Origin of the sequence: Ralstonia sp. 22086 (genome assembly GCF_052045975.1) — a bacterium.
GTDB classification, from domain to species: domain Bacteria; phylum Pseudomonadota; class Gammaproteobacteria; order Burkholderiales; family Burkholderiaceae; genus Ralstonia; species Ralstonia wenshanensis.
Window position 1 is genome coordinate 336,548 of the sequence record NZ_JBQEPZ010000005.1, and the last position, 54,576, is coordinate 391,123.

General features: G+C 65.3%; 56 protein-coding genes and 1 riboswitch (2 of these 57 only partly in view). Of the genes, 24 read left to right on the forward strand and 32 right to left on the reverse strand.

Annotated elements, in window-relative coordinates:
• On the forward strand, positions 1–140 hold the 3' portion of the coding sequence (locus ACTJK6_RS22345; protein WP_232041476.1) for a response regulator. It extends 541 nt beyond the left edge of the window; only the last 140 of its 681 coding nucleotides appear in the window; the start codon falls outside the window, past its left edge; it ends in the stop codon at positions 138–140.
• Positions 118–1,566 carry a sensor histidine kinase gene (locus ACTJK6_RS22350; RefSeq protein WP_316870449.1) on the forward strand — a complete coding sequence of 483 codons (1,449 nt, stop codon included), beginning with the start codon at positions 118–120 and terminating at the stop codon, positions 1,564–1,566. The genes ACTJK6_RS22345 and ACTJK6_RS22350 overlap by 23 nt, the downstream gene beginning before the upstream one ends.
• A 30-nt stretch (positions 1,567–1,596) precedes the next feature.
• Here ACTJK6_RS22350 and ACTJK6_RS22355 read toward each other — a convergent pair whose 3' ends face one another.
• From ACTJK6_RS22355 to ACTJK6_RS22370, 4 genes are all read right to left on the reverse strand, one after another.
• On the reverse strand, positions 1,597–3,258 hold the full coding sequence (locus tag ACTJK6_RS22355; protein ID WP_440840208.1) for an S-layer protein: 1,662 nt from the start codon (positions 3,256–3,258) through the stop codon (positions 1,597–1,599).
• Positions 3,259–3,536: 278 nt separating this feature from the next.
• Positions 3,537–4,076 carry a DUF4142 domain-containing protein gene (locus ACTJK6_RS22360; protein ID WP_232041479.1) on the reverse strand — a complete coding sequence of 180 codons (540 nt, stop codon included), beginning with the start codon at positions 4,074–4,076 and terminating at the stop codon, positions 3,537–3,539.
• A 26-nt stretch (positions 4,077–4,102) separates the two neighbouring features.
• On the reverse strand, positions 4,103–4,483 hold the full coding sequence (locus tag ACTJK6_RS22365; RefSeq protein ID WP_316870447.1) for a DUF2795 domain-containing protein: 381 nt from the start codon (positions 4,481–4,483) through the stop codon (positions 4,103–4,105).
• A gap of 134 nt (positions 4,484–4,617) precedes the next feature.
• The gene (locus ACTJK6_RS22370) at positions 4,618–5,100 is read right to left on the reverse strand and encodes an RrF2 family transcriptional regulator (RefSeq protein ID WP_440840209.1); all 483 of its coding nucleotides are present in this window, start codon (positions 5,098–5,100) and stop codon (positions 4,618–4,620) included.
• Positions 5,101–5,330: 230 nt separating this feature from the next.
• On the opposite strand from ACTJK6_RS22370, the gene ACTJK6_RS22375 reads away from it, so the two are divergent.
• The 5 genes from ACTJK6_RS22375 to ACTJK6_RS22395 all read left to right on the forward strand — a co-directional run bounded on the left by ACTJK6_RS22375 (position 5,331) and on the right by ACTJK6_RS22395 (position 10,298).
• Positions 5,331–6,536: a globin domain-containing protein gene (locus ACTJK6_RS22375; protein ID WP_440840210.1), complete on the forward strand. Its 1,206-nt coding sequence runs from the start codon at positions 5,331–5,333 to the stop codon at positions 6,534–6,536.
• Positions 6,537–6,556: 20 nt separating this feature from the next.
• A complete protein-coding gene (locus ACTJK6_RS22380; RefSeq protein WP_440840211.1) occupies positions 6,557–7,771 on the forward strand; it encodes an NnrS family protein in 1,215 nt (404 codons plus the stop codon).
• Positions 7,772–7,843: 72 nt separating this feature from the next.
• Positions 7,844–9,301, forward strand: a complete 1,458-nt coding sequence (gene pdxR / locus ACTJK6_RS22385) for a MocR-like pyridoxine biosynthesis transcription factor PdxR (protein WP_440840212.1) — start codon at positions 7,844–7,846, stop codon at positions 9,299–9,301.
• Positions 9,302–9,380: 79 nt separating this feature from the next.
• Positions 9,381–9,818 (forward strand): carboxymuconolactone decarboxylase family protein, encoded by a 438-nt coding sequence (locus ACTJK6_RS22390; protein ID WP_232041484.1) that lies wholly within the window; start codon positions 9,381–9,383, stop codon positions 9,816–9,818.
• A 48-nt stretch (positions 9,819–9,866) separates the two neighbouring features.
• On the forward strand, positions 9,867–10,298 hold the full coding sequence (locus tag ACTJK6_RS22395; RefSeq protein WP_260803656.1) for an SRPBCC family protein: 432 nt from the start codon (positions 9,867–9,869) through the stop codon (positions 10,296–10,298).
• Between the two features lie 4 nt (positions 10,299–10,302).
• Here ACTJK6_RS22395 and ACTJK6_RS22400 read toward each other — a convergent pair whose 3' ends face one another.
• Together ACTJK6_RS22400 and ACTJK6_RS22405 are read right to left on the reverse strand one after the other, a co-directional pair.
• Positions 10,303–11,604 (reverse strand): MFS transporter, encoded by a 1,302-nt coding sequence (locus ACTJK6_RS22400; RefSeq protein WP_433865841.1) that lies wholly within the window; start codon positions 11,602–11,604, stop codon positions 10,303–10,305.
• Positions 11,605–11,780: 176 nt separating this feature from the next.
• Positions 11,781–12,665 (reverse strand): LysR family transcriptional regulator, encoded by an 885-nt coding sequence (locus ACTJK6_RS22405; protein WP_232041487.1) that lies wholly within the window; start codon positions 12,663–12,665, stop codon positions 11,781–11,783.
• Between the two features lie 122 nt (positions 12,666–12,787).
• Here ACTJK6_RS22405 and argC point away from each other — a divergent pair, with 122 nt between their 5' ends.
• Both argC and ACTJK6_RS22415 read left to right on the forward strand, forming a co-directional pair.
• Entirely contained in the window at positions 12,788–13,720 is a 933-nt protein-coding gene (gene argC / locus ACTJK6_RS22410; protein WP_440840213.1) for an N-acetyl-gamma-glutamyl-phosphate reductase, read from the forward strand.
• A 138-nt stretch (positions 13,721–13,858) separates the two neighbouring features.
• Complete coding sequence (locus tag ACTJK6_RS22415; protein ID WP_440840214.1) at positions 13,859–14,695, forward strand: bifunctional allantoicase/(S)-ureidoglycine aminohydrolase; 837 nt, start codon at positions 13,859–13,861, stop codon at positions 14,693–14,695.
• A gap of 87 nt (positions 14,696–14,782) precedes the next feature.
• On the opposite strand, the gene tam is transcribed toward ACTJK6_RS22415, so the two are convergent.
• A complete protein-coding gene (gene tam, locus ACTJK6_RS22420) occupies positions 14,783–15,562 on the reverse strand; it encodes a trans-aconitate 2-methyltransferase (RefSeq protein ID WP_440840215.1) in 780 nt (259 codons plus the stop codon).
• 98 nt (positions 15,563–15,660) lie between these two features.
• On the opposite strand from tam, the gene ACTJK6_RS22425 reads away from it, so the two are divergent.
• Complete coding sequence (locus ACTJK6_RS22425) at positions 15,661–16,557, forward strand: LysR family transcriptional regulator (protein ID WP_440475782.1); 897 nt, start codon at positions 15,661–15,663, stop codon at positions 16,555–16,557.
• 53 nt (positions 16,558–16,610) lie between these two features.
• On the opposite strand, the gene ACTJK6_RS22430 is transcribed toward ACTJK6_RS22425, so the two are convergent.
• Positions 16,611–16,919 carry a hypothetical protein gene (locus ACTJK6_RS22430; protein ID WP_316870437.1) on the reverse strand — a complete coding sequence of 103 codons (309 nt, stop codon included), beginning with the start codon at positions 16,917–16,919 and terminating at the stop codon, positions 16,611–16,613.
• 212 nt (positions 16,920–17,131) lie between these two features.
• The gene (locus ACTJK6_RS22435; RefSeq protein ID WP_440840216.1) at positions 17,132–18,271 is read right to left on the reverse strand and encodes a nickel/cobalt efflux protein RcnA; all 1,140 of its coding nucleotides are present in this window, start codon (positions 18,269–18,271) and stop codon (positions 17,132–17,134) included.
• Positions 18,272–18,370: 99 nt separating this feature from the next.
• On the opposite strand from ACTJK6_RS22435, the gene ACTJK6_RS22440 reads away from it, so the two are divergent.
• Entirely contained in the window at positions 18,371–18,643 is a 273-nt protein-coding gene (locus ACTJK6_RS22440) for a metal/formaldehyde-sensitive transcriptional repressor (RefSeq protein WP_092973887.1), read from the forward strand.
• On the opposite strand, the gene ACTJK6_RS22445 is transcribed toward ACTJK6_RS22440, so the two are convergent.
• A complete protein-coding gene (locus tag ACTJK6_RS22445; protein ID WP_440840217.1) occupies positions 18,624–18,770 on the reverse strand; it encodes a hypothetical protein in 147 nt (48 codons plus the stop codon). The genes ACTJK6_RS22440 and ACTJK6_RS22445 overlap by 20 nt on opposite strands.
• A 264-nt stretch (positions 18,771–19,034) precedes the next feature.
• Here ACTJK6_RS22445 and ACTJK6_RS22450 point away from each other — a divergent pair, with 264 nt between their 5' ends.
• A complete protein-coding gene (locus ACTJK6_RS22450; protein ID WP_440840218.1) occupies positions 19,035–19,898 on the forward strand; it encodes a DMT family transporter in 864 nt (287 codons plus the stop codon).
• A gap of 76 nt (positions 19,899–19,974) precedes the next feature.
• Here the strand turns inward: ACTJK6_RS22450 and ACTJK6_RS22455 are convergent, their stop codons facing one another.
• From ACTJK6_RS22455 to ACTJK6_RS22475, 5 genes are all read right to left on the reverse strand, one after another.
• Complete coding sequence (locus ACTJK6_RS22455) at positions 19,975–20,364, reverse strand: hypothetical protein (RefSeq protein ID WP_440475780.1); 390 nt, start codon at positions 20,362–20,364, stop codon at positions 19,975–19,977.
• A gap of 75 nt (positions 20,365–20,439) precedes the next feature.
• Complete coding sequence (locus ACTJK6_RS22460) at positions 20,440–21,759, reverse strand: NAD(P)/FAD-dependent oxidoreductase (RefSeq protein WP_440840219.1); 1,320 nt, start codon at positions 21,757–21,759, stop codon at positions 20,440–20,442.
• A complete protein-coding gene (locus ACTJK6_RS22465) occupies positions 21,756–22,517 on the reverse strand; it encodes an amino acid ABC transporter ATP-binding protein (protein WP_440840220.1) in 762 nt (253 codons plus the stop codon). Before ACTJK6_RS22465 ends, ACTJK6_RS22460 begins: the two co-directional genes overlap by 4 nt.
• A 2-nt stretch (positions 22,518–22,519) precedes the next feature.
• Positions 22,520–23,191, reverse strand: coding sequence for an ectoine/hydroxyectoine ABC transporter permease subunit EhuD (ehuD, locus tag ACTJK6_RS22470; RefSeq protein WP_440076466.1), 672 nt, complete (start codon positions 23,189–23,191; stop codon positions 22,520–22,522).
• 21 nt (positions 23,192–23,212) lie between these two features.
• The gene (locus ACTJK6_RS22475) at positions 23,213–23,977 is read right to left on the reverse strand and encodes an ABC transporter substrate-binding protein (protein WP_440076467.1); all 765 of its coding nucleotides are present in this window, start codon (positions 23,975–23,977) and stop codon (positions 23,213–23,215) included.
• A 195-nt stretch (positions 23,978–24,172) separates the two neighbouring features.
• Here ACTJK6_RS22475 and ACTJK6_RS22480 point away from each other — a divergent pair, with 195 nt between their 5' ends.
• A complete protein-coding gene (locus tag ACTJK6_RS22480) occupies positions 24,173–24,970 on the forward strand; it encodes an IclR family transcriptional regulator (RefSeq protein WP_440076468.1) in 798 nt (265 codons plus the stop codon).
• 45 nt (positions 24,971–25,015) lie between these two features.
• Here ACTJK6_RS22480 and ACTJK6_RS22485 read toward each other — a convergent pair whose 3' ends face one another.
• Positions 25,016–25,450, reverse strand: coding sequence for a universal stress protein (locus ACTJK6_RS22485; RefSeq protein ID WP_440840221.1), 435 nt, complete (start codon positions 25,448–25,450; stop codon positions 25,016–25,018).
• Between the two features lie 184 nt (positions 25,451–25,634).
• On the opposite strand from ACTJK6_RS22485, the gene ACTJK6_RS22490 reads away from it, so the two are divergent.
• Both ACTJK6_RS22490 and ACTJK6_RS22495 read left to right on the forward strand, forming a co-directional pair.
• Positions 25,635–26,078: an acyl-CoA thioesterase gene (locus ACTJK6_RS22490; protein WP_440840222.1), complete on the forward strand. Its 444-nt coding sequence runs from the start codon at positions 25,635–25,637 to the stop codon at positions 26,076–26,078.
• Between the two features lie 109 nt (positions 26,079–26,187).
• The gene (locus tag ACTJK6_RS22495; protein ID WP_027678733.1) at positions 26,188–26,409 is read left to right on the forward strand and encodes a hypothetical protein; all 222 of its coding nucleotides are present in this window, start codon (positions 26,188–26,190) and stop codon (positions 26,407–26,409) included.
• Between the two features lie 66 nt (positions 26,410–26,475).
• On the opposite strand, the gene ACTJK6_RS22500 is transcribed toward ACTJK6_RS22495, so the two are convergent.
• Together ACTJK6_RS22500 and ACTJK6_RS22505 are read right to left on the reverse strand one after the other, a co-directional pair.
• On the reverse strand, positions 26,476–27,072 hold the full coding sequence (locus tag ACTJK6_RS22500) for a hypothetical protein (RefSeq protein WP_440840223.1): 597 nt from the start codon (positions 27,070–27,072) through the stop codon (positions 26,476–26,478).
• Between the two features lie 80 nt (positions 27,073–27,152).
• Positions 27,153–27,350 (reverse strand): hypothetical protein, encoded by a 198-nt coding sequence (locus ACTJK6_RS22505; protein WP_257878091.1) that lies wholly within the window; start codon positions 27,348–27,350, stop codon positions 27,153–27,155.
• A 474-nt stretch (positions 27,351–27,824) separates the two neighbouring features.
• Between ACTJK6_RS22505 and ACTJK6_RS22510 the strand changes: the two genes are divergently transcribed.
• Positions 27,825–28,109, forward strand: coding sequence for a hypothetical protein (locus ACTJK6_RS22510; RefSeq protein WP_440840224.1), 285 nt, complete (start codon positions 27,825–27,827; stop codon positions 28,107–28,109).
• Between the two features lie 60 nt (positions 28,110–28,169).
• Here the strand turns inward: ACTJK6_RS22510 and ACTJK6_RS22515 are convergent, their stop codons facing one another.
• Positions 28,170–29,057 (reverse strand): LysR family transcriptional regulator, encoded by an 888-nt coding sequence (locus ACTJK6_RS22515; RefSeq protein WP_440840225.1) that lies wholly within the window; start codon positions 29,055–29,057, stop codon positions 28,170–28,172.
• Positions 29,058–29,409: 352 nt separating this feature from the next.
• Between ACTJK6_RS22515 and ACTJK6_RS22520 the strand changes: the two genes are divergently transcribed.
• Complete coding sequence (locus tag ACTJK6_RS22520) at positions 29,410–31,140, forward strand: GMC family oxidoreductase (protein ID WP_440840226.1); 1,731 nt, start codon at positions 29,410–29,412, stop codon at positions 31,138–31,140.
• Between the two features lie 304 nt (positions 31,141–31,444).
• On the opposite strand, the gene ACTJK6_RS22525 is transcribed toward ACTJK6_RS22520, so the two are convergent.
• The 8 genes from ACTJK6_RS22525 to ACTJK6_RS22560 all read right to left on the reverse strand — a co-directional run bounded on the left by ACTJK6_RS22525 (position 31,445) and on the right by ACTJK6_RS22560 (position 37,895).
• Positions 31,445–32,353: an amino acid ABC transporter substrate-binding protein gene (locus tag ACTJK6_RS22525; RefSeq protein ID WP_232041504.1), complete on the reverse strand. Its 909-nt coding sequence runs from the start codon at positions 32,351–32,353 to the stop codon at positions 31,445–31,447.
• 256 nt (positions 32,354–32,609) lie between these two features.
• Positions 32,610–33,497: an amino acid ABC transporter substrate-binding protein gene (locus ACTJK6_RS22530; RefSeq protein ID WP_440840227.1), complete on the reverse strand. Its 888-nt coding sequence runs from the start codon at positions 33,495–33,497 to the stop codon at positions 32,610–32,612.
• 124 nt (positions 33,498–33,621) lie between these two features.
• Positions 33,622–35,283 carry an acyl-CoA dehydrogenase family protein gene (locus ACTJK6_RS22535; protein WP_440840228.1) on the reverse strand — a complete coding sequence of 554 codons (1,662 nt, stop codon included), beginning with the start codon at positions 35,281–35,283 and terminating at the stop codon, positions 33,622–33,624.
• A gap of 80 nt (positions 35,284–35,363) precedes the next feature.
• Entirely contained in the window at positions 35,364–35,873 is a 510-nt protein-coding gene (locus tag ACTJK6_RS22540; protein WP_260803677.1) for a GNAT family N-acetyltransferase, read from the reverse strand.
• A 9-nt stretch (positions 35,874–35,882) separates the two neighbouring features.
• A complete protein-coding gene (locus ACTJK6_RS22545) occupies positions 35,883–36,185 on the reverse strand; it encodes a DUF6916 family protein (RefSeq protein WP_440840229.1) in 303 nt (100 codons plus the stop codon).
• Positions 36,186–36,264: 79 nt separating this feature from the next.
• Positions 36,265–36,780, reverse strand: a complete 516-nt coding sequence (locus tag ACTJK6_RS22550; RefSeq protein WP_260780463.1) for a phage tail protein — start codon at positions 36,778–36,780, stop codon at positions 36,265–36,267.
• 19 nt (positions 36,781–36,799) lie between these two features.
• Positions 36,800–37,336, reverse strand: coding sequence for a phage tail protein (locus ACTJK6_RS22555; RefSeq protein WP_260803679.1), 537 nt, complete (start codon positions 37,334–37,336; stop codon positions 36,800–36,802).
• Positions 37,337–37,346: 10 nt separating this feature from the next.
• Positions 37,347–37,895: a phage tail protein gene (locus tag ACTJK6_RS22560; RefSeq protein WP_433865873.1), complete on the reverse strand. Its 549-nt coding sequence runs from the start codon at positions 37,893–37,895 to the stop codon at positions 37,347–37,349.
• Between the two features lie 894 nt (positions 37,896–38,789).
• On the opposite strand from ACTJK6_RS22560, the gene ACTJK6_RS22565 reads away from it, so the two are divergent.
• Positions 38,790–43,469 (forward strand): putative Ig domain-containing protein, encoded by a 4,680-nt coding sequence (locus ACTJK6_RS22565; protein ID WP_440840230.1) that lies wholly within the window; start codon positions 38,790–38,792, stop codon positions 43,467–43,469.
• Positions 43,470–43,544: 75 nt separating this feature from the next.
• On the opposite strand, the gene ACTJK6_RS22570 is transcribed toward ACTJK6_RS22565, so the two are convergent.
• Positions 43,545–44,705 (reverse strand): NAD(P)H-dependent flavin oxidoreductase, encoded by a 1,161-nt coding sequence (locus ACTJK6_RS22570; protein ID WP_252692162.1) that lies wholly within the window; start codon positions 44,703–44,705, stop codon positions 43,545–43,547.
• Positions 44,706–44,920: 215 nt separating this feature from the next.
• Positions 44,921–45,022: riboswitch (TPP riboswitch) on the forward strand.
• A 99-nt stretch (positions 45,023–45,121) separates the two neighbouring features.
• On the opposite strand from ACTJK6_RS22570, the gene thiC reads away from it, so the two are divergent.
• From thiC to ACTJK6_RS22600, 6 genes are all read left to right on the forward strand, one after another.
• Positions 45,122–47,029 (forward strand): phosphomethylpyrimidine synthase ThiC, encoded by a 1,908-nt coding sequence (thiC, locus tag ACTJK6_RS22575; protein WP_440840231.1) that lies wholly within the window; start codon positions 45,122–45,124, stop codon positions 47,027–47,029.
• A gap of 14 nt (positions 47,030–47,043) precedes the next feature.
• A complete protein-coding gene (locus tag ACTJK6_RS22580) occupies positions 47,044–48,186 on the forward strand; it encodes an FAD-dependent oxidoreductase (RefSeq protein WP_440840232.1) in 1,143 nt (380 codons plus the stop codon).
• Positions 48,183–48,398: a sulfur carrier protein ThiS gene (gene thiS / locus ACTJK6_RS22585; RefSeq protein WP_045205182.1), complete on the forward strand. Its 216-nt coding sequence runs from the start codon at positions 48,183–48,185 to the stop codon at positions 48,396–48,398. The genes ACTJK6_RS22580 and thiS overlap by 4 nt, the downstream gene beginning before the upstream one ends.
• Positions 48,399–48,407: 9 nt before the next feature.
• Positions 48,408–49,244, forward strand: coding sequence for a thiazole synthase (locus tag ACTJK6_RS22590; RefSeq protein WP_440840233.1), 837 nt, complete (start codon positions 48,408–48,410; stop codon positions 49,242–49,244).
• Between the two features lie 99 nt (positions 49,245–49,343).
• Positions 49,344–50,498 carry a thiamine phosphate synthase gene (locus tag ACTJK6_RS22595; RefSeq protein ID WP_440840234.1) on the forward strand — a complete coding sequence of 385 codons (1,155 nt, stop codon included), beginning with the start codon at positions 49,344–49,346 and terminating at the stop codon, positions 50,496–50,498.
• Positions 50,499–50,623: 125 nt separating this feature from the next.
• Positions 50,624–51,103, forward strand: coding sequence for a VOC family protein (locus ACTJK6_RS22600; protein WP_440840235.1), 480 nt, complete (start codon positions 50,624–50,626; stop codon positions 51,101–51,103).
• 66 nt (positions 51,104–51,169) lie between these two features.
• Here ACTJK6_RS22600 and ACTJK6_RS22605 read toward each other — a convergent pair whose 3' ends face one another.
• The 4 genes from ACTJK6_RS22605 to ACTJK6_RS22620 all read right to left on the reverse strand — a co-directional run.
• On the reverse strand, positions 51,170–51,529 hold the full coding sequence (locus tag ACTJK6_RS22605; protein ID WP_440840236.1) for a hypothetical protein: 360 nt from the start codon (positions 51,527–51,529) through the stop codon (positions 51,170–51,172).
• 14 nt (positions 51,530–51,543) lie between these two features.
• The gene (gene thiD / locus ACTJK6_RS22610; protein ID WP_440840237.1) at positions 51,544–52,455 is read right to left on the reverse strand and encodes a bifunctional hydroxymethylpyrimidine kinase/phosphomethylpyrimidine kinase; all 912 of its coding nucleotides are present in this window, start codon (positions 52,453–52,455) and stop codon (positions 51,544–51,546) included.
• Positions 52,456–52,980: 525 nt separating this feature from the next.
• Positions 52,981–53,676 carry a hypothetical protein gene (locus tag ACTJK6_RS22615; protein WP_440840238.1) on the reverse strand — a complete coding sequence of 232 codons (696 nt, stop codon included), beginning with the start codon at positions 53,674–53,676 and terminating at the stop codon, positions 52,981–52,983.
• An 89-nt stretch (positions 53,677–53,765) separates the two neighbouring features.
• Positions 53,766–54,576, reverse strand: partial view of an alkaline phosphatase gene (locus tag ACTJK6_RS22620; RefSeq protein ID WP_440840239.1) — the 3' portion only. 584 nt of this gene lie beyond the right edge of the window; only the last 811 of its 1,395 coding nucleotides appear in the window; the start codon falls outside the window, past its right edge; its stop codon occupies positions 53,766–53,768.

The following is a 54,576-nucleotide window of genomic DNA, read 5'->3' on the forward strand; positions in this document are numbered from 1 at the left end:
TGGATGACGAAGCCAGCCCCGAGGCCATTGAGATCTACATCCACCGCCTGCGCAAGAAGCTGGAGCATTCCGCTGCCACCATCGTTACGCTGCGCGGCCTCGGTTACCTGCTGCGCGATGCCTCCGCCGCGCAGTCCTGACCAAGCGCCAGCGCAGGCCCCGGCGCGGGCGCGCAGCCTGCGTGCGCGGCTGGTGTTGTGGCTGGCACTGCCGCTGGTCGTCTATGTGGCGGCCGATGGTTGGCTCGACCTGGCCGCCGCACGCCACAACGCCGATCTCGTGCACTTCCATGCGCTCGATACGGCCGCACAGATGATCAGCGGCCAGATCGAGTGGGACGAAGGCCGCCTGCGCGTGTCGGTGCCGCCGGCGGCGCTGGCCGTGTTTGCCGCGCCGGAAACCCCGGTGCGCGACCAGGTGGCGTACCAGGTCAGCACCGAGCACGGTCGCCTGCTGGCCGGGCGGCTCGACTTCGGTACGCGCCCGGCGTTTGACGCGGCGGGCCTGGCCGATGCCGGTACCTACACCGATACCGTGGAAGGCCAGCCCGTGCACGTCGCCGCCGTGGTACGAACCATGTACGACGCCGGCCGTACCGAACGCGTCGTCACGCGTGTCGCGCAAACCATGAACGGTCGTGACGCGATGATCCGCCAGCTGTGGTGGCCTGGCACCGTGCGCCAGCTCGCGCTGGTGGGGCTGGCGCTGGCGATGATCCTCATCGGCCTGACGTTGGAGCTGCGGCCGATCTTGCGGCTGGCCGGCAACGTGTCGGCACGCGCGCCCACCGACCTTGCGCCGCTCGACCCCGATGGCTTGCAGCACGAGCTGCAGCCGATTGCCGGGGCGTTCAATCAATACCTGCAGCGCATTGCCGACAACGCGATCACGCAGAAGCGCTTCATTGCCGATGCAGCGCACCAGATGCGCACGCCGCTGGCGATTCTCGATACGCAGATGCAGGTGGCGGCGCAAACCAACGCAGATGCCGCGCTGCACGAAGTCCTGAAGGCCGCGCGAACCAGCACGCGCAACCTGGCGGATCTCATCAACGACTTGCTGCTGCTGTCACAGGCCGAAGCATCGGCCGCGACGAGCGAGGCGGTCGACCTCTCGCAGGTGGCGCGCACCGTGCTGGAAGATCTCGCGCTGCTGGCCGATGGCCGTCGGATCGATCTGGGCATCGAACCCGCCGAGCAGCCCGTGTGGACGTCGGGCAACCGCACACTCATTGCCGCCCTGCTGTTCAACCTCGTCGACAACGCCGTGCGTTACACGCAGGAAGGCGGCCGCGTGACGGTGCAGGTGTCGGCGGACTACGGTTGGGCCATCCTGGCCGTGACCGACAACGGCCCCGGCATTCCGCCCGAGGCGTATGCACGTGTGTTTGAACGCTTCACGCGTCTGGAAGGCACGCAGACCCAGGGCAGCGGCCTGGGCCTGGCGATCGTGCGTCAGATCGTGGATCGCATGGGCGGCCAGATTGCGCTGGCGCCCGGGCCGGGTGGCGCTGGGCTGGCGGTGACGGTGTGGCTGCGGCGAACGAGTGCGCCCGCCGCAGCGTAAGTCACCGCCGCTGCCTTACCGCTTCGGCATTTATTGCACCGACACAAACACCGGGTTCGAGTAGAACCACAGATCGTTGTAGTTGCGATCGTTGATGGCGTTGAAGCGCGCGGCGTTCTCCGTCACCACGGTCTTCTGGTCGGGCAGCGGATTGCCGTTGCTGGTTTCGCCCGACACGTTCATGCCGAGGTTGGTGCCGCGCAGGCGGAAGTACTGGTTCTTGGCGGCCGTGTAGGTGTACGTGATGCTGTTGTAGCCGTCGGCGTCGACCTTCCAGTCGGCCTTGGTGAACGTGGCGATGACCTTTGTGGAGTCGTTGGTGTCCTTGGCATAGGCTGGCGTGCCAGATGCAGCCTTGCCCGTCACGTCGCCCGCAATCAGATCAACGTGGTCCACCACCGGACGCATGTTGACCTTGAAGCCGCTGCCTAGCGGGTACTCGTAGTTGTTGTGATCGGGGCTCTTGAAGCGGATGGTGATCGTCACCTTGTCGCCGGCCTTGGCCGTGAGCGTGCCGCCCATGTCGGCGGAGGTGCCTGCGGTACCTGCGCTGAAATCGAGCGCGTTGATGAGGTCGCCGAACACGCCGAACGACTTGCCCGAGCGCATGGCTGCCAGCAGCGTCTTCAGGTCTGTGTTGGTGCCCGGCAGCCAGATGTAGGTCTTGGCGTATTCGCCGGGGTAATAGCCGCTGCTGAATTGCTGCGTGGCGTCCACTTCAAAGTGGTGGTCGGAATCGGCAAAGTTCCAGACGCGGCGGCCCTCGCCGAGCAGCGCATCCCAGACGCCGCCGACTTGCGCGACCACGTAGTCGACGCCGCCGTACGTTCGGTTCTTCAGGTTGGCGTCGGTGTAGGCGCTGGTATAGCCGCCGCGGTCGGGTTCCATCTGGTTGCCGACCATGCCTTCGATGCCGAACATGATGTCGGGCGCCGTGTCGTTGAACTCGCGGAAGTCCGCCACCGTGTACTTGCCCGGGTTGCGCGACGGGTGGTTGATCAGGCCGTAGCTGGTGTTCGGGTAATTCGTCTTGAGCCACTTGAAGGCATTGACCACGTCGGCGTGTGTCGTGCCGGCGCGCGGGCCTTCCTGCTGCCATGCGGTCACATCGTTCGGATCGAAGAGCGATGCCGACTGCTGCGTGAAGAAGTACTCGAACTTGTTCAGGCCTTTGGCCGACGTCTGCAGCTTGTCGGCGCCATCAAAGATGCCGACGTTCAGGTGATCGTGCGTGGGCATGTCCCACTCGGCGGCGGAGAAGATCAGCTTGCCCGCGTACTTGCCTGCCGCCTGCGCTTGCGCAATGGCGGGCATCTCGTACTTGGCGATCCCGGCCGATGCGGCAATCGAGCCGCCCGCAAGCGTGGCGCCCGTGGCATCGCGCGGCGAGGGGCGCAGGTGGTTCGATACGGCCATCCAGTCCAAGCCGTTGAGGTCGAACGCGTGGTCGAGCACCGTCGACAGGGGCGTGACGGCATCGGCGGATTCCGCCGTGTGCACGTGCAGGTCGCCCGTGGTCCACATGCCTTGCGGCTTGGCGGGCTGTGTCGGCGTGGTGGGCGTCGTCGGGGCTGGCGAGGTGCCTGCCGTGCTTGTGGGCGCGGGGTCGTCACTGCCGCCGCAGGCATACAGGCCGAGGGTCAAGCATGCCGGCACCGCAATCGCGAGCAGCGTTTTCTTGGTCGAAAGCATTGTGGTTTCCTGTCGATTCGATGAGGTCGGGCAAACGCTTCCGGCCACCCATGCGTGCGGGCGACTCATGCACGAGTAAAACGTTTGCGCGGCCGAATCTTGGCGACAAACCATGAAAATTTAGTGACGAAGCGGTATGAAAACAGGAAGCGATGTGGCCCAAAACGAATCTGTCGGGCACGCAAACAGCGCGCAAAGAAAACGGCCCCAAAAAGGGGCCGCATTCATCGCGATTTGTCTCCGCGTCAGGGCGGGCCCTTGGCGGACGTAGCGAGCAATTATTTCACCGCGGGTTTCAACTGCTCCGCCATTTGCAAATGCTCGCGCAGCGCAGGCAGGTTATGTGAGAAGAACGCCTTGATGTCGGGGTCCTTCGCATCCTTCGAGGCCTTGTCGAACAGGGAGACGGCGTCCTTGTGGGCCTTCACCCCCACCTCGTCGGCGTAGGCCTTGTCGAACTTCGCGCCTTCAAGTGCGCTGAGCTTGTCGACCTTGGCGCGCTCATCCGCAGGCAGGCTGTCCGGCACCGTAATGCCCTTTTTACCGGCCAGCGCCTTGAGTTCGTCGCCCACCGTGGTGTGGTCCTTCACCATGCGCTGTGCAAAGGCGCGTACGTCCGGGTTGCTCGCACGTGTAATGGCAACCTGGCTGGCCTGCACTTCGAGCATCCCGGCAGCCGCAGCCTTGGTGACGAAGGTGGTGTCGGACTTGTCCGTTGCCGCCCGCGCGATACCGAGCGCGCCGCCAAAGCCCAGCGCACCTGCTACCAGCAGCGCCGCAACGCGACGCGCACCAATATGCTGTGTTGATCTGTTCATGAGTCGTCCTCCTGCGCGGGTGCGCATCACTTTTCGTGGCCGATGGCCTTGGAAACGGCGGCCGGCGTGTCGTACTCGTCGTCAGGCATGTCGCGCAGGGTCTTGAGGGTGCTGTCGTCTGCGCCGTTGGCCTGCGCGGTCTTCATCAACTCTTGCTTCTTCGCGGGGTAGGTCGCGCCCTTCAGGGCCTTCTGAATGCCGATCGGCGAATGCGTTGCGTGTTCACGCGCGCTGCCGCCCTGTGCGCCGCGCTCGTGCGACTTCGCACCGGCACGTTCAGACGATTTGCCGCCGCTGCCGTGGCTGGCGTGCCCGCCACGCTCCTTGTCGGACGCGCTGCTGCGCTGGCTTGTGGACGTCGATTTCGAGTGCGACGCGTGCTTGCTCTTGTCGCGAGTGGGTTTCATGACACCTCCGCTGGTCGGTTGACTGGACCGTCACCCAAGATGGCGCGGCCCGCAACCGTTTTGCAGCAGCGAACATGCCTGCGCAAACCTGCGGCGATGAGGAAAAGAAACGCGCGACAGAAGCGGCGCGCAGGCTACGCGCGCGATGCGGGCTTGGCCCGAGGGCGTGGCATCGGCAACGCTCTGACCTCTCCCAGCGCCCGGTTCACCGCGTTGGGTTTGTCGACCAGATCCTGCAGCGTGTAGCCATCCAGCACTTCAAAGTACGCCCGCAACGCTGCGTGCAGCACGCCGCGCAGGCCGCACACGCGGGTGATGACGCAGTGGTTATCGTCGCCGTGGAAGCACTCGACCATGCGGAAGTCGGGCTCAGTGGCGCGTACCACGTCGCCGAGGTTGATTTCGGCCGCTGGGCGGCCGAGCGTGATGCCCCCCGCGCGCCCGCGCACGGTGTGCAGGAAGCCGTCCTGCCCTAGCTGCTGGACGATCTTGATGAGGTGGTTCTTGGGAATGTCGAAGGCCTCCGCAATGCGCTGGATCGTGACGAGTTCGTCCGGGTGCACGGCCACGTAGATCAGCGTGCGCAGGGCGTAGTCGGTGTAGTCGGTCAGTCGCATGGCGGGCGTGCGGCGTTGCCGCAGGTAAAAACATTCATGAGAGGAACATCTTATCGGGAAGTTGCCCACAAGATGCGCCGGTTTGCCGCAGGTCAATTTGTTGCATCACAAATATACGTTTAATAGAATCCAATGCAAGCGGTTGCCTGAGCCCCAGGCTATCCAGAACAAAGCGTGACGGCGCCCCCCGTCTTATTTGTTGCATATTTCACGCATATTTGGAGTCCAGCATGCTGTCCGACAAGTCCAAGCCCTATATCGATGCCAGCGTTCCCGTGCTGCGCGAGCATGGCTTGACCATCACCCAGACCTTCTATCGCAACATGTTCGCCAGCCACCCCGAGCTGACCAACGTGTTCAACATGGGCAACCAGGCCAATGGGTCGCAGCAGCAGTCGCTGGCTTCGGCGGTGTTTGCGTACGCTGCCAACCATGGCAACAACGCGGCGCTGGCGCCCGTGGTCAACCGCATCGTGCACAAGCACGCGGCCGTGGGCATCAAGCCGAGCCATTACCCGATCGTCGCGCGCCACCTGCTTGGCGCGATTGCCGAAGTGCTGGGCGACGCCGCCACGCCGGACCTGCTTGCCGCCTGGGACGAAGCCTATTGGCTGCTCGCCGCCGAGCTGATCGCGGCGGAAGCGCGCCTGTACCAGCACACCGGCAGCGGCCCCGACCATCGTCAGCCGGTGCGCATTGTCAGCCGCCGTCTGCAGGCCGAAGACGTGGTCTCGCTCACGCTCGAAGCCGTGGGCGACGCGCCATTGGCCGATTTCCTGCCGGGGCAGTACATCTCGGTGCAAGTGGAGCTGGCGCCGGGCGCACTGCAGCAGCGCCAGTACAGCCTGTCGGACGCTCCGAATGGCCGCACGTGGCGCATCTCGGTCAAGCGTGATGCGGGCGACGCTGACCGCCCTGCAGGCACCGTGTCGAGCTGGTTGCACGCCAATGCGCGCGAAGGCGACGTCCTGCTGGTCAGCCAACCGTACGGCGACTTTGTGCCGCAACTGGCAACCGACAACCCGATCGTGCTGATGTCGGCCGGTGTTGGCATCACGCCCATGATTTCGGCGCTCAACACGCTCGCGCAGGAGAACAGCGCGCGCAAGATCGTATTCAGCCACGCCGCCCGTGCTGCCTCGCATGTTGCCCACGCCGATGATCTCGAGCGTGCCGCACAAGCGCTGCCGGCGTTCGAGGCGCATGTGTTCCTGGAGTCCGGCGAGGACGCGGAGTTCGCATCGCGCCCGGCCCAGCCTGGCCGCATGACGGTCGACACGTTCGTGCGCGACCACGGAGCGGAAGCGGACTTCTATCTCTGCGGCCCGCTGCCGTTCATGCAGGCACAGCGTGCGGCGCTGCTCGCCAGCGGTGTGCCGTCGGAGCGCATCCACCGCGAAGTGTTCGGCCCCGATCTGCTGGACGACATCCTCTGACCTGAACCACGGAAATCACCATGCCCCGCCAAGCCCCGTTGCTCACCATCGGCAAGCCCGACCCGGCAAGCCGCGTGCCTTACACGGGGCGAGCGGTCTTCGCGCTCGGCTTCCGGCCGCTCTACCTGTTGGCCGCGGCGTTTGCCGCGCTGGGGATGGCGTTGTGGGCAGCGTTGCTGCTGGGTGTCCTGCCCTCGGCCCAAGGTCCGGCCACCATGGCGCCACTGTTCTGGCACGCGCACGAGATGGTGTTTGGCTTTGCGGCGGCGGTGGTGGTTGGTTTCCTTTTCACAGCGGGTAAGAACTGGACCGGCCTGCAGACGCCGCAAGGCACGCAGCTCGCGGCGCTGGCTGCGCTGTGGCTGGCGGCACGTGTGCTGATGTGGACAGGCCCCGTGCCGCTGGCTGTGGCTGCGGACGTGGCGTTCCTGCCGGCGTGCGGCGTGGCGTTCCTGCGCGTCCTGCGGCGCGCAAAAAGCGCCCGCAACTACGGCCTGGCGATCGCGCTGCTGGTGCTCGGTGGCGTCAACGCGGCGTTTCATGCCGCGCTGGCTCTGGACGCGCCGCTGGCCGCACTGCGTTGCCTCGATGCAGCCGCGGGGCTGGTCTGCCTGTTCGTCACGGTCATTGGCGGACGCGTCATCCCAATGTTCACGTCCAACGCCGTTCCTGGCGTGCAGGTGCGCCGCGTGGTGTGGGCCGAGCGCGCCATCGTGCCGGCGACGGCGCTCGCCGTTGCCATGCTGGCGACGCCGCTTCAAGGCATTGTTCCAGCCATCGTGTTTGCGGCGGCGGCGGTCGTGCAGGCTGTCCGCTGGGCTGGCTGGGACACGCGCCGCACGCTGCGCACGCCCATCGTCTCCATCCTGCATGTGGCGTATGCCTTCCTGCCCATCGGCTTTGCCATGTTGGCCGCCGCAGCGCTCGGCTGGGGCGACCGTTCGACCGCGCTGCATGCGCTCACGGCGGGAGCCATCGGCGGCGCCATCATCGCCATGATCACGCGCACCGCGCTGGGCCACACCGGCCGGATGTTGCGTACGGGCCGTGCAGAGAATTTCGCCTACGCAGCCGTCGCGCTGGCTGCACTCGTGCGCGTGGCCGGCCCCGCCCTGTTGCCGCGCGAAGTGTGGATCGGCGGGGCGAGCGTGCTGTGGGTGGCGGCGTTTGTGGTTTATTTGTGGCGCTACACGCCGTGGCTGATGGCGCCGCGCGCTGACGGCCGGGAAGGCTGAGCTTCACCCTGCCCTTCCCGCCTCCGGCGGCTTCAGTAGAATGGCGCAGCTCCTTCGCATACTGCGCCCACGATGGATGTCCATTTGACGATCCACGGCCGGCACGACCTTGCCGGCCAACTCTATCGACAACTCCGCACGGCCATCCTCGATGGCCGGCTCGTGCCGGGCGAGCGTCTGCCCTCCACGCGCGATCTGGCGCTGCAGATTGGTGTGTCGCGCAAGACCACGCTCGACGTATTCGAGCGCCTCATTGCCGAGGGCTATCTGCAGCCACGCGCCGGCTCCGGCACCTTCGTGGCCGAAGCCACCGAAGGGTTGCGCGCTCGCACGCCGGCCGCCTCGCCTGCGGTGCAACTCGCCTCGCCCACGCCGGCCGTACGCACCTTCGACACGCCCTGGAACAACATGCCCGCGGTGCTGCCTCAGCCGCGCCCAAACCTCGTCTACGACTTTGTGGGCGGCGTGACGGAGAAGCGCCTGTTTCCCTTCGACGTGTGGCGCCGCTGTGTTGCGCACGCGTTGCGCCAGCAGGCGCGCGGGCGCGGCGGCTATCACGACCCGGCGGGCGATCAGGCGCTGCGCCTGGCCATCTCGCGCTATCTCGCATTCAGCCGTGCGGTGGTGTGTGCCTGGGCCGATATTGTCGTCACGCAGGGCGCGCAGCAGGCCATCGACCTGATCGCCCGCGTGCTCGTGCGCCCCGGGGATACGGTGGCGATTGAAGATCCGGGTTACCCGCCCGCGCGCATTGCGCTGCAGGCGCTGGGTGCCAACGTTGTGCCGGTGCCGGTCGATGCCGAAGGCCTGGTCGTCGATGCGCTGCCGAAGCACGCGAAGCTTGTCTACGTGACGCCGTCGCACCAGTTTCCGCTGGGCATGCCGATGAGCCTGGCGCGCCGCGCACAACTGCTCGACTGGGCGCAGCGCCATGACGCGCTGATCATCGAAGACGATTACGACAGCGAATTCCGCTTCGACGGCCGCCCGATGGAGTCGCTCAAGAGCCTGGACGCTGCCGGTTGCGTGGCTTACGTCGGTACGTTTTCGAAGACGATCTTTCCGGAGCTGCGCATCGGCTACGTGGTGCCGCCCGCTTCGTTGGTGGCGCCGTTGCGGCACGCCAAGCAGGTGGCCGACTGGCACAGTGAATCGCTCATGCAGGCGGCGCTCGCCAAGTTCATGCTCGACGGCGATTTCGCCAAGTACCTGCGGCGTATGCACAAGGAGTACGCGGCGCGCCGGAATGCGCTACTGCGGCATCTGCGTGGCCCGCTGGCGCAGTGGCTGGCGCCCGTGCCGTCGGCGGCGGGCATCCACATGGCAGCGCAGGTGCGCGCACCGTTGCCCGAAGCCGACCTGGTGAAGCTGGCGGAGGGCGTGGGCGTCGGGCTCTACGGCACGGCCAGAATGCACGTGGCACGGCCGCCGCAGCCCGGGTTGCTGATCGGCTACGGCCACGTGAACGTTGCCGAGATCGACGCGGGCCTCGGCGAGCTGGCGGAAGTGCTGGCCAAAGTGGCTACCTGATATTCGAGTGGATTGGCAATTTCAAGGTGCCACTGCGGCGCCTAGACTGGCTCCAGTTCTCAAGCACAGGAGCCATCTGATGGAACCCCGCCTCGACTTCTATCAAAGCAACCCCGCCGCCATCCAGGCGGTCATGGGCCTCGAAAAAGCGCTGGGCAAAAGCACGCTGGAAAAACCGCTGACTGAACTCGTGCGCCTGCGTGCCTCGCAAATCAACGGCTGCGCCTATTGCGTCGACCTGCACACCGCCGATGCCCGCAAGGGCGGTGAAGACAACCGTCGCCTGGCTACCGTGTCGGTCTGGCATGAAACGCCATTCTTCACCGATCGCGAACGCGCCGCGCTGGCGTGGACGGAAGCCGTCACCCTCGTCGCAGAAACTCGCGTGCCCGATGACGTCTGGCAGGCCGTGCGCGCGCAGTTCTCCGATGCCGAGCTGGTCGACCTCACGCTGCTGGTGAGCACCATCAACACGTGGAACCGCCTGGCCATCAGCTTTCGCAAGCTGCCCGCCTGAGCGCCGCATATACTGCCTCGCACGGCGCGCGCCGCACACGGAGGCCACATGCTGCACAACGTCCGCACCCTAAGCGTGAATGTCGAGCGTCACTTTGATGACGTGGCCATGTTTCTGGCCGAGCCGCTGAACTTTCCGATCTGGGCGACCGGCCTGTCGGAAGGGCTCGCGCCCGGTACGCAGGGTTCGGGCGCGGCCCCCGACGAATGGATTGCCAAGGCCGCCCCCAACAGCGACGAAGGCAGCGTCTTCATCCGCTTCAGCCCGCCCAACACATTTGGCATTGCCGACCACTGGGTCCGCCTGCCGGACGGGTCAATCGTGTACGTGCCGCTACGGGTGGTTCGCAACGGCGCCGGCACCACCGTCTCGCTTACGCTGTTTCAGCAACCGAGCATGGACGACGCGCAGTTCGACGCCGATGCCGAATGGGTGCAGCGTGACCTGGTGAAGCTGAAGATGGTGCTGGAAGCCGAATAACCGCTCAGGCCTTTTCCGCCCGAGGAGCTTGCGGCACCGTTTGCGGACCCGACGCGCCTGCGGATGCGGCTGCTGCAGCCAGTGACGGATCGCCCTGCGCATCCGATCCCTTCACCTGGCTCACCCAGAACACGCAGAACAGCCCTGCTGCCACGGCCAGCCAGCCGTTGAGGCCATAGCCCTCGATGCGGCCGCCGGCACCGGCGGACAGCAGCAGCCCGCCCACCCACGCGCCCACGCCGGTCCCTACCGACATCACCGCGCTGTTGGCCGACAGGAACGCGCCGCGCACCTGCGGGGCGGGCACTGTCGTCATCAACGCCTGCATCGGGACCATGCGGCTGGAGAGGATCACCATGAAGAACGGGAAGAACAGCAACATGCCGATGTAGGGCCAGTCAGGCAGATGCGTCATCACCAGCACCGGGATGAACGCCAGCAGTGTTGCGCCAACGAACATGCGGCGGCGGCCGTAGCGATCAGCCAGCTTGCCCACGGCGCGCGAACTGAAGAACGACGCCGCGCCGCCAGCCACATACAACCACGACAGGTTTTCGGGCGACACACCGTGGTTGGCCACCAGCACCGGAGAGATGAAGGGAATCACCATCATGTGCGAGCCCATCATCACGAAGGTCAGCACGAAGGCCCGCAGGTGGCGCGGGTTGGTGAGCAACTGCCACAGGCCGGAGAGAATCTCGCCCAGCGTCTGGCTGCGCTTGCCTGCCAGATGTTCGGCCAGCGGTGGAATGGTCTGCCGCGCGCCCAGCCAGATCAGCACCGTGAGCGCCGTCAGCAGGAAGAACGGTGCCGACCAGCCGAAGTGCGCGCCAATGGCAATGCCGACGGGCACGCCCGCCATGGCCGCGAGCGCGAACGACGACATCACCACGCCGGTGGCCGCGCCGCGCCGTGCGGGCGGCACCACGTCTGACAGCACGGCCATGATGATCGACCCGAGCACGCCGCCGGTGACGCCCGCAAATGCGCGGGCAAACAGCAGCATGCCGTAGCTGCCCGACAGTGCACAGGCCAGGTTGGCCAGCGTGAAGAGGCCGTAGACGGTCAGCAGCAGGCGGCGCCGGTCAAAGCGGTCGACATAGGTGGCGGCCAGCAGGCCGGAAGCGCCCGAGCACAGCGAATACACCGACACCGCCGTGGCGAACGCCGCCGGGCCGATGCCAAACGTATGCATGATCTGCGGACCAAGCGGCATCATCACCATGAAATCCATGATGACGGTGAACTGCGTGAGCGCGAGCAGCCAGAGCAACCGGCGCTCGCGCGAGGAATCAAGTAAGGGCATGAGGGCGAGCGAAGAAGAGGAGTAAGCGGCGCGCGCAGGCTGGGGCCGGAGTCGGCTGGCTGGCACGCCGTGTTGTGTCGCAAAACATATCTTAAGATAGTTGTCGCGACACAAGAAGTCAAACTTTATTCAAGCGGGATTCTGCGCCTCGTCACGGTTTCGAGGCGTGCAATGGACTATTTCGCCCGGAGCATCCAAAGCACGTCGAGCACGTGCTGTGTCGATCGCGCTACGTCACCGGCGCGGTGCGCAATGCCAAGTTCACGCCACAACGCAGGTCGCAGCGGGCGCATGGTGATGCGCGCATCTGACGGTGCGGCGGACGCCTCATGCGGCAGCAGCGTTGCGCCGTAGCCGGCCGCGACCAGGCTCTTGATGGCGTCGTTGTAGTTGAGCTGGATACGCGGCACGGGGTGATGACCGTCAGCGGCGAACCACTCCGTTGTCTGGCGCGAGAGTCGTGTGGTCGCGTCGTTCAGGATCAGCGGCTGCGCAGAAAGCCACGCGGGCGTGATGCGCGCCGGGCTCGTCCAGTGCGCAGGCAGGAACGCCATCACCGGATCGCGCCGCCATGGCTTGATGGCAAGCCCCGCCACTTGCGATTGGGGCAGCGCCACGAGGCCAATGTCGAGCGCGCCATCGGCCAGACCCGCCAGCGTTTCCTGCGACGTGAGCACCGCCACCTGCACGTCGATGCCGGGGTGGTCCTGCCGCAGCACGTCCAGCGCCTGCGGCAGCAGATGTGCGATGGCGCCAGTGGATGCGCCCAGCCGTACGCGTCCGCTCAAGCCTTGCACCTGGCGTTGGATGTCGTCCAGCGCCTGTTCGGCATCGGCGAGCAGCTTGCGGGCGCGCTCCACCATCACCTCGCCGATGGCGGTGGGCTGCACCTGCCCGCGCTTGCGCGAGAGAAGTTGCGCGCCTACGCGATCCTCCAGCTCGGCGATATGCAGGCTCACGGTGGGCGCCGCCAGATGCAGCGCCCGCGCCGCGTCGGCAAACGAGCCGCGGCTGGCCACTTCCACGAGTGTGCGCAGGCGGTCCAGGCTGATCTCTCGCATGATTCAGAAATGCTGAATGTGACGGTTATGAAATTCAACTTTTCATATTCTAGGCCGCGCTCGAAGATGGGGGCTCGCATTCACCACCACCCTCACCCTCTTTTCCATTGGAGCGCCCCACCATGTCCACGCCCCTCGTCTTCATCGATGGCGACCAAGGCACCACCGGCCTGCAGATTCACGAGCGCCTGCGCGGCCGTGTGGAGCGGCAAGACCTGAAGCTGCTGACGCTTCCCGCCGACGCGCGCAAAGACGCGCAACACCGCGCCGAGGCCATCAACGCCTGCGATATCGCCATCCTGTGTCTGCCTGATGCGGCCGCGCGCGAGGCGGTCGCGGCCATCGTCAACCCGGCCGTGCGCGTGATCGACGCCAGCTCCGCGCATCGCACCACGCCGGGCTGGGTGTACGGCTTTCCGGAGATGAGCGAAGGGCAAGCCCGACGTGTTGCCGCAGCGTCGCGCGTGACCAACCCGGGCTGCTACCCGACCGGCGCGATCGGGCTGCTCCGCCCGCTCGTGCAAGCCGGCCTCGTGCCGGCGGATTACCCGATCAGCATGCATGCCGTGTCCGGCTATTCGGGCGGTGGCCGCGCTGCAGTCGAAACCTACGAGGGGCCGGATGCGGCAAAGGCATTGCCGTTCCAGGTGTATGGGCTGGGTTTGGCGCACAAGCACACGCCGGAAATCCAACTGCACGCGGGGCTCACGCAGCGGCCGATGTTTGTGCCGGCCTACGGCGCGTATCGCCAGGGCATTGTGCTGACGGTGCCGCTGGAGCTGCGTCTGCTCAACGCCGGCGTGGATGCGGCTGCGCTGCACGCATGTCTGGCCGACCACTACGCTGGCGCGCAGCATGTGGAGGTGATGCCGCTGCAGGCCCCGTCCGCCTTGCCGCATCTCGATCCGCAGGCGCTCAACGGCACCAACGACATGCGGCTGGGCGTGTTCGCCAACGACCACGGCCAGGTCCTGCTCACGGCGGTGTTCGACAACCTCGGCAAGGGCGCCTCAGGCGCGGCGGTCCAGAACCTCGACCTGATGCTGGCGCAGTAGTGGCAAATCGAATCGAAGTCATCGCAACATTTAATTGGTCGATTGTGGGCGACTTCGCTATCGTCAACGCCGCCCGCGTACGAACCGCCTGTTGCTGTTTGCGCTCGGGGCCGGACCAACCCATTGCCTGAATGCAACATGTCTAAGACCACGTATTACGCGCCGCATGGCGGCCATCCGCCGCAGACGGATCTGCTGACCGATCGCGCGATGTTCACCGAGGCGTACGCAGTGATCCCCAAGGGGGTGATGCGCGACATCGTCACGAGCTGGCTGCCGTTCTGGACCCACACGCGCCTGTGGGTGATCGCCCGCCCGCTGTCGGGTTTTGCCGAGACCTTCTCGCAGTACATCGTTGAAGTGAACCCGGGCGGCGGCAGCGACAAGCCCGAGCAGGACAAGAACGCCGAAGCCGTGCTGTTCGTCGTTGAAGGCGAAGCCGAGCTGACGCTGCAGGGCAAGAAGCACACGCTCACGCCGGGCGGCTATGCGTTCATTCCGCCGGGCGCCGACTGGACGCTCCACAACGTCAGCGATGCGGCCGCGCGCTTCCACTGGATTCGCAAGCACTACCAGGTCGTCGATGGCATTCCCCTGCCGGAAGCCTTCGTGACCAACGAGCAGGACGTCGAGCCGATCCCGATGCCGGGCACCAACGGCGCCTGGGTGACGACGCGCTTTGTCGACATGAGCGACATGCGCCACGACATGCACGTCAACATCGTGACGTTCGAGCCGGGCGGCGTGATTCCGTTTGCCGAAACCCACGTGATGGAACACGGCCTGTACGTGCTCGAAGGCAAGGCGGTTTATCGCCTCAATCAGGACTGGGTCGAGGTGGAAGCGGGCGACTTCATGTGGCTGCGCGCGTTCTGCCCGCAGGCCTGCTATTCGGGTGGCCCTGGCCGCTTCCGTTACCTGCTGTACAAGGATGTGAATCGTCACATGAACCTGACGCTGAACCCGTCGCGTTAAGCGCCGCAGGTGTCAAAAAAAGAGCCCGCCGGTGGTTTGCCGTCGGGCTTTTTTCATGGCCGTTGATTTTCGTTTCTGCGATTGCGCCTACTTGCGCGTGGCTACGATGAACAGCCGGGGGAACGGCAGCAGCACCGTGCCATCATCGAGAGCCGGATAGGCCTGGGCAATCATGTCGCGATAGCGGGCGAGGAACGCGGGTCGCTCGTCCTCGCTCAGCGCTGCGAGGAATGGCCGCAGCGCGCTGCCCTTGAACCATTCGACCACCGCATCGGCGCCGCCTTGCAGAGGATGCATGTACGTGGTGCGCCACACGTCGACGCGCGAGCACAGCGGCGCCAGCAGTGCGTAATAGCGGCGCGCATCGAAGCGCTCTGTGCGCTCCACACCCTTGAGCTTGCCGGCCCATGGCCCCGCAGCGGCCACTTCGCGCATGAGGCGGTGCGCAGGTTCGTCGAGGTTGTCCGGCATCTGCACGGCCAGGTGGCCCCCCGCCGCAAGCTTGCCAACGAGTTTCGGAAACAGCGTGTCGTGCGCCGGCAGCCATTGCAGCACCGCATTGGCGAGGATCAGGTCATACGCGCCGGGCTCATCCCACGCAGCAATGTCGGCCACATCGAAGCGCACCTCGGGCAGGCGCTTGCGTGCGGCTTGGATCATGTCGGCCGAGGCGTCGATGCCGCGAACGGCTGCGGCGGGCGCGCGCGCCATCAGTGCTTCCGTTGAATTGCCTGGCCCGCAGCCGATATCGATGGCGATATGGACGGGCGTGGGCGGCACCGCGGCAAGCAGGTCCCGGACCGGCCGCGTGCGCTCATCCTCGAATTGCACATACTGCTTTGCGTACCAATCGTGTGGGGTCGTCACGATGCGCTCCTTGTTGTGGTTTGCGGGATGCGCAAAGTGTCCGGTTTCCGGATCGATCAGTAAAATGAATTCAATTTACAGATTGATTCATAACGTTGATGAAAATCGATACGCTCGGCGTGCAGGCATTTGTGGCGATTGCAGAGAGCGGCAGCTTTACGCAAGCCGCCGACACGCTGCACGTGACGCAGACCGCGATCACACAGCGCCTGCGCAAGCTGGAGGCGTTTCTCGGCGTCGCGCTGGTGGAGCGCACCACGCGCCGGACCGAGCTAACGGAAATTGGTGAGCGCTTTCTGCCGCAGGCGCGCCGGCTGCTCAATGAGTTGTCCGATGCGCTCACGGAGATTCGCGAGACCGGCCTGAGCCAGCGCGGCGACATCACCATCGCCTGCGTGCCGACGGTGGGCGTGCAGTATCTGCCGCGCATCCTGCGCGCGTTCTCGGAGCACCGGCCGCATGATCGCGTGAAGATTCTCGATCACGCCTCGGCCTCCGTGCTGCAAGCCGTGCTGCGTCGTGAAGCCGAGTTCGGCATCAGCATCGCGGGCGACCAGCATCCGGAGCTCGTGAGCGTGCCGCTGACGAGCGATCCGTACGTCCTCGTCTGCCGCGATGATCACCCGCTCGCCAAGCGGCGGCGCATCCGGTGGCAGGCCCTGCAGCCCCACCCGCTAATCTTTGCCGGCGAGGTGAGCGGCAACCGCAGCCTGCTCGACGGCGCACTGAAGGCGAGCGGCGTGACGCTGCATTCGTTCTACGAAGTGCAGCGCAGTTCAACGGCGCTCGGCTTGGTGGCTGAAGGGCTCGGCGCGGCGGTGGTGCCGCGGCTGGCGATTCAGAAGAACGCGTACCCGATGATTCGTACGGTGGAGCTGGTGGAGCCTGAAGTGTCGCGCACGCTGGTGCTTGTCACACGCAAGGCTGCGCACCTGTCGCCCGCAGCGCGTGCGTTGTACGACCGGATCGTCGACGGGGCAACTTCAGCGAGGTGATGCTCGCGTGGAGGGCCGTGCTTACACGGTCCCTCTCACGCCATACCGGCCCGTCACGCGCGAGCGCCGTCCGTGCTGCCCGGGTAGCTCGTATCGCCGCGCCATGCCAGCACGTCATGCGCGCTGGCTTGACGATCTGCGCCTTGCGCATACGGGTCGAAACGATCGTACTTCCACGACAGATAGCCGTAGGTATCGGCCTGCCGATCTGCACCTTGCGTGAACGGGTCCGTCTTGTCGACGGCGCCTTGCGTGTACGGATCGTACTTGGCCTGCGCGGCCGAAGCCGGTTGGGCGATGAACAGCGCGGCAGAAGCGGAAAGCGTGGCAAGCAAGGCCAGGGCAATGCGGTGGGTGTGCATGATGAACTCCTCGAGCGGTTAACGTGCCGCCGGAGGCGGCATCCCATCGGATCGCTGGCGGAGCGTGGCCGCCCGGATCCCACAGGTTGGTCGCGGTGCGCATGCAAACCTGACACTGCATCGACGAAAAACATGCCGCACCAGCCTGTACCTGCAGATACGCAGGCCATGCGGCAGTGGATGCAGCGGTGCAGAAAAAAGCGCAGACGCTGCTACGGCAGCTGCATCAGCCCGTGCACGCCTTGCCACCCCACGTACAGCCCCACCAGGGCAATCAGCACGCCTGACAGGTACGGCGCCTTGCGCGCAAATTCACCAAAGCCGCCCCAGCGGCGAGAGACGTGCTTCACGCTCAGCGCAGCCAGCGCGCCCGAGGCCACCAGCGTGAGGGCCAGCCCGATGCTGAAGCACAGCACCAGCGCCGCGCCCAGGGTGATCTTCTTGAGTTGCAGGCACAACAACAGCACGGTGATCGACGCCGGACACGGAATCAGCCCGCCCGTGAGCCCGAACACGATGATCTGGCCCGTGGTCACTTCACGGTTGGCAAAGCGGCGGCGGATGTCGTTGGCGTGCGCGCGTTCGTGGGCGTCCTGGTATTCGGCAGACGACACATCCAGCCCGCCATGGCTGTGATCATGGTCGTGGTCATGCTCGGTGAACGTGACGTCGTAGTCATGCCGATGGTGTTCGTGCCCGAGCGACAGGCGCGCCACAAAGGCGTGCGGCTCGGGAATGGATTGCTCCGATTCCAGAAAGCCGTCGCGCTGGACGAAGTGGAAAGTCTGCCGACTGCCGGCGGGGCGCTCGGTCACGATCTGCACCTGCTCGGCCGACCATGCGGTGCCGCGCGTACCTTCCCGCGTTAGCCGGAAGCGCGGCGGTACGCCATCTTCGAAGATGGCCAGCTGCACGATGCCGTGGCCGGTGTCGATGCGCTGGACATCGTCATGGCCGTGAGCGTGATCGTGATCATGGTGATGATGGTCGTGGTGGTGATCGTGCGCCGCGTGCGTGCTGCGCCAGGTGCGCCACATCATCCACGCGGCCACGGCCACGATCAGCACGGCAGACACCATCTGAAAATACGGCTCGGTGGTCTCCGCGTTCCAGTTGCGGCCGAAGTACAGGCCCGCCATGGCCACCGCCCACACCACCGCCGTGTGCGACACCGTGGCCGACAGCCCCAGCAACACCGCCTGCGTGAGCGTGCCGCGGATGGCGACGATGAACGCCGCCATCATCGTCTTGGAATGCCCAGGCTCCAGGCCATGAAGCGCACCCAGCAGGATCGCACTGGGAACGAACAGCCAGGCATTGCCTTGCTGCAGCAGGGTGGTGAACGCGGTCATGGATGGCAGTCGATAAATTCGGGTAGGCGAAATATACTCCCCCCTAGTATAGTGGTGCTACCCTCCCGCGTCATTCACACCACCTCGATACCCGATTCCATGGCACATACCATCCGCGACAAAGCCAAGCTGCTGGCGCGCGTACGGCGTATCCAGGGGCAAGCCGCCGCGTTGGAAAAGCAACTCGCCGAAGAGGGCGATTGCACGGCCATCCTGCAGCAGATTGCGGCCATTCGCGGCGCCGTCAATGGGCTGATGGCGGCCGTCATCGAGGGCCACCTGACGGATCACGTGGTGAAGGAGCCCGCCGAGGCCCAACGCCAAGAAGATCTCGACGCGGTGATGCAAGTGATCAAGTCGTACCTGAAGTAGCGCGCCGCCCTTGCGCCATGCGCACGATGCCGATACGCTGCTCGAACGCCGTCGGCCAATTCTGATTCTTCGATTCTTCGATTCTTCGATTCTTCGATTCTCCGATTCTCCGAATCTTCGTCTTCATGTCCCGACTTCACGCCACCCTCCTCGCCGCCGGCCATCGCGCCCGCGTGGATGACGTGTGCGTGCAGCCCGGGCCCTTCCCTCCTCCTGTCGTGTCTTGGAGCTACGACGTGATCGGCGCACAGCCGCCGCCGCCTCCGCCCGCTCTCGGCTGATTCTCAGCCGCTTCGTTTCCGGTTGACCTGAACCAGGCTCGGGCACACGCCCGAGGCAGGCGCTCGCCTGCGCGCCGGAACCCGACATCTCTTTTCGACAGGTGAGTGGTATGCGTTCCATGCAAGCCGCGCTGGCAGGGTCCGGCGCGACGGTTCTATTCGTGCTGCTGTGGAGCAGCGGCGCAATCTTTGCGGAGATCGGGGTGCAGCATGTCCCAGCGTTCGCGTTTTTGGTTGGGCGCTTTGCGCTCGCGTCTTTGGTGTTGGCGGGCCTAGGCCTGCGGCGCGGGCAGTGGTGGCCGGCGCCGGGTTCACGGCTGAAGGTGGCCAGCACCGGTGCATTGCTGACCGGCGGCTATTCAATCTGCTATCTGCTCGCGCTGGACCGCGGCCTCACGCCCGGGCTGCTGGCCACGGTGCTCGGCGTGCAGCCGCTGCTCACGCTGCTGGCAACCGAGCGCACATGGTCTGCACGGCGGATGGCCGGCCTGGCGCTCGCGCTGGGCGGCCTCTCGCTCGTGGTAGGCGGGGCCGATGCGCAGCAGGTGCCGATGGCTGGTCTCGGCTATGCGCTGGCCGCGCTCCTCAGCATGACGGTGGGCGCCATCTGCCAGGAGCGGCTGAACCAGTCGCCCATCGATACGCTGCCGCTGCAGAACGCAGTGAGCCTCGTGCTGTGTGTGGGGGTTTCCATCGCGCAGCCCGTGCAATCGCTGACGTTCATGCCCGGCCTGCCCGGTATCGCCGCCTTGCTGTGGATGGGCGTGGTGATGTCGGTGGGGGCGCAGTTGCTGTTTTACCGGCTCATGCAGCGCGGCAATCTCGTCAATGTGACGAGCCTGTTCTACCTCGTGCCGGTGGTGACGGCGCTGCTGGATGACCTCGTGTTCGGGCATCGCATGGCCCCCGTCGCAATGGCCGGGATGGCGATGATTCTGGTGGGGTTGGCGGCGGCGTTCCGGGCGATCCGCTGATTGAAGCCAGAAGGCGAGCCACTTGGTCTTGGTGGCTCGCTCATTCATCGTTGCCCGGTGCCCGGTGCCCGATGCCTTACTGCGCGAGCTGCCGCAACTTCCATTCCCCGCTCGGCTGCTTGCACAGCCATGCCGTCCACTGCTCCTTGCTGCTGCCGCGCGTGAGTTCGCTCTGCAGGCGGCGGCACGATTGCCCCGCGTCGGTCTTGGATTCCAGCGGGGTGATGGTCGCGTCGATGGCGGCCTGCTTGCCTCTGGCCGGGGCGGTCCATTGCGCGGGCGTGTTGTCGGCGGCGCTCTTGAGCACATCGCCAATGGCCTTGGTAAACGACTTCAGCTCCGTCGGGCTCATCGAGCCGATGATGGTGCTGGCCAGCACGTTGCGGAAATAGGCAAACGAAGGCGTGGCGCTAGCAAAGAGCGCGGCGCCAGCAAAGGCAAGCGCAAGACGGCGGCGATGCGACATGGGTCCCCCAGGATGTGACGAAAAGGAGCCTTCATCCTAGAACATCCTGCAGCGGCTTGTGGCGGCAATGCGCGTTCAGCCGCCGAGTTTGTCGAGCAGGCTGTACCACGCCACGCCCGCCGCAATGTAGAAGCGCTGCAACCCGTGCAAGGGGATCGGTGTGATGGGCGATACGGGATACGGAAACGCGTCTCCACTGCCTGCAAGCCGTGCGGCGATGTGCTGGCCAAGGCTGGTGCACAGCGCGATGCCGCGTCCGTTGCAACCCAGCGCCATCGTGATGCCCGGCGCGGGCTCGTGGATATGCGGCATGAAATCCCGCGTGATGGCGATGCGGCCCGCCCAGCGGTATTCATACTCAAGCGGGCCGAGTTGTGGAAAGAGCAGCTCCAGCGAGCGTTCAAGGTGTGCAAAATCCTGTGCGTCGCGCGGCTCTGCAAAGAAGCCGCGTCCACCCATCAGCAGGCGCCCGGCTGCGTCTTTGCGGAAATACAGCAGCAGCCGTTGCGATGTGGAAGCCGTTTCGCCGCGCGCCAGAATGCGCTCGGCTTCAGCCGTCTTGAGCGGCTTGGTGGCGACGATGAAGCTGTTGGCTGAGAGCACCGTCTGCGCCAATCCGGGCCACAGCGGGCCGGTGTAGCCATTGGTGGCGATCACCACGCGCTGCGCACGCACCTTTGCGCCCGTGCTGGTGGTGGCGATCCAGTGCGTGCCCTGTTGCTCGAGTGCGGTGACCGTGGTGCGGCCATGCACGGCGGCACCGGCATTCTGCGCGGCACGCACCAGCCCGCGTGCATACGCCATCGGCTGGATGGCGCCCGCGCGGCCATCGAGCCATGCGCCGGCAAACGCCTCGGTGCCGACACGTTGCGCGACGGCGGCGCGGTCCAACATTTCCACCGGCACGCCACGCTTTTCCCACTGCCGGGCGCGCGCATGCAGCGCCGGCACGGCCTTGTCCGAATAGGAAAGCTGCAGCCACCCGGCGCGCACGGGCTGGCAGTCGATGCGGTGCCGGTCGATCAGATCGAACACCAGATCGGCGGAGCGCGACACAGCATCGATCAACGGTTCGGCACGCGCGGCGCCCAGCAGGCTCACCAGTTCATCGGGGTCGTGCTTGAGCGTCGGGTTGACCTGTCCGCCGTTGCGCCCGGAAGCGCCCCAGCCCGGATCGTTGGCTTCGAGCACGGTGACCCGCGTGCCGCGTTCAGCCAGATGCAGCGCGGTGGACAGCCCCGTGTAACCCCCGCCGATGACGAGCACGTCGGTGGTGACCGATTCCATCAACGCAGGCGTGGGCGGCGCGGCCGGTGCGGTGGCAGCCCACAACGATGGCGGTAGCGGCTCGCCGCCGGATGTGCCGGGGGCGATATCGAGGTGCGGCTGCGTCATGGCGCGAGTTCTCCGGCCGGAGCATCGGCGGGTTTGTGCAGCACGCGGCGCAGAAAGTCCTGCGTACGCGGTTGACGCGGGGCACCCAGGACCTGCGCGGCTGGCCCTTCTTCGACGATGGTGCCGCTGTGCAGAAAGCACACGCGGTCCGCCACTTCGCGCGCAAAACCCATCTCGTGCGTGACGACGATCATCGTCATGCCTTCGCGGGCGAGTGCGCGCATCACCTCCAGCACATCGCCGACGAGTTCGGGGTCGAGTGCAGACGTGGGCTCGTCGAACAGCATCGCCTCGGGCTCCATCGCCAGTGCACGGGCAATCGCCACACGCTGCTGCTGGCCGCCGGAGAGCTGCGCCGGGTACGCCGCTGCCTTGGCGGCCAGACCTACTTTGTCCAGCAGCGCCATCGCTTTCGCTCGGGCTGCTTCGGGGCGTTCGCCCTTCACATAGACCGGACCTTCCATCACGTTTTCCAGCACGCTGCGATGCGGAAACAGGTTGAAGCGCTGGAACACCATGCCCATGCGGCTGCGCAGCGTGTGGATGGTTTTGCTGTGTTGATCGACGCGTTCGCCAAAGGCGCGGATCTCGCCGCCATCGTACGACTCCAGCCCGTTGATGCAGCGCAGGACGGTCGACTTGCCCGAGCCCGACGGGCCGATCAGGCAGACGACCTCGCCCTTGTTCACGTGCAGGCTCACGCCGCGCAGCACGTGATGGTCGCCAAAGTGTTTCTGCAGATCACGGATCTCGATCATGCTCATCGCTTGGCCCTCCCTGCGCCCAAGCGGTGTTCCAGCTTGCGCAGGCCGAACACCAGCGGCAGGCTCATCACCAGATACAGCAGCGCCACCAGCGTGTAGACCGTCATGTTCTGGAACGTGGACGACGCAATGAGCTGCCCCGCACGCGTCATTTCTGCCACCGTGATGGTGGACACCAGCGACGAATCCTTCAGCATCATCACCAGCGTATTGCCGTACGGCGGCAGCGCAATGCGAAACGCCTGCGGCAGGATCACGCGCCGCATGATGAGCGCGCCGCGCATGCCCATCGCCTGCGCGGCTTCACGTTGCCCGGGGTCCACGGCCTCGATGCCGGCGCGGAAGTTCTCGGCCTGGTATGCGGAATACGCAATGCCCAGCCCGATCACGCCCGCCTGAAACGCCGTGAGTTGAATGCCGATGTCCGGCAGCACGAAATAGATGTAGAAGAGCTGCACGATGATCGGCAGCCCCCGAATGATGTTGACGATCGTCGCCCCGGCCGCGGACACGGCCTTGATGGGCGACAGGCGCATCAGCGCGAGCCCCAGGCCGATCACGCTGCTGAGCAGGAACGACAGCACGGTCACCTCCACCGTGACCACCGCCCCCTTCAGCAAGATCGGCAGGAAGTCCTGCGCGTTCTCAAGAAACGTTGCAACACTCATGGCGCATCACCGATCCGAAAATCAGATGCCCCACTTCTTCACGATGGCATCAAGCGTGCCGTCTGCCTTGATCTTGGCGATGGCCTTGTTGAGGCGGTTGAGGGTTTCCGTATCGCCCTTGCGCACCACCAGGCACACGTCGCCCACGTTGGCGGGTTTGTAGTTGGGCGCGAGCTTCACGCCCTGGAAGGCGTTCTGGCGGATCTGGTACGCGATGATCGGCTGGTCGCCCAGCCCGGCCTTGATACGGCCCAGCGCCAGGTCGCGCGTCATGTCGGCCACCGAGTCGTAGCTGCGCACTTCCTTGAAGATGCCCTTCTTGTTGAGCATGTCGAGGAACACCGTGCCGACCTGCGCGCCCACCACCTCGCCTTTCAGATCATCGAGCGTGGCGTAGTTCTTGGCGTCGTCGGCCTTGACGATCAGGCCCTCGCCGTACGAGTAGACCGGGTCGGAAAAATCCACCACCTGCGCACGCGCTGGCGTCTTGAGCATCGCGGCCGAGATGATGTCGATCTTGTTGGACGTGAGCGACGGAATCAGCGCCGAGAACACCGTCTGCTGCACGTTCACATTGAAGCCGCCCGCCTTGCCTACGGCCGTGACGGTGTCGACCATCATCCCCTGGATGGAATTCGTCTTCACGTCCAGAAACGTGAACGGCACGCCCGTGGCCGTGGCGCCGACGTTATAGGTGGCCGGCGCACCCTGCGCCCAGGCAAACGATGCGGTGCCGAGCATGCACAACGCCAGTGCAGCGCGACGGAAGGTGGTGACAACAGACATGGCAATCCTCCAGGCAACGTAAAAAGATGCACCCCGAACGCGCAATGCACGGGGACTGGCTCAACGCAATGCAATGCTTGTGCCAATATTCGAACGTAACGAATCGATAAATAACTATGGAAAACCACTAATCGACGTATACGAATCGATATGCGATTCTTTGTCCGTTGATTTGCCACCGAGCCGCCACTTGTCATGACCGACGCTGCTGAACCTGCCGACGCCCCCGACCTGCTGTTCAACCAGTCGCTGGAGAAAGGGCTGGCCGTGCTGGGCGCCTTCAACGCGCAGCGCCGCACCATGACGATTGCCGACGTGGCCGCCGCCGCTGGCATCAACAAAAGCTCGGCGCAGCGCATGGTCTACACGCTCGAGCAGCTCGGCTACCTGCGCAAACATCCGCAGACGCGCCGCTACCAGCTCACCCCCGCGGTGATGAAGATCGGCTTCAACTATCTGGCCGCCGACACGCTCATCGACGTGGCCAATCCGTTCCTGGCCGAACTGACCAAGATGACCACCGAAACCTCGTGCCTGACCGAGCCTGATCAGAACGAGATGGTGTACGTCGCGCGTTTTGTGAGCGCGCATTTCGTGCCGGTGCACATGCCCATCGGCAGCCGCATTCCGATGTATTGCACCGCGTCGGGCCGGGCCTACCTGAGTGCGTTGCCGATGCCCGAAGCGCAAGCCATCGTCGAGGCGTCGCAGCGCGTGGCGCACACCATGCACACCCGCACCGATGTGGCAGACATCATGGAAACGCTGCGCCAGGCGCGCCAGCGCGGCTACGCCACCAACTGCGAAGAACTCTTCCTGGGGGACATGACCATCGCGGCGCCCATCGTCAGCAGCAATGGGCGGCCGCTGGGCGCAATTCACCTTGTCGCACCTACCGGGCGATGGACGGCGGAAGAGATGGAAACGAAGCTGGGCCCCGCGCTGCTGCAATGCGCGCGGGCGATCAGCACGTCGGTGCGAGCGCTGGGGTAGCGCGGCGCGCGGCGGAGTTGAACTGCTCCGCGCTCCCCGCCATCGTCAAGCCTTGGGCGCCTTCACCAGCACCACGGGGCATTCGGCATGCGCAAGCACCCGGCCCGCCACCGAGCCCATCAGCGCCTCGACAAATACGCCGCGCCCATGCGAGCCCATGACGATGGCCGCGGCCCCCGCACCTTGCGCGTGCTTCACGATGCGCTCCGGTGGAAAACCCACCAGCGCGTGCCGTTCGAACGGCACGCCGGCCGCACCCAGGATCGCGCAGACCGAAGCCATGGCGCCGGTGCTTTCCTCCGCGTACCAGGCGTCAACCTCTGCCTTGCCGACGAGTGATTTGATGTCGCCCGAGAGATCCGGCATGCAGTGCACGACGTGCACCGTCACATCGCTACCGAAGAGGGTCTTGTCGGCAATGCATCGCGCTGCCGCATCGGAATAGGTCGATCCGTCCGTCGCCAGTACCAGGGTTTTCATGTGGCCTCCTTGCCATGTCTGCCGCCGCGCCTCCTGCGCGGTCGGCGTCTGCTTCCAACGTAAGCGCTGCTGAAAACTGCGCGTTGATACGAGTCAACGGAAGGCCCATGGTGCAGTCACGCTCTCAGCGTTTGCACAGGAAGGCAGGCAGAATGCGCAGGTTGCCCCCGACTTCGCGCCCCTCATGACGACCACGCCATCCCTTTCCGATTACCCGCTGCATTCGACCGACAAGCTCCGCTACGGCGACACCGACCGCCAGGGCCACATCAACAACGCCGTCTTCGCCACGTACCTGGAGACAGGCCGCGTCGAGATGCTCTTCACGCCAGACAACCCGTTGGCCGCGCCCGGCTGCGAGTTCGTCATCGCGCAGCTCGTGCTCGATTTCCGCAATGAAATTCTCTGGCCGGGCTCGGTGCAGATCGGCACGCGTGTGGCGAGCGTCGGGCGCCGCTCGGTCAAGCTGGAGCAGGCGATCTTCCAGAACGGCCAATGCGCCGCCACGTCGCAATCGGTGATCGTGCAGATCGACGTTGCCACGCGCCAATCGACTCCGATTACCGACAGCGCCCGCCAGCGCTTAGCTGCGCTCACCGCCACCCCTGCCGGCGCCGAGGCGGAGTGATGCGCGGCGTACGCAAACGAACGCCTTCGAAAAATTTTTAACTTTGCTTGCACTTGCGCTCCTTGCCGGGAGCAAGATGGCTCTCCCGTTCAATCACGCGGAGGTGACCATGGGACTGTTGGATGAAGTGGGCAAGATCGCCGGCGCCGTCGCCGCCGTTGAAGCCGCCGAGAAAGTCGATCCGGATGCCGGCCTGCTGACCAAGGCCGTTGCCGCCGTCGCCGGTTTCAAGGGCGCGGGCGCACTGGAAGAGATGCTGGAAAAGAAGGACGAAGCCAAGGCCGAAGGCGCCGAGGCAGCTCCTGAAGATGGGGCTGCGCCGCAGGCTTGATTGGCTTGCAGGCTCAAAAGGATTTGGGGGACCCCGCCGGTTGGCGGGGTTTTTGTTTTGCTACTACTACGCCGATGGCCACGCGCCCGTCACCGTGTATTGGTACGCGTCGAAGAACTCGGGTATCTCCAAAAGCTCTTCCAGAACGCCACTGAGCGTTGTGTCCTGCTGCTGGAGCCTGTGCAGCGGACCTGCGGCATAAATCAACGCCTCCTCGCGCATCGACGGAATCGTTTCCTTCAGCAATTCAAACGCTGATGCCGGTGCGACTCCCTTTGCATATAGCCTGCACAGTATTTCGATGGCGTTGCCTTGCGTCCAGTCGTACTCCCCGCGGATAAAACTCAGCAAGGTAGGAACGGCAGGTGCACCGAAGTGGTAGAAAACTTCGAAGATGGCGAACTGACATGCGGTTAGCCAAGCACCAAGCCCAGCGAATTGAGGTGCCAGTGCGTCAGGGGGCGTATGTTCACCGCGCAATAGACCAACGAGCGTGTCGATCGTATTGCTGCCAAGTACCAATGCGGCCGCCGCAGCCCGTCGCTGGAATTCCTCGCGGTTATGGAAGGCCGCTGCCACGTGCCGAACATGGTTGTTCTCCGGTGCTTCGGCCGTTGTCGTAACCCGCTTGCGGGGCAGCATTGTCCAGATTGCTTTCAGCATCGTGCCGCTTTTGGTGGGGCGAACTCTATTGAAACGCCAAAGAGAGATCGCACACATTCTCCGAGGCTGGGTTTGCAAAATCAATCGCCCTCAGTGGGGGCTTCATAGTCCAGCGGCGACGAATCATCTGGTTTGTAAATTGGCTGCTGTACGGGCACGACACACAGCTCGTGGTATTCACGCAGGGTTTTTGTATTGATGAGACCGGCGCGATGCAAATCGGATGCTGTGCTGTAAATAGCCTCAGATGCGTCGCTCTTGAATCGCGTTTTAGTCATTCCAATCTCCATAGGCCAGCCGAGCAGAAATCGGACATGAACTTAGCCGCTGCTGTAGACGGTCACTATAGGAATCGGCCTCGACTGGACGCTTTGGGCCGCCACAGTTCAACTTCGGCACATATAATCCCCACCGTCACCGCACCAACGGTGACTGGGTTTAGCAGCCCACCCCTTTTTCCCAGACGGACAGCCGCCTCCGCGCGGCATTTTTGTGTCCGGTGCTTGTGCACGCCTATGTGTTTCATGGCGGGCCGGGCGGTGAGACCTTCGGGTCTGCCGGTAGCTGGGATAGGGCCGGTCTGCTAACGCCGTCGTCAGGCCCGCCACCCTCGTTTAGCAGCGAGCGGCGAGCCTCCATCAACCTATCCCCGGAGGCCACATGGCTACCGCACTCAGCGGGCATCGCCCCGCGTCTTACCCTTCTCCGCCGCTTTGGCGTTGCAGGCTTCCCACGCAACCGGGAGGTGCCGCATGTCGCTGACCAAGAACCGTCTCTACCTTGACGGTGCGATCTCAGCGCGCGCGTTTCTGTGCCGCACGCGCAGCGTCATGCACGAAGCCGGTCAATGCCGGCCGGGCAGGCTGCGCGAGCAGCTCACGTACTTCTCGGAACATGCGTATCCACCGGCCTTCGTGAAAGGCTTTATCGATGCCATCGACGCGTATCTGTCGATGTCGCTCGGGGGGAGCGACGTAGACCCGCGCACGTGGGAGGTCTTGGCCGCCATCGAGCGACGGCAGGTCACCGCCGCATAACAACAGATGGACGTTTCCCCGGGGCGGGCCGGGGATGCCAGATAGGCAGCCGATCTCAGCTCAAGCCGCGCGCTTGCGCTCCAGCGCGCTTTGCCGCGTAGAAAATCCGTCTCGAATACATTGCGCCAGCGCTTGTGTTGCCTGGCTCGCGCCCTGCACCGGCAGCAGCAAGCTGATCGCAAACATCGGCAGTTCCGGCAGGCCGGCCTCGGGCCCGAGGATGTCGAGATCCGCCGGCACCGTCGGCGTCAGCCATGCCGTGACGGCCAGCCCCGTGCGCACCGTGGCGGTGGTCGCTTCGATGTTGCCGCTCTCGAACACCGTGCGCCATTCGATGCCGTGCTCGCCCAGCGCCTTGAGCACGCGGGCGCGGAAGGCGCAGCTCTCGTCCACCATCGACAGCGGCAGCGGGCGCTTCGCATGCACGTTGCCGCCGCGCGGGCCGACCCACACCAACCGCTCCACGCACAGGCATTCGCCCGTGGCTTCATCCACGGGCGCTTCGACCACGGCGACGTCCAGCTCGCCGCGCGCAATGCGCTCCGCAAGCTCGGGCGAGGTGCCGCAGACGATGGTCAACTCCACCGACGGCCACGCCTCGGTAAACGCCTTGAAGATCGGCGGGAAAACGGTGCCGACCAGGTCGTAAGGCACGCCCAGGCGCACCGGCCCCTGCAGCGGGCGCGCCGCCATGTCGGCCCAGATTTCGTCGTTGAGGGCGAGCAGGCGTTTGGCGCGACCGAGGAACCGTTCACCGGCGTGGGTGAGTTCCAGCCGCCGGCCGTCGCGCTCGAACAGGCGGCATTCGAAGGCGTCTTCGAGCCGCTTGATCTGCTGGCTGATGGCGCCCTGCGTGAGGTGCAACGCGTTGGCCGCCACCGTCATGCTGGCGTTTTCCGCCACGGCAATGAAGGTGCGGACGAGGGTGATGTCGAGGTTCTTGGCCATCGCTGCATTCTAGAAGCTAATGCATTGGCGAAAAAACCGCATCGTTGCTAATGGCTTGCGAGCGTACTGGGCGGCCCGATCGGCAACCCGCCGTGGGCGGCATGCCTCCTGTCAGGGCCGCGCGCAACCGTGTGCCAGTGCGGAATTGCTGCGTTGCGGCATGCCGCAAGCGCCACCAAGGCAACGCTCTGCCAGCCGCAGCGTGCGGGTTTGTTGCATGCCATCGAACGATGCCTCTAATGCGGGTAACCCCGGTCGTTTGAAACAACCCATGGCGCCTAGGATGTGAACTCGTGACCGGCAAACAGCCGGCGGCGTCGCTCGCCCATTAGAAAACCATCCGGAGACACCCATGGCCACCGAATCGCAGACATCCGCGCTCACCTTCGACTACGTCATCGTCGGCGCAGGCTCAGCCGGTTGTGCGCTTGCCAGCCGGCTGACCGAAGACCCGGACGTGACCGTCGCGCTGCTCGAGGCCGGGCCGCACGATCATCACCTCTCCGTCTGGGTGCCGGCCGGTTGCGCGGCGTCGCTGCCGTTCAAGAACAAGCGCAACTATGGGTTTCAAACCGTGCCGCAAGCGGGGCTGGGCGGCCGCCAGGGTTATCAGCCGCGCGGGCGCGGGTTGGGCGGCAGCTCGTCGCTCAACGCGATGATCTACATCCGCGGCACGCCCAGCGACTACAACCACTGGGCGGCGCTCGGCTGCACCGGCTGGAGCTGGAACGACGTGCTGCCGTACTTCAAGCGCTCCGAAGGCAACGAACGCTTTGCCGGCCGCGACGACGACGCGCTGCACGGCGGCACCGGCCCGCTGCACGTGAGCGACCTGCGCACCGGCAACCCCATCGCACAACGCTTTGTCGATGCCGGCGTGGCCGCAGGCTACCGCCGCAACAACGATTTCAATGGCCCCGACCAGGAAGGCGTCGGCCCGTACCAGGTCACGCAGTACAACGGCGAGCGCTGGAACGCCGCGCGCGCCTACCTGCATGGCGGCGACAAGGCCGACGCCACGCTCAGCCGCAACCGCCGCCAACTCACCGTGATGCCCGACACGCAGGCGCTGCGCATCGTCTTTGAAGGCAAGCGCGCGGCAGGCGTGACGGTCGAGCGCGGTGGTCGCACTGAAACGTTGCGCGCGCGCCGCGAGGTGATCGTCTCATCGGGCGCGTTCGGCTCGCCGCAGTTGCTGATGGCTTCGGGCGTGGGCCCGGCGGAGCATCTGCGCTCGCTCGGCATTCCCGTCATCCACGACCTGCCCGGCGTCGGCCAGAACTTGCAGGACCACCTCGACATCATCCTGCACAAGAAAGTCTTCAACCTGGACTTGATCGGCTATTCCGCACGCGGCAGCGTCCACATGCTGGGCGAGATCCTGCGCTACCGGCGCGAGCGTCGCGGCATGCTGGCGACCAACTTTGCCGAAGCCGGCGGCTTCATCAAGAGCCGGCCCGAACTGGCCGATCCCGATTTGCAACTGCACTTCGTGGTGGCCATGGCCGACAACCACAACCGCACGTTCAACTACGGCCACGGCTATTCCTGCCACGTGTGCGTGCTGCGCCCGAAGAGCCGCGGCGAAGTGCGCCTGGCCTCCGCCGACACGCGCGAGGCACCGCTGATCGACCCGAAGTTCCTTTCCGACCCTGATGACATGGCCGGCATGCTCGCCGGCTTCCGCGCCGTGAAGAGCATCTTCGCGCAGCGGCCGCTGGCCGACCTGGGCGGGCGCGAGCTGTATTCCGGAAACATCCGCGGCGACGGCTCCGACGACGAAGCCGTGCGCGCCCTCATCCGCCAGCACGCCGACACCATCTACCACCCCGTCGGCACCTGCAAGATGGGCAGCGCCGACGATGGCATGGCCGTGGTCGACCCCGAACTGCGCGTGCGCGGCTTGACAGGCCTGCGCGTGATCGACGGCTCCGTCATGCCGACGCTCATCGGCGGCAACACCAACGCCCCCATCATCATGATCGCCGAGCGCGCCGCCGACCTCATGCGCCAAGGCGGACGCCCGACGCTGAACGTGGTGAGCAGCATCCCGGCGCAGGCAGCGCCAGCCGAGGTGCACTGAGCAACAAGACACATCTGGGCGCCAACGCACGCACACCAACGGTGTGGCCTTTGACGTAACTGCCCTAGATGGCGCCTTGAATTTGTGTGAGCGAGCGGAAAAAGGAAGGAGGCCTGTCTGAGCGCAGCGAGTTTGCCTCCTTCCCCGCACGGTCACATAAATTCAAGGGGAAGTCGCCATCTCGGGCGCGCCTTTCTTTGCTTACTTTCTTTGGCAAGACAAAGAAAGTGAGTCAGCCCCGGCAGGGGATGAATCAGGGGTGAACCACAAACGCCCACCCCGCGCAGAGAAACAGACAACAACATCAGTTCCCAGCACTATCCGTAGGCGTATTAAACGAATCCCGAAGCAAGTAACTCATCGGCACGTCCAGATTCACCCCATTCGGCGGAATCGGCTGCTGAAACCACTTCTTGTACAGCTTCGGCACCTCGCCGTCGACAATCAGCCGCGTCATCGACTGGTCGATCAGCTTCTTGAACTCTGCATCCTGCTTGCTGAGCATGATCGCGTACGACGACACCAGCTGCGTCTTGCCCGCCAGGCGGTAGTCAGCCGGATTCTTGGCCGTGGCGCGCATGCCCGAGAGCAGGATGTCGTCACCGGCAAACGCGTTGGCGCGGCCGTCGGCCAGCATTGCAAACGCGCTGCGCAGGTCGTTGGCATCCACCACGTGCATCGTCATGCCCGTCTCGTTGAGCTTGCGTGCGAGGTCGGCGTTGGTCGAGCCGCGCGCGGCCACCACCGTCTTGCCGTTCAGGTCTTCCCATTGCTGGATCGGCGAGCTGGCCTTCACCAGCATGCGGCCCTTGGTGATGTAGTGCGGAATGGTGAAGGCGACCTTCTCACGGCGCTCGCGCGAGTTGTTGGTCGAGCCGCATTCCAGGTCGGCCTTGCCCGAGGCGACCACGTCCATGCGTGTGGCGGCTGTCACCGGCAGGTACTGCACCTTCAGGTCGGGGCGCTTGAGCGAGGTCTTGATCGAATCGATCAGGCGGGAGCAGATGTCGATCGTGTAGCCGACCGGCTTGCTGCCATCGAGGTACGAAAACGGAATCGAGTCTTCCCGATAGGCTACGTGCACCGTGCCCGAATCGCGGATGCGATCGAGCGTCGGGGTGGCGGCAACGGCGTTGGATGGGAAGAAGGCGGCGGAAACAGCAGCGGGAACGGCAAGCGCGGCCAGCAGCCACGTGCGCGCAAAGAACGGCATCGTCAAAGTCCTAGGAGAGGTTCGGGCTTCTAATGGCCAGCCGGCCGCATCGGGGCCCTATCGACGCGGCCGTGCGCGCAATCGATTGCCGGGCGACATCCGCCCGGCTGCGCAGCATTGGCTGGGGCGCGCCGTCACTCCCCCCCGGGAATGCCAAACGTGAAGCAATGTCACGCGCCGCCATGGGCGCGCATTATGCGCTGACTGCGGGTATACCCTCAAGCACCTTCTCGGTGCATGGTTGGCGAGCGTTGCGCTAATCCGCCACCTTGTCGGTCGGGAACTTGAACGAATCGCGCAGCAGGAAGCTCATCGGGATTTCCAGCTTTACGTCATTTGGCGGAATCGGCTGCTGGAACCACTTCTTGTAGAGCTTTTCCGCCTCGCCATCGAGGATCGTGCGTGACATCGCCAGGTCGATCACCTTCTTGAACTCGGCATCGTCCTTGCCAAGCATGATCGCGTATGGCGCCACAGCCAGGTTGCTGCCGACGACCGCGTAGTCTGCCGGGTTGGGCGACGTCGCCCGGAAGCCATAGAGCAGCACGTCGTCCATCGCAAACGCATCGGCGCGGCCGGCCGCCACCATGCCGAAGGCTTCGGCGTGGTCGCGTGCCTCCACCACGTTGACCTTGAGCACGCGCGCATCGGCCATCGCGCGGATCTGCCCGCCGTTCGTGCTGCCGCGCGTGGACACCACCGTCTTGTTGTTGAGGTCTTCCCAGCGGTGGATGCCCGAACTGGTCTTCACCAGCATGCGGCTGCTGGCAATGTAATGCGGAATAGTGAACGCTACCTTCTCGCGCCGCTCGCGCGTGTTGTTGGTCGATCCGCATTCGAGGTCTGCGCGGCCTTCGGCAATGGCGGCGATGCGCGTGGCGGGTGTCACGGCCACGTATTGCACCTTCAGATCGGGCCGCTTGACCGCCACCTTGATTGCGTCGACCAGCCGCGCGCAGAGGTCGATCGAATACCCCATCGGCTTGCCGCCATCGACATAGGAGAACGGTACGGAGTTCTCGCGATATGCGAGCCGGACGGTGCCGGTATCACGGATGCGGTCAAGCACGGGGGATGCAGCCAACGCCTGGAAAGCGCACAACGCCAGGCCGGCCGCGAGCAATGCGCGGGTCGGGTGCGGCACGGAATGTCTCCTGTCTGGGTATTTTTCTGGTGCCGGCGCGCTCGCGCGGCTCCCTTACCCTAGGCGATGTGATCTTTCATCCCGCTTTCACGCCGGCCTTCCCGCGTTCCTCTTCACAGAATCTTCATACAGGCCACGCGCGCTGCAGCACCGCACCCAGCTCCTGCGCGTGTCCATCGAGCGTGCCGAACACCCGGCCATGCTGATGATGGAAGCGGCTGGCGATGAAGCGCTCGGCGTCGTCGGGGTGGGCATGGGCCAGCATCAGCGCGGCCTGTGCGGTGAGCGCCAGCCCCTGCGCGATGCGGCGGGCAGACGTCTCCTGAATATCGCCGGGCTGATGCAGCATCGCCTGCAGCGCGGCCAGCTCGGCGCGCACGGCACGGTGGCCCTGCGCGCGCTCGCCAATGTCGTGCACCAGGCGCAGCGCATCGTCCGGCGTGCGGGCGATGGCGCGCAGCACGTCCAGGCACATCACGTTGCCCGAGCCTTCCCAGATGGAGTTGACCGGGGCCTCGCGGTACAGGCGCGCCATCGGGCCTTCTTCCACGTAGCCGTTGCCGCCCCAGACTTCCATCGCCTCGCCGGTCGCCTCAATAGCGCGCTTGCAGACCCAGAACTTGGCGGCAGGCGTGACGATGCGCTTCCACGCCGCGGCCAGCGGATCGACATCGGCGCGCTCGAACGCGTTGCCCAGTTCCATCATCAGCAAGGTCGCGGCTTGCGATTCCAGGGCCAGATCGGCCAGCACATTGCGCATCAGCGGTTGGTCGGCCAGCAGACGGCCGAAGGCCATGCGGTGGCGCGCGTGGTGCAGCGCCTGCATCAGCGCGTGCCGTAGGATGGCCGCGCTGCCGATCACGCAATCGAGCCGCGTGTGCGTCGCCATCTCGATGATGGTCGGAATGCCGCGCCCTTCTTCGCCAATCAGGATGCCTTCCGCGCCGCGGAACTCCACTTCGCTGCTGGCGTTGGAGCGGTTGCCGAGCTTGTCTTTCAGGCGCTGGATCTGGATCGGATTCTTGCTGCCATCGTCCCGAAAGCGCGGGACGAAGAAGCACGACAGCGGCCCGTCTTCCGCGCCCATACGCGCGACCACCAGGTGCGCATCGCACATCGGCGCAGAGAAGAACCACTTGTGGCCGGTGATGGCGTATGCGGCGCCACGGCCTTCGCCGCGCAAGGGCGTTGCGACCGTGGTGTTGCTGCGTACATCGGAGCCGCCCTGCTTTTCGGTCATGCCCATGCCGACGAGGATGGCGGTCTTCTGGCGCCACGGCAGATCGCGTGCGTCGTGTTCGCGGGCGTAGAGACGCGGCCCCAGATCGGCAAACAGCGCGGTCTCTTTCTGCAGCACGGGGATGCTGGCGAACGTCATCGTTGCCGGGCACAGCGTGCCGGATTCGATCTGCGCTTGCATGAAATAACCGGCGGTGCGCGCGGCCCAGGCGCCGGCGCGCGGCTCGGCAAACGGCAGCGCCTGCAGCCCCTGGCTGCGCATCAGGCCGAGCAGCGCGTGCCACGCGGGGTCGAAGCGGATGGCGTCGATGCGCTCGCCGGTGCGGCTGTGGGTGTGGAGTTCGGGGTGGTAGGTGTTGGCCTCTGTGGCCCACTGCAGCGTCTCGGGCGCGCCGAGCTGGTCACCGAAGGCTTGCAGCGCGCTGGCGTTCCAGCCGCCACCCAGGCGTTCGAGTGCGCTTTGCAGCGTGGTGTCGGACGTGAAGGGGTTGAAGCCGGTCAGGTCTGGGACCTGGTTGAAGACGCGGTGGGTGGCCTCAGTGGGCATTTGGGGTCTCCTGGCGTGGTGCTTTTGGTTGTGTGGGCCATGGTAGACCACCGGCGGTGGAGGTGGGTGGAGAGGGATTTCTATACGGTTGCCGCTTGCATGGCGGCCCCATCCCACTCGAGGAACAGATACACGCCCTTGTCCTCCACCAGTCGAAACCCCATTCGCTGATACAGACGCTGAGCGGGGTTGAAGCGCTCCACATGGATCTGCACGCGTTTTCCTGAAGCGCGGGCCTGCGCAAATACAGCAGAAAGCACCGCGCTGCCGATCCCCGAACCGCACTGCTCCGGCACCAGCGAGATATCGATGATGAGCAGGGCTTCCTGCCGGTGCTGCAGGTAGATCCGCCCGGCAGGCACGCCCTCCTGTTCGATCACGAAAAATTCCGCCTCGGGGTACGCAAAGTAGGCGCGTTGCTGTGCATCGAACTGCATCCGCACGAACTGCGCCTTCTGTTCATCGGTCCAGCCGGTCGCCTGCAGTTCGGCCTCGCGGGTGGTGCCGTAGAGGTGCAGGAGGAAGGGCTGGTCTGCGTCGGTCAGGGGGCGCAGCGTGGTGCCATTGCGCTCGATGCGGAAGGTGGGCATACCGGTGTCTCAAGCAAGGTTGAAGCAGGCTTGGTAGCGGAAGCCTTCCGCGGTGCGGGCGATCGGGACCAGGAACATCGGCTGTTCTGCAAGCGTGTCGTGGTGCAGGAAGTACGTGCCCTGTTGCAACGTGAACGAGGCATCGCCCTCGAACAACAGGGAGAACGCCTTCTGGCCTGGGCGCGCAAAACGGGATATCGCGACTTCGTCCAGGCGCAGCGTGAATGGCAGGTCAGGCGCTTGGCCTGGAACTGTCGCCACGGAGAACGCGGTGCCAACGTGCGGTTGGAATAGCTCAGCGGAAATGGTCATGGATGCGGGGAATCTGGAAGATCCAAGGTGAGGTCGGGCCGGCGTGACATGCGAGGCCGGCCCGCTGCGACAGCCCGAATTACGGGTGCGTCGGCCACGCGCCTTGCAGGGCGATGCAGTAATTGCTTGTCAGGTATGGCTGCATGTTCTCGTGCGGCTGGTTGTCACCGCCGATGCCCACTGCTTGCGGCGACAGTGTCGTGAGCGCTGGGGTTGGGGTCGCGGGAACGAAGGCCTGGTTGTTCGGAACCATGAAGCGTGAGGCCAGGCGGCCGCCCGCCGTAGTCGACGCAGGACGCGCGTTGTCACCATAAGCGGTGTGCGAGTGCGACGGCATTTCCGCCGTTGTCAGCGTGATAGTGGATGCGCCTTGCGGATCGCCCAGCGCCCCGTTGACGGGCCCCATCACTGCGCGCGCCCGCAAATCGGGCAGCCCGAAGGTGGATGTGCCGTTGCCGCCGTAGTTGACGCCCAGGATCGAGAACAGTTCGGTGTTCTGAGAGATGGGCATGATTGCGCCGTCGCAGGCGGCCCAGTCCACCGGGGCGAAACTGAAACCGAAGATGCGGATTTCGCCAACGAATTGATCAGACATGTGATCTCCCTTTTTCCGCTCAGCTCTGCGACGGGAAAATGCCCGCCGTGGCGATGATGTAGTTAATGGATGCCGTCGGCATGTGGTTAGAGTGCGGAAGACTGCCGCCCATCTGACCGATCGTCTGCAAGGCCAATGCAGCCTTGGTTGTCGGATTGGGGGTGCCGGCGTCGTAGAACCCCTGCGCGCTAGGGACGGTGGACAACAGCACGCCCGGGCCCGGCGTGATGGTCGAGGCATCCGCGCTGGTGGCGTTGATGGTGTGCGTATGCCCGGGCATCTCAGTGGTCGTGATCGAAACATTTTCAAGGCCAAGCTGCTGACCGATGAGACGGTTGGTCAGCCCAGGCCCCTGCCCTTGGCCAACGGGCAGCTTGCCCTGCAGCGCGGGCAACGCGAAGGTGGTCTGACCATCGCCGCCATACGTGGTGCCGAGCAGACTGAACAGCGGCTCGTTATCGGAAATGTAGAGCGTCTGGCCCTGGCAGAGCAGCCACCCGACCGGCGCGTAGTTGCCGGCGAACAGGCGGATTTCGCCAATGTACGGTTGTGCCATGCGTTGTCTCCTAGCCGCGTGACGGGTAGATACCCGTCAGCGAGATGATGTAGTTCAGCACCAGCGAGGGCTGCATGTTTTCATGGGGTTGCGTGCTTCCGGCGGAGCCGCAGGCCTCGGCAGACATCGCCGTCAGGGTGCCGGGCGCGCTGTAAAGCAATGTGCCGGGGCCGCTGATGCTGGGATTGGTGGCGTTGTAGAGGTTGCTGGTAGCCAGAAGGTGGTCTTGCGCGGTGCCGGCATTGCTTGCCGTGGCAGGCGCAGTCGATGCAACAAACGAATGGATGTGCATCGGCAACTGCTGCGAGGTCAGCGTGACGGTTTCGACGCCGCCGACCTCGCCCTGCAAATACGTCTGATTGTCGCGGTGCAGCGGCGTGCGACCACGCAGATCCGGCAGCGCGAAATTGGTCGTGCCGTTGCCGCCGTACTGAATGCCAAGTAGCGAGAACAGTGCGGAGTTCTGCTGAATCGGTAAAAGTGCGCCATTACACATCGCCCACCCTTTTGGTGGAAATGGAAATGCGCAGAGGCGAATCTCGCCCAGGTATTGATCCACAACCCCTCCCTCGTGATGTGGCACTGCCACGATATTGATTTTTGCTGTGCGCCATTTTTATCACCCATTGGTCAGGTGCCGCAATTTCAGATGAACCCCGGCTATGTTGTATCGATAAGACATAATGCTCAGTATTTCCAATCGATAACACGTATTGCCGGTGTCAATGGGTAAGCGGTTCCAAGACCCATGGCACGTGTCCATCTCCTCATTCTTTGGGATTGACGGCACGGGAGGGTTTTCCTAGCATCGCGTCGGAATCACAGTGCCTATCCAGATAATGAAAAAAAATAAGAAGGCCTGGTTTCTTGGGGTTTCCGTAAGGGTTAACGCTTGGCCTTTTCATCATTACGGATGATGCAATCGGTTGTGGTGGAATAAACCTGGCGCGGCTTCCAAAAAAAACGGGGAGTGCCTGATGGCAATCAGGCCCGAAATTCCCGAGGCGCAAAAGAAAAAAGCCCGCAATACAGCGGGCGGGACGAGGGAGAAATGCGCGTGCTGACACAAACCAGCCCGTATGACCGGCGTGGGGTGGCCGGATCGTTAATGTTTCAGTGCTCGGGAGGCGCGGGTGCCGCATACCGTGATATCGGCACATCCCGTCAGTGGTGCGTTGAGCAACATCGCCTAGTGTGGCGGCGTTGGCTGCGGGCTCTGATGTTAATGCTCGTACTGTGGGCGTCGGCGTCGGCGTCGGCAGCATGGGCGGACTGCACCATTAACTGGAACGTCCAGCCTTCGGAGAGTCAAGGCAATGGTACCTACAGGCGGGAGCTCACTAGCGCCGAATACAGCGCCTGCGATACGGACGGTGTGACCGCAGGTGCGAACGGTATCTGGATGGATTCCAACGGGGATATTGGCTCGGTTGTTGCTCCTGACGGCTCTTCCATGTCCGTTGATTTGAGCTCCTACCCGCATGACTACCTCGTGCTTCAGCCGGCGACGGGCAAGACTGGGCCGTGGACCTTTGCGTTCTACGGATGTCCCGCCGGTGTCAGTTGCTTTCCATATACCAGCAACGTGACGATCAACGTCACAATGCCTGCGCCTACGGTAACCAATATCTCCCCCACCGCAGGCACGACCGCCGGCGGCACCTCCGTCACCATTACCGGCACCAATTTCACCGGCGCCACGGCCGTCAAATTTGGCGCGACCAACGCCACCAGCTACAACATCACTAGTTCAACGTCGATCACAGCCACCTCGCCCGCAGGGGCGGCCGGTACGGTTGATGTCACCGTGACCAACGCGAACGGAACCAGCACCACCAGCGCCGCCGATCAATACACCTTTGTGGCGCCTCCCGTTGCGAACGCAGTGAGCACCACCGTTGGACACGGCAGTACAGGCAACCCCGTCACGCTGAACATCACCGGCGGCACGCCGACCGGCGTGGCCGTCGCAACGCAGGCAGCGCACGGCACAGCCACCGCGTCGGGCACGTCGATCACCTACACGCCCAACGCGTCGTACTCGGGCACGGACTCGTTCACGTACACAGCGACCAACGCGGGTGGTACGTCTGCGCCGGCCACAGTGACTGTCACTGTGTCGAATCCGACAGTCACGTATGGGCCGTCCTCGCCTGCAGCCGGCACGGTGGGTACGGCCTATAGCCAAACGCTGGCTTCGGCCAGTGGCGGCACGGCGCCTTATACCTACACGATCGCGTCGGGCGCGCTGCCAGCCGGCATCTCGCTGGCCAGCGACGGCACGCTGTCGGGCACGCCCACGGCCGGCGGTACGTTCAACTTCACCGTGACGGCCACCGACAGCAGCACAGGCACCGGTCCGTTCACGGCGACCAGCGGCGCGCTCACGCTGACCGTCGCTGCACCGACGATCACGCTCTCGCCGTCTTCACTGACCAATGCCACCGTTGCGACGGCATATAGCCAGACGATAACGGCCAGCGGCGGTACGGCGGCCTACACCTACGCCATCACTTCCGGAGCGTTGCCGGCGGGCCTCACGCTCAGTTCTGGCGGTGTGCTGTCGGGGACGCCCACGGCAGGCGGCACGTTCAACTTCACCGTGACCACCACCGATAGCAGTACCGGCAGCGGCCCGTATACCGGCAGCCGTGCCTATTCGCTGGTCGTCAATGCGCCCACGTTGGCGATCACACCGGCATCGGGCAGTTTCAGTGCTTCAGCGGGCGTGGCCTACAGCCAGACCTTCACAGGCAGTGGCGGTCTAACGCCGTACACCTATAGCCTGGTGGTCAATAGCGGGACGATGCCGACCGGTCTCTCGTTCAACACCAGCACCGGCGTGCTATCGGGTACGCCCACCACCACGGGCGTGGTCAATTTCACGGTAACTGCCACAGATCACGCATCGGGCACGGGGCCGTACAGCACGTCTGGCACCTACACGCTGACCACCTCGGCGCCCACCATTACCGTGTCGCCCACCACGCTGACTGCGGCAACTGTCGGCGCCGCCTACAGCCAGACCGCCACGGCCAGCGGGGGTGCCGCGCCTTACGGCTACGCGCTGACTGCTGGCGCGCTGCCAGCGGGCTTGAGCTTGAACGGCAGCACCGGCGCAATCACGGGTACGCCCACGGCGGGCGGCAACTTCAACTTCACCGTCACGGCCACCGACGCCAACAGCTATACAGGCTCGCGTGCGTACACCCTGACGGTCAACGCTGCCACCGTCACGGTGAGCCCGAGCACGTTGCCCGGCGGTACCGTCGCTACGGCATACAGCCAGACCCTCTTGGCGAGTGGCGGCACAGGTCCCTACACCTATGCCGTCACGGCAGGGTCGCTGCCGACGGGGCTGACGCTGTCCAGCAGCGGCACGCTGTCGGGTACGCCCACGGCGGGTGGAGTGTTCAACTTCACCGTCACTGCGACTGACAGCAGTACCGGAACCGGCCCCTACACGGGCAGCCGCGCCTACTCGCTGACGATTGGGTCGCCCTCGTTGACCATCACGCCGGCCTCGGGTTCTCTCAGCGGTGTGGCAGGTACCGCTTACAGCCGCAATTTCACGGCAAGTGGCGGTACGAGCCCGTACACCTATGGTCTCGTGGTCAACAGCGGCACCATGCCCGCGGGCCTGACGTGGAATGGCGCCACTGGCACGCTGGCAGGTACACCAACCACGGCCGGCACGGTCAGCTTTACTGTCACCGCTACCGACAGCTCGACGGGGACGGGCGCTCCATTTGCGGTAAGCGGGGTCTATACGCTCACCATCGCCGCGCCAAGCGTGACGGTATCGCCGGCCACGCTGCCCAACCCGGCGATTGCATCGGCGTATAGCCAAACCATCACGGCAGCCAATGGCACCGCGCCGTACACCTACGCCGTGACGGCGGGTGCATTGCCGGCAGGCCTGAGCTTGAACACCACCACCGGCATCCTCTCGGGCACGCCCACCGCAGGCGGAACGTTCAATTTCACCATCACGGCGACGGATGCCAACAGCTTCACGGCCAGCCGGGGCTACAGCGTCACCATCGGCGCGCCCACGGTCACGGTGAATCCGGCGGCTGCTAACCCGGCCCAGGTCACCACGGCCTACAGCCAGACCTTCAGCGCCACCGGCGGCACCGCGCCTTACACCTACGCCGTGTCCACCGGTACGTTGCCCGCGGGCCTGAGCCTGAACGCCAGCACAGGCGTTCTGTCGGGCACGCCCACGACGCTGGGCAGCAGCACCTTCACTGTGAAGGCCACTGACAGCAGCACAGGCACCGGCGCTCCGTACAGCGGTACACGCAGCTACACGATCACGGTGGGCCAGGTGATCGGCACCGCGCCGGCAATCACGGCCACCACCATGTCGACGGCACCGATCACGCTGCATGCAACGGCCAATGCAACGGGCGGTCCGTTCTCGTCCATCGCGATTGTCAGTCCGCCTGCCAGCGGCACCGCCGTCGTCAACGGCCTGGACATCGTCTACACGCCGACCCCGACCACCTCCGGCGCCGTCAACTTCACCTATGCGCTGATCAACACGGCCGGCACATCCGCGCCGATTCCGGTGACGGTCAATGTGAACGCCGTGCCGATTGCCGTGGCGCAGAAACAGGCCACTACGTCGTCGGGTCAGGCGGTGAGCGTGGACCTGACCGAAGGTGCCACGGGCGGCCCATTCACGGGCGCGACGCTGGTGTCGGTGGTGCCAGCCAACGCCGGTACGGCCACGATCGTGCAGAAGGCCGTGCAGACACCGGCCGGCCTGAAGCCGCAGGCTGCGGCGGCATCGACGTACGTGCTGAACTTCACCCCGTCGGGCACCTACAGCGGCCAGGCCGTGCTGACGTACACGCTGTCCAACGCGTTTGCCACCTCTGCACCGGCGACGGTGCAGGTGAGCGTGGCGCCGCGCAAGGACCCCTCGGCCGACCCGGATGTGGCAGGTCTGATCAACGCGCAAGTCCAGGCCGCGCGCCGCTTCGCCACCACGCAGATCGACAACTACAACCGTCGCCTCGAAGCGCTGCATGGCACCGGCCGGGCGCCGTCAAGCAACGGTCTGACAGTCGCCATGCCGGGCCAGCGCGTGGACATGCAGGCGCGTTGCCAGGATGTGGTCGGCATTTCCGCGCACGATGCCTGCATGCGCGGTGACGGTCAGGGCGTACGGCCATTCGCGCGCGGCAAGCGCACCACCGATGCGGCCAACGGCAACACCGACAAGTCGAACGCCGATGCAGGCCCCGACCTGCCCGGAGCTGATGCGGCCGGCGCGGGCCCGGACAACACCGACCCGAACCTCGCGTTCTGGAGTGCCGGTACGCTGGACTTCGGTTTCGCCAACGCCGGCACGCAACGCTCCGGTTTCCGCTTCACCACGGGCGGCGTGACGGCAGGCGCGGATTACCGCGTGTCCGATCAGTTCTCGATCGGTGGCGGTTTCGGCTACGGGCGCGACTCCACCGACATCGGCAACGCGGGCACCAAGAGCACGGGCGACAGCTATAGCCTCGCCTTGTACGGCAGCTATCGCCCGCTGCCTTCGTTGTTCGTCGATGGTGTGGCGGGCTTCGGCACGCTCAGTTTCGACTCGCGCCGCTGGGTGACGGACTCCAACGACTTCGCCACCGGCAAGCGCAACGGCAAGCAAGTGTTCGCCTCCGTGTCGGCCGGCTATGAGCATCGCGATCGCACCTGGCTGATCTCGCCTTACGGGCGCCTCTCGGTCTCGCAATCGACGCTGGATCAGTTCACCGAATCAGGCGCCGGCATCAACGCGCTCACGTATTTCGACCAGACGGTGACGACGGTATCCGGCACGCTCGGCCTGCGTGCGGAATACACGCAGAAGACCAAGTGGGGCACGTTCCTGCCGTTCGCACGGGTGGAGTACCAGCACGACTTCAATGGGCAGAGCAATGCAGGGTTGGCGTATGCCGATCTGGCCTCGGCGGGCCCTGCTTATTACGTGCCGGGTACGCCGTTTGGGCGCGATCGCATGCAGATCGGGCTGGGAACGAAGTTCCGCACCGGGCCGCTCACGTTTGGGCTGGACTACAGCGTGATGGCCGGGATGGGCGGTTTGCAGCAGGGGGTTCGGTTGACGTTCGCTGCACCGTTCTGACGCAACAAGCAGTAAGCGCCCAACAAAAAGCCAGCCTTCGGGCTGGCTCTTTTTTTCGGACGCGATGTCAGCGCATCAGGTGGCCGTCGAGGATGCCGCCGGTTTTTCTCCGGTCAGCAAGTAATGCATCAACTCCTTCACCGGCCGAATCGCCTCGCCAAACGGCAGCTTCCCCGCACCACGGAAAAACAACCCGCGCTCCACATCCCCACGCAGCGCCTGCGCCAGCTTCAGGTCAATGCAGAACTGCCCCACCTTGCCGATGCCATCCCGCAGCCCGCACGTCTGCAGGCAATCGAATCCCTGCAGGCAATCCCGCACCTTGGCCTTGGCCTGCAGCGCGCTCTCGCGCGACAGATACCGCGACAGCCAAGGCGTCATCACGGCTCGCGCAGGCAGCCCCGCCACGCTGACGAACTCGCCGATATCGCCTTGCTCCGCGCCCGTCAGCACGCGCTTGAAGCGCACGTGCGCATCGCCCTCTTCCGTCACCGCAAACGCAGTGCCGAGCTGCACCGCAGCGGCGCCCTTGTCGAGCCAGTGCTTCACCTTCGCATGCGAGTCGATGCCGCCCGCCAGGATGATCGGAATCTGTTCCGCAGCCAGCCCCAGCTTGATGAACAACTCTCGGCATTCGTCCAGCACGCGCGCAAACGAAAAGCGCTCGTCGCGCAAATCCTCAATGCGCGCCGCGCCCAAGTGGCCGCCGGCGTGCGTCGGATGCTCGATCACCACCGCATCGGGCAGGCGCGACTTCTTCATCCACCGCTTGAGTACCACGCCCACGCCGCGCGAGTCGGAAAGGATCGGGATGAGCGCCACTTTCGGGTGTTCTGCCGTCATCTCCGGCAGATCGAGCGGAAGCCCCGCGCCCATCACGATCGCATCGGCACCGCTCTCGCACGCCTGACGCACCAGCGCCGGGTGCGATTCCACCGCCTTCATCACGTTCACGGCGATCATGCCGTTGCCCTGGCTGCCTTCGCGCGCTGCACGAATCTCGCGGTCCAGCGCGACAAGGTTGGCGGCGTTGATGGCGTCCTTGTCGCGGGATTTCTCGGTGGCGGCAACAAGGTCTGCGTGGTGATGGCGCAAGTCGATGCTGGCGATGGTGCCGACGCCGCCTTCGCGCGCCACGGCGCCGGCCAGCCGGTGCGCCGAAATACCCACGCCCATCCCGCCCTGCACGATGGGTACGAGGCTGCGCCCCGCGAGTGTGAACCGACGCTCCAGCATGACAACTCCCAGCGGCCGTGCCGCAATGCAATAGAAAAGGGATTGAGCGTCGCATAGGTGAAACGCGATGGGGTTGCGCAAGATCAAGGCCGGCTGCGCCGGTGCGTGCCGCCGCACATTGCGTGGCGGTTTGGACTGAAATGACCGGCCAACCGTCACCTCAAGGGTTTTCGTGCTGGCAACGCCGGCAGCCCTGTGCTTAAATTCAGCCTCGTTGGATGAAACAGGGGTGCCGTACGGATGGGCCGTGCGGCTGAGAGAGTCCCTTCGCACCCGATCCGGTTCGTACCGGCGTGGGAAGTTTCAGAACACCGCGTAGTCTCTGGCAGCCACCCCCTCAGTTCTTCTGGCCACGCCACCTCTCCCGGTTTCGTCCACTGCCTGCTCCACCAGGCCACAGAATCTAGGACGAGACCATGCCCCAAGCCAAAAACGCCCCCGCCGCATCGTTCGACTCGCTGCAGTCCGAGCTCGACCAGAAGTTCGCCTATCCGGCCTCCAGCAAGACCTACATCGTCGGCAGCCGCCCGGACATCCGCGTGCCGATGCGCACCATCAAGCAGACCGCCACGCGCACCGACAAGGGCGAGATGCTGAACCCGCCGGTGCCGGTGTACGACACCTCGGGCCCGTACTCCGACCCGGACGTGCACATCGACCTGAAGGCGGGCCTCGCCCCGCTGCGCGCCAAGTGGATCGACGAGCGCGGCGATACGGAAATCCTCTCGGGCCTGTCGTCCGAATACGGCCGCACGCGTGCCAATGATCCGGCCACGGCCCACCTGCGCTTTGCACAACTGACGAACCCCCGCCGCGCCAAGGCTGGCGCCAACGTGAGCCAGATGCACTATGCGCGTCGCGGCATCATCACGCCGGAAATGGAATACGTCGCGTTGCGCGAATCGCTGAACCTGCAGGCGCTGCAAGACAAGCCCGAATACCGCCAATTGCTCAAGCAGCATCCGGGTTTCTCGTACGGCGCGAACCTGCCGCAGCGCCCGGAAGACATCACGCCGGAATTCGTGCGTGCGGAAATCGCTGCCGGCCGCGCGATCATCCCGGCCAACATCAACCACACCGAGCTGGAGCCGATGGCCATCGGCCGCAACTTCCGCGTGAAGATCAACGGCAACCTCGGCAACTCGGCGGTGACGTCGTCGCTGGCCGAGGAAGTGGAAAAGATGGTGTGGGCGATCCGCTGGGGCGCCGACACGATCATGGACTTGTCCACCGGCAAGCACATTCACGAGACGCGCGAATGGATCCTGCGCAACTCGCCGGTGCCCATCGGCACGGTGCCGATCTACCAGGCGCTGGACAAGACTGGCGGCGTGGCGGAAGACCTGACGTGGGAGATGTTCCGCGACACGCTGATCGAGCAGGCCGAGCAAGGGGTGGACTACTTCACCATCCACGCGGGCGTGCTGCTGCGCTATGTCCCGCTCACGGCTGACCGCATCACCGGCATCGTCTCGCGCGGCGGCTCGATCATGGCCAAGTGGTGCCTGGCGCATCACAAGGAAAACTTCCTGTACACGCACTTCGACGAGATCTGCGAAATCATGAAGGCGTACGACGTGTCGTTCAGCCTGGGCGATGGCTTGCGCCCCGGCTGCATTGCCGACTCGAACGACGCCGCGCAGTTCGGCGAGCTGCACACGCTGGGCGAACTGACCAAGAAGGCGTGGGAGCACGACGTGCAGGTCATGATCGAAGGCCCGGGCCACGTGCCGCTGCAGCGCGTGCAGGCCAACATGGACGAAGAGCTGAAGCACTGCTTCGAAGCCCCGTTCTACACGCTGGGCCCGCTGGTGACCGACATCGCCCCGGGCTACGACCACATCACCAGCGGCATCGGCGCGGCCAACATCGGTTGGTACGGCACCGCCATGCTCTGCTACGTCACGCCCAAGGAACACCTTGGCCTGCCCGACAAGGAAGACGTGCGCGAAGGCATCATCACCTACAAGATCGCCGCGCACGCGGCTGACCTTGCCAAGGGCTGGCCGGGCGCGCAGCTGCGTGACAACGCGCTGTCGAAGGCACGCTTTGAATTCCGCTGGGAAGACCAGTTCAACCTCGGCCTCGATCCGGAGAAGGCGCGCGCCTTCCACGATGAAACGCTGCCGGCCGAGGGCGCCAAGATCGCGCACTTCTGTTCGATGTGCGGTCCGAAGTTCTGCTCGATGAAGATCACGCAGGAAGTGCGCGACTACGCGGCATCGCTCGATTCCAACGCCACATCCGCAGCAGTTAACCCAACTGCGGGCATGGAAGAGAAGTCGATCGAGTTCCGCAAGAGCGGCAGCAAGATCTACAGCTAACCACAACCGGTGCAATGCCAACCTCAACTTCATTCGACGTAACGATCCTCGGTGGTGGCCTCGCTGGCCGCCTGTGTGCCTGGCAACTCGCGCAAACGGGGGTGCCCCCCGCGCGCATTGCCGTGGTGGAGCGCGGCCCGCGCGACGGCAGCTCTGCTGCTGCGTACGTGGCTGCAGCCATGCTGGCGCCGCTGGCCGAAGCCGCCGTGGCCGATCGTTTTGTCGTGGACTTGGGGTTGGCAAGCCTGGCGCTGTGGCGCGATTGGCTGCCCAAGCTGCGCACGCCGGTGTTCTTCCAGGAGGCCGGCACGCTGGTGGTGTGGCACGCGGCAGACCGTGGTGAGGCATCGCTGTTTGCCAACCACGTGCGCAATGCCGCGCCGCCCGAGCGCGTGGCCGCCGATCTGCGCGCCGTAGACGCATCCGGCATTGCCCAGCTCGAGCCGCTGCTCGCACAACGCTTCACGCAAGGTCTGTATCTGGCGGGCGAAGGTCAGCTTGACCCGCGCGGCGTGTTGGATGCGCTGGCGACCGAGCTGGAAGCGCTGGGCGTGCAATTGCGCTGGAACACGGAGGTTGCTGATCCGAGCCCCGACGCGCTGGCCGCTGCGGGGCTGGGTGCGCGCCTCGTGCTCGATTGCCGTGGGCTCGGTGCCAAGCCGCAGTGGCCACGCCTGCGTGGCCTGCGCGGCGAGGTGGCGCGCATTCATGCGCCCGATGTGTCGCTCACGCGGCCGGTGCGCATGCTGCATCCGCGTTACCCGCTGTACATCGCGCCCAAGCCGGGCAACGTCTACGTGATCGGTGCGACCGAGCTGGAATCCGACGACATGTCGCCGGCCAGCGTGCGTTCCACGTTGGAATTGTTGTCTGCGGCCTACGCCGTGCACCCCGCGTTTGGCGAGGCGCGCGTGCTGGAGCTGAACACGCAGTGCCGCCCGACGCTGCCCGACCACCGTCCGGCCATCCGCTGGGACGGCGCTGGCACATTGTCGGTCAATGGCCTGTACCGGCACGGCTACATGATCGCGCCCGCCGTCACCCAAGCCGCGGTGGCAGCGGCGTGCGACGTGCTGGACGGCTGTGCCTTCGACACGGACGACTGCGAATGGCCCGCGCTGTTCGCCGCCGCATCCCCCGAACCTGTTTTGTCATGACGCTGAACGTCACCCTCAACGACCTGTCGCTCGCGCTGCCTGCGGGCAGCACGCTGGCCGATGCCATTGGTGCTGCTGCGCCGCAATTGCAAATTGCGCCGCCGTTTGCCGCATCGGTGAATGGCGACTTTGTGCCCAAGGCGCGCCATGCTCAGCACGCGCTCAACGCGGGCGACCGCATTGCACTCGTGCAGCCCGTTGTGGGCGGCTAGGAGTCTTCGATGACCACTACGAACCTTTCCGCCGTGGCGGACCCGCTGCGCCTCTACGACGAGACCTTCGCCTCGCGCCTGCTGCTCGGCACCGCGCGGTATCCGTCGCCGCAAGCGCTGGAAGACGCGGTGCGCGTGTCCAACCCGGCCATGCTGACGGTGGCGCTGCGCCGCCAGAGCGCGGGCTCGCCCGAGGGCGGTGCCGGCTTCTGGAAGATGCTGCGCGACCTCGGCGTGCCCGTGCTGCCGAACACCGCCGGCTGCTATTCCGCCGACGAGGCTTATACCCTCGCGCAGATGTCGCGTGAGGTGTTCGAGACCGACTGGATCAAGCTCGAAGTCATCGGCGACGACTACACGCTGCAGCCCGACACGCTCGCGCTGCCGGCGGCTGCAGAACGCCTCATCCGCGACGGCTTCAAGGTGCTGCCGTACTGCACTGAAGACCTCGTGCTGTGCCGCCGCTTGCTCGACGTCGGCTGTCAGGCGCTGATGCCGTGGGCCGCGCCCATCGGCACCGGCCGCGGGCCCACCAACCCATACGGCCTGCGCCTGCTGCGCGAGCGCCTGCCCAACGTACCGCTCATCGTCGATGCGGGCCTGGGTGTGCCGTCGCACGCCACGCAAGTGATGGAATGGGGCTACGACGCCGTGCTGCTGAACACCGCTGTCGCGCAAGCGGGCGACCCGGTGGCGATGGCGCAGGCGTTTGCGATGGCCACGCAAGCCGGTCGCTTGGCGCGCCTGTCCGGCCCGATGCCTGAGCGTGATGTCGCGCAGGCGAGCACGCCGGTTGTGGGTTTGCCGTTCTGGCATGCGGAAGAGCGAAGGACGTATGAGCAGTAAGCAGGGCCCCCGCGCAGCGGGGAGGCGCACGTCCGCGAATACGATCCACCACCGATGCCGATGCAGTTTGATGAACGATAACGAGACTGAGGTGGTCGCATGAGCCTGTCTGCCTTGCGTTTTTCCGCCACGTGGCCGGAAGCGGCTGCGCTTGCCGCACGGATCATCGATCGCCATACCGAAGCCTTCGGCCGTGCGCCGCACGCCTGGAGCGTGACCGACCGTGCTGACGAAGCCACCACTCCCAACACTGTTCTGCTGACCACCGATGCCGCGCAGGCCGAACGCGCTCGCTCCGTTGGTGCGGCCGTTGTGCTGACGGCAGTGGAACGCGATCAGCGCATCGACACCGTGCATGATCGCCTCGGCACGTATCGCTTCACCTCTGCAGCAGCAGGCGATGCGCTTGACGCTCGCTTTGTCGCCGTGTTCGGTGCGGCGCTCGCGCTGGCATTCGAGCCGCGCGATGCGCTGTGCGTGGCGCGCGCGTGGATCGCCGAAGCGAATGCCGATGCCCTCGCGTGGCCCACGCAATTCGATGCCCTGCCCCGCGTGGTCGAACCAGCGTTGCCGTGCCCGACCGCGGCGGACCTCGCCTTTGCACCGTGCCCGACGCAGCTCGGTATCTACGCCGTCGTGCCGGATGCCGAATGGGTGGCGCGCCTCGTCGCGCTCAAGGTGCCGACCGTACAACTGCGCTTCAAGTCGGACGACGCGCAGGCCGTGGTCGACCAGGTGCGCCGCGCAGAAGCCGCCGCACGCGGCAGCGCCACGCGTCTGTTCATCAACGACCACTGGCAAGTCACGCTGGACGCGCACGCGCAGGTGCCCAATAGCGGCATCTACGGCATTCACCTCGGCCAGGAAGACATTGACGATGCCGACTTGGTGGCGATCCGCTCGGCCGGTTTGCGCCTTGGCATCAGCACACACGGCTTTGCCGAAATGCTGCGCGTCGCACCGTTGAACCCGAGCTACCTCGCGCTGGGCGCCGTGTTCGCCACGCCCACCAAGACCATGCCGACCGTGCCGCAGGGCCTCGGCCGCCTGTTCGCCTACGCGGCGGCCATGCGCACGCGCGTGCCGGCGCCGCCGCTGGTTGCCATTGGCGGCATTGATCTGGCAGCGATGCCGCGCGTGCTGGAATCCGGCGTGGGTAGCGTGGCCGTGGTGCGCGCCATCACCCAGGCGGCCGATGTGCCGGCGGCGGTGGATGCATTGCAAGCGACGTTCGCGGCGCACGTGCGCGCGTAAGCATCGTCAGCCGCACGTCCGCGCGCTTGCGCCGCCCACCCGGGTTTTCGCTGACCTATCCTGTTCGTGCGCCGCTGCGGTTGTTGCCGAAGCGGCTTTCCAACACACGCTGCAGGAGACAAGACATGGCGGTCCAGCCCATCCCCGAGGGTTACCACAGCGTCACCCCGTACCTGAGCATCAAAGGCGCCGCGCGCGCCATCGACTTCTACAAGCAGGCCTTTGGCGCCACCGAGATCATGCGCATGAACGGCCCCAACGGCACCATCGCGCACGCAGAAATCCGCATCGGCAATTCACCCATCATGCTGGCGGACGAAATGCCGAACATGATCTGCGCCAGCCCCGACACGCTGCAGAGCACGTCGGTCGGGCTGATGATCTACGTACCCAACGTCGACACCGTGTTTGCCAATGCGCTGAAGGCCGGCGGCGCGGAAGTCCGCCCCGTGGTGGACCAGTTCTACGGCGATCGCTCCGGCACGCTCAAAGACCCGTTCGGCCACGTGTGGACCGTGTCCACGCATGTGGAAGACGTGGCGCCCGACGAGATGGCCAAGCGTATGGAGAAGTGGACGAAGGAGCAGGCAGCGGCATCGGCTTGATATCTGGAGCAGTCAAGAAAAAAGCGCGGACGGGAGCCGCGCTTTTTCTTTGTCCGGGTTGATTTCCTAGCGCGGCTGGCACGTCACCTGCACATTGTTCACGTCCCCATTGACCGTGCCGCTGGCATTGGTCACCACGCAGTTGGCCGATGCGGGCTGCGTGCTGATCGTCACCACGTAACTGCCGTCGAACGGCACCAGCCCGCCAAACACGAACGGGCCGTTGGCCGCCAGCGTGAGCGAATCGCGGCCGTTGTTGAGCAACACGATCGACTGGCCCCCGGGCAGCCCGGACAGCGTGCCGCCAATCGAGAAGACGCTGCCGATGGGCGAGCCCAGGCTGATGTAGCCGTTACAGGCACCGAGCAGCGCGCACAGCGCAGCCAGCGGAAGGCAGCGAACCAGCATGATCGGCAGGCGTTTCATGGCAGCTCCCCTGATCAGTCTTCCTCGACATCCACTTCGAGCGAACGCGGTGCGGCGAGCGGGCGCGGCGCGAACCCGTGGTTCAACGGACCAGCGCCACGACCGAGCGCCAGGTGGCGGCCGGCACCGATGGCGTGCAGCAGGTAATCGAGCGAGGCTTCGATGGCCACTTCCAGTGCATCGCCACGTGCCAGGTGCGCGGCAATGGCGGCGGACAGCGTGCAGCCGGTGCCGTGCGTGTGCGGGGTGTCGATGTAGGTATGGGCGTAGATGCGCTCGGTGCCATCGGCGGTGACTAGCACGTCTTGCAGCACGCCGTCTTCACCGGCGCTGGACGTGGCGGCCAGATGCCCGCCCTTGAGCAGCACGGCGCGGGGGCCGAGCGCCAGCAGGTCGCGCGCGGCGGGCAGCATGTCGTCGGCGGTGCGCACCTCGCGGCCGAGCAACGCGCTGGCTTCCGGCAGATTCGGCGTGACGAGCAACGCGCGCGGGAAGAGCCATTTCGCCATCGCCTGCACCGTGGCGTCGCTGCCGAGCGCTGCGCCGCTGGTGCTGACCATGACCGGATCGACGACGAGGTTGGCGACCGGGTGGCGCTCCAGGGCCGACACGATGGCCTCCACCACCTGGGGCGTACCGAGCATGCCTGTCTTGGCAGCATCGACGCCAATGTCGCTTGCCACGGCGTCGATCTGCGCGGCGACGATGTCGGGCGTGAGCGACTCCACCGCCGTCACGCCCAGCGTGTTCTGCGCGGTGATGGCCGTGATGGCCGACATGCCGTAGCAGCCGAGCGCGGCAAACGTCTTCAGGTCAGCCTGGATGCCCGCACCGCCGCCGCTGTCCGAACCGGCAATGGTGAGCACGCGCGGCACGTGCGAGGCAGGAGCGGCAAACGCAGCGAGGGTCGGGTCGGTGATCGTCATGTCGTGCGAATGTGTGGGGGGTGTTTCGCACTATAGCGCTATCGCGGCCGAATCGACGCGCCAGCCTCTGACCCCGGAAGGCGACGGTTTCAGGCCCAAGCGCGAAGCAAAAACCGTGGAGCGTGACGGTGTTTGGCTCGCGCGCGAGGCTCAAACCGTCAGGAGCGATCGTTTCCGGCGCGAATGCGAGCCTCGGACCGTGGAGCGCGACGCTTTTACCCCCGATCACGAGGCTCAAACCATGGAGCGCCACCGCCTGAGGGGCGAACGCGGGGCTCAGAGGGCGGCGCACCGCTGTCAGAGCACCATTTTGTTGGCTCGTTGAGAGCCGCGCGTGGGCCTCGGAGCCTGGCACGCCACCCTCCAAGGCTGGTGCGTGAGCATTGGACCGTGGAAGGCCGCCCTCCGAGGTCGAAAATTTGAAGCTCGGAGAGCGGAGCACGGGCCTTGGACCCCCGCGATCGGCTGTCCGGGCCTGGAGCGCGAGGCTTTTTGCCTAGCGCTCCGGCTGCAGACGGCGGCCCGTCAGTCCATGAGGTCGGTGTAATCAGCAGCGGCGTAGCGCTGGGCGCGTTCCCACGGTGCGGCGGCGGGCGCCGGCAACGCCGTCACGCGCGTGAGCTTGCGTTGGGTGCCGGTGGCGTTGCGCGATTCCACGCGACGCGGGTATTGGCCGGCCACGTCCCAATCGACGGTGACGGTGCGCTCGCCCTGCGTCGAGCGGTAGGTCTGCACGCCATTGCGTACCGGGCCTTCGGCGCGCATGCCTTTGAGCGCAGCCGGGTCGAGCAGGTGATACGCCGTCGCCCACGAGCCGTCGAAGCCGATGTTGGAATATTCGGCAGGTTCCACGGCGTAGTTCTTCTGCTGCGATTCGCTCACCACGCGCACGGTCAGCGCGCCCTTGGCGTCGCGTTCGATCCAGCGCGGCGCGGTGTCGGTATCGGCGTGCTTGTGGCCGGCGTGGGTGTTGGCGTGGTCATGCTCAGCGTGCACCGAAGCGGGCGGTAGGTCGCGGGCGATCCAGACGCGGTCACCCTGGCGGTAGACGCGTTCGGTAAAGCGGGCGTCGCGCTGGATGCCGTCGGTGCCGAGCGACGACATCTGGTGTTCAACACGCAGGGCGGTCAGCGAGTCGGACGAAGCCGGGCCGGCGGCATGTGCCGTGGCAGCGAGCGCGGCGAAGGCGAACGAAAACAGAATGCGGACAGATCGGGTCATGCGGATTCGAGATCGGGAAGTCGGGAAAACCAAAACGAAAAAAGCGCATGCCGATGACTTCGGCATGCGCGTCAATGGAAACGCAGGAATCAGAGGCCCATGGCCGTCTTGACCACGCCGAACACTTTCGTGTTGTCCAGCGTGCCCTTCAGCGGTGCGCTGCCCGGACCAGAGGAGAACAGCATCACATCCCCGCCGCCGTGCGTTTCCGAACCAGGCGTGCCGAGCTGCACCCCCACTTCCTGCAGGTAATCGTCTGCAGCCGTGTCGACCGAGGCCACGTTGTCGCGTGTGGCCTTGCGTGTCGTGCCGCCGTTGCCGAACACCAGCGTGGTGTACGGCAGGCCGTCGGCGGCCAGTTGCGGCTGGCCGGTCTTGATGTCGTTCGACACGCCCAGGATCGGGTTGCCCTTGCGCGGGTAGCCGTTGATCGTCATCGTGTGGTCGTGGTCGGCCGTCACGACGATCAGCGTGTTCGACAGATCTGCCGTGCCCAGCGCGCGCTTGATGGCTTCGTCAAACGCGCCGGCATCTTCCAGCGCGCGCTTGGCGTTGGTGCCGTGCAGCGCGTGGTCGATACGGCCGCCTTCCACCATCAGGAAATAGCCCTTGCCATTCTTCTGCAGCACGCGGATGGCCTTCTCGGTCATGTCCGCCAGGCTGGGTTCGTCCACATTGTTCTTCTTGCGATCCAGCTCGTAGTTCATGTGGTCCAGGTTGAACAGGCCGAGCAGCTTGTTGGTCGTGGCCGGGTTGACGGCGGTGAGCTGCGTGCCGGTGGTCACGTAGCTGTAGCCGGCGGTCTGGAACTGGGCGGTCAGGTCGGTCGTGTCGGTGCGCTTGCTGCCCGTCGTGCCTTGGGGCAGGTAGTGACGGCGGCCGCCGCCGAGCAGCACGTCC

Excerpts from the sequence above, each read along its gene's own strand:
- ACTJK6_RS22350 (WP_316870449.1), top strand. The coding sequence starts at position 118 with ATGCCTCCGCCGCGCAGTCCTGACCAAGCGCCAGCGCAGGCCCCGGCG.
- ACTJK6_RS22355 (WP_440840208.1), bottom strand. The coding sequence starts at position 3,258 with ATGCTTTCGACCAAGAAAACGCTGCTCGCGATTGCGGTGCCGGCATGC.
- ACTJK6_RS22360 (WP_232041479.1), bottom strand. The coding sequence starts at position 4,076 with ATGAACAGATCAACACAGCATATTGGTGCGCGTCGCGTTGCGGCGCTG.
- ACTJK6_RS22365 (WP_316870447.1), bottom strand. The coding sequence starts at position 4,483 with ATGAAACCCACTCGCGACAAGAGCAAGCACGCGTCGCACTCGAAATCG.
- ACTJK6_RS22370 (WP_440840209.1), bottom strand. The coding sequence starts at position 5,100 with ATGCGACTGACCGACTACACCGACTACGCCCTGCGCACGCTGATCTAC.
- ACTJK6_RS22375 (WP_440840210.1), top strand. The coding sequence starts at position 5,331 with ATGCTGTCCGACAAGTCCAAGCCCTATATCGATGCCAGCGTTCCCGTG.
- ACTJK6_RS22380 (WP_440840211.1), top strand. The coding sequence starts at position 6,557 with ATGCCCCGCCAAGCCCCGTTGCTCACCATCGGCAAGCCCGACCCGGCA.
- pdxR (WP_440840212.1), top strand. The coding sequence starts at position 7,844 with ATGGATGTCCATTTGACGATCCACGGCCGGCACGACCTTGCCGGCCAA.
- ACTJK6_RS22390 (WP_232041484.1), top strand. The coding sequence starts at position 9,381 with ATGGAACCCCGCCTCGACTTCTATCAAAGCAACCCCGCCGCCATCCAG.
- ACTJK6_RS22395 (WP_260803656.1), top strand. The coding sequence starts at position 9,867 with ATGCTGCACAACGTCCGCACCCTAAGCGTGAATGTCGAGCGTCACTTT.
- ACTJK6_RS22400 (WP_433865841.1), bottom strand. The coding sequence starts at position 11,604 with ATGCCCTTACTTGATTCCTCGCGCGAGCGCCGGTTGCTCTGGCTGCTC.
- ACTJK6_RS22405 (WP_232041487.1), bottom strand. The coding sequence starts at position 12,665 with ATGCGAGAGATCAGCCTGGACCGCCTGCGCACACTCGTGGAAGTGGCC.
- argC (WP_440840213.1), top strand. The coding sequence starts at position 12,788 with ATGTCCACGCCCCTCGTCTTCATCGATGGCGACCAAGGCACCACCGGC.
- ACTJK6_RS22415 (WP_440840214.1), top strand. The coding sequence starts at position 13,859 with ATGTCTAAGACCACGTATTACGCGCCGCATGGCGGCCATCCGCCGCAG.
- ACTJK6_RS22425 (WP_440475782.1), top strand. The coding sequence starts at position 15,661 with ATGAAAATCGATACGCTCGGCGTGCAGGCATTTGTGGCGATTGCAGAG.
- ACTJK6_RS22430 (WP_316870437.1), bottom strand. The coding sequence starts at position 16,919 with ATGCACACCCACCGCATTGCCCTGGCCTTGCTTGCCACGCTTTCCGCT.
- ACTJK6_RS22435 (WP_440840216.1), bottom strand. The coding sequence starts at position 18,271 with ATGACCGCGTTCACCACCCTGCTGCAGCAAGGCAATGCCTGGCTGTTC.
- ACTJK6_RS22440 (WP_092973887.1), top strand. The coding sequence starts at position 18,371 with ATGGCACATACCATCCGCGACAAAGCCAAGCTGCTGGCGCGCGTACGG.
- ACTJK6_RS22445 (WP_440840217.1), bottom strand. The coding sequence starts at position 18,770 with ATGAAGACGAAGATTCGGAGAATCGGAGAATCGAAGAATCGAAGAATC.
- ACTJK6_RS22450 (WP_440840218.1), top strand. The coding sequence starts at position 19,035 with ATGCGTTCCATGCAAGCCGCGCTGGCAGGGTCCGGCGCGACGGTTCTA.
- ACTJK6_RS22455 (WP_440475780.1), bottom strand. The coding sequence starts at position 20,364 with ATGTCGCATCGCCGCCGTCTTGCGCTTGCCTTTGCTGGCGCCGCGCTC.
- ACTJK6_RS22460 (WP_440840219.1), bottom strand. The coding sequence starts at position 21,759 with ATGACGCAGCCGCACCTCGATATCGCCCCCGGCACATCCGGCGGCGAG.
- ACTJK6_RS22465 (WP_440840220.1), bottom strand. The coding sequence starts at position 22,517 with ATGATCGAGATCCGTGATCTGCAGAAACACTTTGGCGACCATCACGTG.
- ehuD (WP_440076466.1), bottom strand. The coding sequence starts at position 23,191 with ATGAGTGTTGCAACGTTTCTTGAGAACGCGCAGGACTTCCTGCCGATC.
- ACTJK6_RS22475 (WP_440076467.1), bottom strand. The coding sequence starts at position 23,977 with ATGTCTGTTGTCACCACCTTCCGTCGCGCTGCACTGGCGTTGTGCATG.
- ACTJK6_RS22480 (WP_440076468.1), top strand. The coding sequence starts at position 24,173 with ATGACCGACGCTGCTGAACCTGCCGACGCCCCCGACCTGCTGTTCAAC.
- ACTJK6_RS22485 (WP_440840221.1), bottom strand. The coding sequence starts at position 25,450 with ATGAAAACCCTGGTACTGGCGACGGACGGATCGACCTATTCCGATGCG.
- ACTJK6_RS22490 (WP_440840222.1), top strand. The coding sequence starts at position 25,635 with ATGACGACCACGCCATCCCTTTCCGATTACCCGCTGCATTCGACCGAC.
- ACTJK6_RS22495 (WP_027678733.1), top strand. The coding sequence starts at position 26,188 with ATGGGACTGTTGGATGAAGTGGGCAAGATCGCCGGCGCCGTCGCCGCC.
- ACTJK6_RS22500 (WP_440840223.1), bottom strand. The coding sequence starts at position 27,072 with ATGCTGAAAGCAATCTGGACAATGCTGCCCCGCAAGCGGGTTACGACA.
- ACTJK6_RS22505 (WP_257878091.1), bottom strand. The coding sequence starts at position 27,350 with ATGACTAAAACGCGATTCAAGAGCGACGCATCTGAGGCTATTTACAGC.
- ACTJK6_RS22510 (WP_440840224.1), top strand. The coding sequence starts at position 27,825 with ATGTCGCTGACCAAGAACCGTCTCTACCTTGACGGTGCGATCTCAGCG.
- ACTJK6_RS22515 (WP_440840225.1), bottom strand. The coding sequence starts at position 29,057 with ATGGCCAAGAACCTCGACATCACCCTCGTCCGCACCTTCATTGCCGTG.
- ACTJK6_RS22520 (WP_440840226.1), top strand. The coding sequence starts at position 29,410 with ATGGCCACCGAATCGCAGACATCCGCGCTCACCTTCGACTACGTCATC.
- ACTJK6_RS22525 (WP_232041504.1), bottom strand. The coding sequence starts at position 32,353 with ATGCCGTTCTTTGCGCGCACGTGGCTGCTGGCCGCGCTTGCCGTTCCC.
- ACTJK6_RS22535 (WP_440840228.1), bottom strand. The coding sequence starts at position 35,283 with ATGCCCACTGAGGCCACCCACCGCGTCTTCAACCAGGTCCCAGACCTG.
- ACTJK6_RS22540 (WP_260803677.1), bottom strand. The coding sequence starts at position 35,873 with ATGCCCACCTTCCGCATCGAGCGCAATGGCACCACGCTGCGCCCCCTG.
- ACTJK6_RS22545 (WP_440840229.1), bottom strand. The coding sequence starts at position 36,185 with ATGACCATTTCCGCTGAGCTATTCCAACCGCACGTTGGCACCGCGTTC.
- ACTJK6_RS22550 (WP_260780463.1), bottom strand. The coding sequence starts at position 36,780 with ATGTCTGATCAATTCGTTGGCGAAATCCGCATCTTCGGTTTCAGTTTC.
- ACTJK6_RS22555 (WP_260803679.1), bottom strand. The coding sequence starts at position 37,336 with ATGGCACAACCGTACATTGGCGAAATCCGCCTGTTCGCCGGCAACTAC.
- ACTJK6_RS22565 (WP_440840230.1), top strand. The coding sequence starts at position 38,790 with ATGTCCGTTGATTTGAGCTCCTACCCGCATGACTACCTCGTGCTTCAG.
- ACTJK6_RS22570 (WP_252692162.1), bottom strand. The coding sequence starts at position 44,705 with ATGCTGGAGCGTCGGTTCACACTCGCGGGGCGCAGCCTCGTACCCATC.
- thiC (WP_440840231.1), top strand. The coding sequence starts at position 45,122 with ATGCCCCAAGCCAAAAACGCCCCCGCCGCATCGTTCGACTCGCTGCAG.
- ACTJK6_RS22580 (WP_440840232.1), top strand. The coding sequence starts at position 47,044 with ATGCCAACCTCAACTTCATTCGACGTAACGATCCTCGGTGGTGGCCTC.
- thiS (WP_045205182.1), top strand. The coding sequence starts at position 48,183 with ATGACGCTGAACGTCACCCTCAACGACCTGTCGCTCGCGCTGCCTGCG.
- ACTJK6_RS22590 (WP_440840233.1), top strand. The coding sequence starts at position 48,408 with ATGACCACTACGAACCTTTCCGCCGTGGCGGACCCGCTGCGCCTCTAC.
- ACTJK6_RS22595 (WP_440840234.1), top strand. The coding sequence starts at position 49,344 with ATGAGCCTGTCTGCCTTGCGTTTTTCCGCCACGTGGCCGGAAGCGGCT.
- ACTJK6_RS22600 (WP_440840235.1), top strand. The coding sequence starts at position 50,624 with ATGGCGGTCCAGCCCATCCCCGAGGGTTACCACAGCGTCACCCCGTAC.
- ACTJK6_RS22605 (WP_440840236.1), bottom strand. The coding sequence starts at position 51,529 with ATGAAACGCCTGCCGATCATGCTGGTTCGCTGCCTTCCGCTGGCTGCG.
- thiD (WP_440840237.1), bottom strand. The coding sequence starts at position 52,455 with ATGACGATCACCGACCCGACCCTCGCTGCGTTTGCCGCTCCTGCCTCG.
- ACTJK6_RS22615 (WP_440840238.1), bottom strand. The coding sequence starts at position 53,676 with ATGACCCGATCTGTCCGCATTCTGTTTTCGTTCGCCTTCGCCGCGCTC.